We start from the raw sequence: 48514 nt of genomic DNA, 5'->3' as shown, positions 1-48514 counted from the left end.
TTTTCATTTTTATAGACAAGGTGCTTAAGTGCAGAGTTACCACTAAAGCTCGCCGCATTAATATATTGTTGGTGCTTAGTTGCTTTTAAGTAGAATGGAATAGAGAAATGATTGTGTGCATATATATTCCTCATCGCTTTCTGCAGACCATAAATACGACTACCGCGTTTTCCGCAGGCTTCAAGGGTATCAACATGTTGATAAATATACTTTCTTATCGCCCTGCAAGCTAAATGTTTACTTTCAATTGTATTCATTAATAATCGAACAGCCCCATGGCTGTCATAACCTAACACAATATATTTCTGTTTTTGTAGTGTTCTATCTTGTTCAGAAAAAGGTACGGTTAATTCAATTTCAATTTCTTCACCGGCTTTAAATTTAGTTTCTTTTACTAGGCTAACTAACAAACCTTGTATAGAGATATTTTTAGTTATACCGGGGATATGAGTAACAACATTATTACTGCGTGTAATTGCCATTTTAAAAGATAATACAAAGCGGTCTTCACCTCTAGAATCATCATTTTCTGCCGTTACAATTTCGGTTTCATCAAGTGAGTCAACTGGACTCAGTTGAAAACGTTTTGGTAATAAATTTTCTAATTCAATGATGTCTTCGCTGACCGGCCGATGTATTGTTTCATACAAGCTAGTAATATCTGATAAGGTGATCATATGATCGCAATTACTGATCATATCTAGCGCCGCTTTCGAGATTGCTCTATTTAACACAGTCATCTTAGGATGAACATGACAAGGTAAGGCAGACGGAACATAAGCATCTTCTACAGAATTAATAAACGATGAGGATATTTTGACTACTCTAAAAAGGCTATTTTTGAAATAATTATTAAAAACAGCTTTGACGCTTCTATTATTAACAAAATCGTCATACCAAATAAGGGAATAAATGAAGGTATCTTTATATTTAGATTTTAATATAAAAGCATATTTATCAACCGTATTCCTCTCATTTAACGCCTTTTGTATATCTTCGTTACCCAGTAGTACGGGTAAGTGAAAATTTTCATCTGTATCACTAAAAAACCGCCAAAACTCATCATTACCCGATGTTTTCATCGCAACTTTCGCATGCCATGCATTATTATTTTTATAACATAGTAACGGAATGTCGTGAGTTTTATTTAGATACAGTTGCTCGTAACCTTTAGAGGTAACAGAATCAAACAAAGGGGTGATAAATCGTTCTGTAGGACCAATAATAGCCAATTTTTTTTGTCTTAGGTAATGAGCGAACAAAACCCGCATTTGCTGATCTGTTAATGGACTTGAAAATTTCAATAAGTATTCAAACTTATTTGCAGAAGATTTTTGACTATCAATAATAACAAATCCGAGTTCAAGCTCTTCAGTGAAATCTATTTCGGTATGATGGTCATATAGCCACAGGTACACTTTACTTGCTATAACACCTGCTATTTCGTGAGAGGTCTGAATAACAACTTTTTGATTATTCATCTTCTCAATATTAGCCGTAATACCTACCTCTTTTTTCCCTTGCGCGGTCATACCCATAATAGGGTTGATAAAAACTTTACAAGCAGAGTTAAGTTTTTTAAGTTCGTTAATTATTCTATTTTTATTTACTAAGGGTTTAGGTTCGGTTTTATCTATTCTAAATTCTGAAAATTCACTTTCACTTTCATTTTCATTTTCATTTTCGTTTTCAATATTATATTTGCTGACACCTTTATCTTTATTAGCCGCTCTCTTTTGAGCGTCTTCATAAACTTCATAGTAAAGTGCTGTTGTATAAAGATTTTGATATTCAACAAGTTTTTCATTGAATAGCTTTTTACCCGCTATATCCAAATAATGATTAACTTTATTGTGTGTAACTATTTGACAATCAGCAAAGATCAGCCGTAAATCTATTGGTTTATTAGCTTGTTGGGCAAGTTTTTTGATTTCATTTTTAACAGCAAGGTGTTGACCAGAGTTTTCATCAGGTAGAAGTTTTTTAACTAAATATTCCAATCTATCATTGCTGGCATAGGGGACCAAACTTAAGATTTGTTTTTCAAACTTTTGTAAGTGAGGACTGATGACACTGCTCATTAATCGTGGTACCTCGTATTTTGAAGCTAAACACATTGGAAGGTATTCAATTCATAAACCATTAACGTTGATGGTTTAATCCTAGTGCATATTCATAAATAAGACTAAATAAATGTTGCCATGTTGGTTAGTTGTTTTATTGGTCTGTCGTTATCGGCACAACCGCCATTATACTTTAGACTTTATTAACTGCCTATGTGGATATAATCAACAGGCATGATAGGGAGCGCGCATTTATTGCTTGCTCCTTTTCGCTAGAGGTCGATAGTTCTAATTAAAAAATAAGTAGGCCAAATTTCGCGTACCTGATACTCCCACTCAGTATCCACTTTGCCATTAGGTGATTGTAAAAACCAATACCTCGCCCATTTACTGACAACTTTACCTGACTTACTTAATTTTAATGGCGAAAACCGACGCTGGTATCGGTTGCCATCATACTCAACAATTGCGTTATTTCTTGCTCTTTTATGTAAGCTATCTAATGCCGTACTAATGAGTTCGACCTTTGATAAGGCCAATATACCTTGTTCTTTTAAACAAGCTAATATCGCCGCTTTTTTTATACTTACCTGCATGTAATCATCTATATGAGGAGTATAAACCATGCCCGTTAGACCATAAATAGCGGCTCGCTCTCTATCAGCAAGTGCTTTTAATGGCATGATTAGCTGATTAATTTCATCTAATTCACTGATGACATGCAATTTTATAGGTAATTTAGACAATGCCTACGCTCTTATAAATACTCATTGATTTCTCATTAATTTGGCGGATCTATATTATTGTCAATGCTGTTGTTTAAGCGGAACCACCCTGCTATTGAGAATCTATCGCGCTTAGCAGGTAATACTTCATGCGGAAACTCTTCGCTTAAAAAAACAACTATCGTACCAAAGCTGGGCAATACTTTAATTTTACTGTAATCAACGACAGCGGAGGCTGGTATTTTTTTATCATAAATCACTAACTCGCCTCCATCATCAGCGGACCAATGCTGATTAAGGTAGACAACAACAGATAGCACCCGATTACCCTCACCTTTAAAAGCATCTTTGTGCTTCTTATAAAAGTCGCCTTTGGCATAATGAGCAAAATGACTTTCAAAAGAAAATAATCCGAGAAACAACCGGCGATTAAGATAAGCTTGCAGTGACTCGGCCCACGTTATCCAAGCACAACTGGCTTGGTTGTTACTGGTTATCCAGCTTATTTCATCTGTCCGTATAAAATCATTAATCATATGATCTTTGGCACGACCTATTCCAGCACGTTTGAATTTTTCAGTAGGTAACTCAATAATATGATTTAATAACAGATGGGTTAATTCTTCAGGCAGAGCATAAGGACGAATACTATAGCCCTTTTCAACAATATCATTGGATATTGACTCGAACAGTGATGAGTCACCACCAGAGTAAGTTATTTGAGCTAGGTTCAACTACATCCTATCTTAGGAAGTAAAACTAACATTTTCTTGATAATCTAATAAAATAATGAATGGTCTATATTAGCACTTTGAATATATTAGTGTGAGCATTCGTTTTAATAAATGATTTAAACTTTTGTCGACAGTAGATGTTATTAGTTAGAAAGTGAAAACGTTACAGGCGGATAGCGTAAGGTCAAATCAGATAAAATAGTAAGACACTTTGCTAATAGCTAAAATCATTCCTACAGTTAACGCATAGAACTGCCAGTAGACAGTTAATTCAAGGAACGAATGTGCAAGTAACTAATCAACTTATTAAAGAAACATCCAAACAGTTTTCGACTCATATTTTAAATTCAGGAATGGAATGCGGCATCAGTCAAGATATTACCGACCCACAAGGAAAAAGAGTTTTTTTAAAAGCAGGTACTGAAATTACGGAAAAAATCCGTTTAAAATTAACTAACTTACAACAAGAGGGGATCATTGGCCATGAAGATGCAATTTCTCTTACAGAAGATACCAGTAATGAAGATATATTAGCGCCGATCCTAGATTTAGCTAAAACAAATCCTGTAATAAATAACTTTCAGCTAAATGAAACACTGGTAACCATTGGCGACTTTATAAAAGGCGGCTCAATTCCAAAGAAAATTATTGATCACCTCAGTATATTTTCACACCTCAACCCCTCTGCATACCAAAATACTTTAATCAATTTGGTATTTGGCACCCATATCGGTAAAGCAAACAACTATTCTCCAACCGAATTAACGGAACTTATCTCTGTTTTGTTCTTTGAAAATATTGGTTACGCAAGACTTAACAATACCATGAAAGATGCAAAGTTAGTTCACCCTATCTTGAGTAAAGAAATAGTGAGACTTGCGGGCTTAGAGAGTAAGTTAGTCTTAGAATCGATAGAACAACATGAAGAGAAATTGGATGGCTCTGGTTATCCAAAAAAGTTAACACAAATTCATGAGTACGCTCAAATCTCACAAATAGCGAATCAATATTCTCAGATCACTAGAAAAAGTAAAAATATTAACACGGCCATCGGAGAACTCTATTTATTAGCCGAAGGATTTGACTTTAGGACCAGTCAAAAAATGCAGGCTATTTATTCTTATCACTTACAAAAGCCCCTATTAGCAATAATGCAAGAAAGTATACAAACAGATACCCATCGACAAGCCTACGGAAACCATTTATACGACCAATTATCAAAAGTCATTAAATGGACAAACACCTTAAATACTAACAACCCAGAAATGAATTTTATTCAAGCTAAACTTAGGAGCACATTGTGGGTGTCAGAATCATCACAGCAGCCATTCCAAATAAAAAGAGAAGAGCTTAAAGATAATCAAGTTTGTAAAATGTTTACCAATGACGCTCGAAGATTAGTACTGCAAATTTCACAGTTTGCCAATTATTTCAATCAGATACTCCATTACCCGATTAAAATTGATAATATATCAACCAATAAAGAATATTTTTTAAAGTTAATCAATCCAATAATTTAACTTTCTTAACAATGACTTAATATCGATTCTCGCTGAATTTTTTGGTTAAATAGCAGTTAGTTTGCATACCCACTGCCAATAGCAGTAAATGGCAGCTCAAGTTCGAGCTCAGGGACTTGTAAACCTATCCAGGCGACAAAAGTATTACTATTAGGGCCTGGGAAGATACTATATTCATTCACCCAAGGATAGCGGGCAATTGCGGCCTTAATCTTAGGAATTAGTTTAACCGCTTTATCACCTTTAATAGAAAGTAATAATACCGGCTTTGAGCCATACCAATACCTATCTGGTGTTAATGTTTGGTACTGTCTTATTGCTGATAACCCTTGATTTACTTGCCAACCAGTAACTTCATAAACACTATACTCTGCTGCTTTTTCTTCTTTGATTGCAAGCCAAGGGTGAACAGCAAACCAACCACGCCAACTAAAAGCATCTGCGGCATAAAACTCTACAACAGCCCTACTATCGTCATTGGGTAACGTTGCAATACCAGCAGGCTCTCTGCTCGCGGTTCGCCAGTTGTTATGGGTACAAGCACTCAGTAGGAGTACAATGCAGATAATCGTCCAAAATCTCATATGCGCTATTATTACACCGGTTTAAGCCTAGATTATATTGCTTAGGCTGGGTTTGATAAATTTAACCTATATTCTTATTGGCAATAAAATCCCTATTACTTTAAAATCAGAATACACTTCTTTTTTCAAATAAAACCAATCTGTTGGCCCAATTAGAACCATAGAATAAGTTTCAGATGAATATTTACGCCACTTTAAAGCTTCACTTAAGCTGAGCTTTTTTCTTTGATAGTGTAAAATTTGCATAAAAAGTTGTCACTACACCCGCGACAAGAGAAAGCATAGCTAAGCCAAATAATGCGTTATCTTGAGATTCAAAGGCTAATAGATATACCCCCAACACAACACAGAATAAACCAACATAAATAAAGACCTGAGGGTGTGAAATAATTAGACCCGTAGATTCGGTATTTTTCCCTTTATGGGATTTAGTATGTGATGAAGCTTTTCGTTTATGTTTATTTGTTGGCATCGCCAATTCCTTAATCTTTATAACAATATGTTATCGGTACATCTCAACGATGCCCTCATTGTAACTAGTAATTAATTTATACTAATATTAGATAAGATCAAATAATTATCTCTAGCTGGAAATGGCTAAATACCATTAAGATGATATAAAACAAAAATAATTAAAACACATCATAAATATTCAGCAATAATGTATACCGTCAAGTCAACTTGAATGACGAAGCTTAGCACCCCAACTTATTTGTGCAGCCAAGTACTTAAATTAACTCTCGTTAATTGCCTAAGCAGTCATTTAGCGAGGCGCCATTCGTGAATGGGTTATTTTACGTTACTGTAAAATAAAAAATGCCTAATATTAAGATTTAAATCTCAATATTAGGCATGAGTTAACAGACCGTTATAAATATCTTAGCCGTGTAAAGAGGGTAGATATTTATCTGTTTACCAATAATTAATTTTCAAAAATTATTGGTAAAGCTAGTGCTAAATTAAAATGCAAAGTCTTCACTGGCTAGAGCCATCATCGAGTCTACACCACCTTCAATACAAGCTGCATGTCCTTGAGCTCTAGGAAGTATACGATGAAAGTAAAATGCTGCTGTTTTAATTTTAGCTTGATAAAACGCTTCATCTTCACCAGCGTCTTTTAGTTTACTTTGCGCTACAGAGGCCATTTTTGCCCAGAAGTAGCCTAATGTTACATAACCGGCAAACATCAAGTAATCAACCGAAGCACCACCAATCTCATCCGCGTTCTTCATCGCCTTTTGACCAATATCACCCGTGATCATTTGCCACTGTTTAGCGTATGAGTTTAGCGTACTAACATATTCACTCATGGCTGGATTATCGGCATTGTCTTTCGAAAAAATAGCGATATCTGTCATAAACGGCTTCAAAATTTGACCTTTACTGCCCAAAATTTTACGGGCTAATAAATCTAACGCTTGAATACCCGTTGTGCCTTCATAAATACAACTAATTTTAGTGTCACGCAGAAGCTGTTCCATGCCCCATTCTTTTATAAAACCATGTCCGCCAAAAACTTGAACACCATGACTTGTACATTCGAAACCTAACTCTGTTAAAAATGCTTTTGCAATAGGTGTTAGTAAGGCTAATTTGTTTTCTGCATCGGCTTTAACATCAGCGTCATCTGATGCGTGGGTTATATCAACTAATTGCGACAAATAGCCAATTAGTGCTCTACCACCCTCAGAAATAGACTTTTGCGTAAGTAGCATACGACGAACATCAGGGTGCACAATAATAGGATCAGCTGGTCCATCTGGATTTTTTACGCCGCTGATAGAACGCATTTGCAAACGATCTTTTGCATAAGCTAATGAACCTTGAAATGCCGCTTCAGCTGCTGCAGAACCTTCCATTGCTACACCTAAACGAGCAGCATTCATAAAAGTAAACATGCAGTGTAGGCCACGGTTCTCCTGTCCAATTAAAAACCCTTTAGCGCTATCAAAGTTGATAACACAAGTGGCGTTAGCATTGATACCCATTTTATGTTCAATTGAACCACAACTCACAGCATTTCGGTCTGCTTTTGTGCCATCATCATTGACATTAAACTTAGGAACAATAAACAAAGAGATACCTTTACTACCTTCAGGAGCACCTGGTAGGCGTGCGATAACAATATGTACAATATTCTCTGATAAGTCATGCTCTCCGGCTGAGATAAATATCTTTGTGCCGGTAATCGCATAGCTACCATCATCGTTTAATATAGCTTTGGTGCGCAACATGCCAAGATCAGTACCACAATGTGATTCAGTTAAACACATAGTGCCTGTCCAGCTACCTTCAACTAATTTAGGCATATACTGTTGTTTTTGTTCACTGGTGCCATGAGCTTCAATTGTTGCTTGTGCCCCATGACTTAGACCAGGATACATAGCAAAACTATGATTAGCAGACGACATCATTTCACTAATAGACGCATTAAGAGAGTAAGGTAATCCTTGCCCACCAAACTCTTCACTCTGAGATAATGTTGGCCAGCCACCCTCAACGTATTGTTGATAAGCATCTTTAAAACCATCTGGCGTAGTTACTACACCGTCTGTCCACGTACAACCTTGCTCGTCACCGATTTGATTTAAGGGTGCAATAACTTGTTCAGTAAACTTGGCTGCTTCTGAGATAATAGCGTCAACCATATCTTCACTAGCATCATCGTAACCTAATTGTTTATAGTGTTTGTCGCAGTCTAATAATTCTTGCATTACAAACTTAATATCACGAACTGGGGCTTTATATTCAGGCATTCTATTGACTCCAAAAATTTATTATTAACCGTTGACTTCACTATTCAACATTGCTTTAACCAAGTGGTCATACCACTGATATTATCGATATGAGATAAATTAGTCAAATGAATTTAATTTATCCCTAACTATTCAGTATCCATATAATAAAAGTTAATGCGCTTCTGACATACCCAGTGAAAATAGCCACTTACTATATGATTTTAGAATAGAGCTTGATAATAATTATTCATTGGTTTTATTAATATAACCGCTCTACCATCAGAAAATGCGCTTTAATCTCTGTTAACCTTATTACAGTGGCTATTTATACCCTCTTGTAACAAGTATAGATCACTTTTTTAAGCGATTTATATTGGTTAATAGTGGATTAAACGTTACCACAAATTTAATCGCACAAAGCTAAGTCTCATCTATAATTACCCTTAATATGAGACTATTTTAAAATTATAAAGGAGTCTCAATGTCTTTAACCACCCTCTTAGAAAAGCGTAATTCAGTGCGTGCTTATTTGGAAACACCCGTCGAACAAGCATTATTAGAAGCTATTTTTACACAAGCACAACGCGCTCCTTCAAATTGCAACGTACAACCTTGGCAAACTTGCGTGGTGTCTGGCGCTAAAAAAGAATCCCTTAAAAATGATTTACTCTTAGCGGTTATGAATGGTAAACCACCAAACCCAGACTTTAACTGGTTACCTAAATATGAGGGTATCCATAGAGACCGCCAATTTGGTTCAGCTAATGCACTTTACAGTGCTATTGGTGTTACCCGCGAAGACAAACTGGGTCGTCAAAAAGCGATGATCCGCAATTGGAGTTTTTTTGATGCTCCCCATGTAGTATTTTTTACTATGGATAAATATCTCGATATTATGGGTGCGGTTGACTTGGGTATTTATGCGCAAACTCTTTCGCTAATTATGGCTGAGCACGGTTTATCAAATTGTATGCAAGGGGCATTGGGGCAGTTCCCAGATCCAATCAAAAAATCCTTAAACTTACCAGAGCAAAGAGGCATTTTGTTTGGTATGTCATTTGGTTACGCTGATATAAATGCGCCGATAAATAAAACTCGTACTGATCGCGAAGATATTACCAATGCGGTTAGCTTCTTTAAATAACGACTCACAATAACAATTAATGAGTCGTCATCAGCAATCATGTTTTGTTCAAGACAATGTTGAATAATCATATTGAAAACTAATACAAAATATTTACCCAGCAGATAATAAAGAATACTGAGTGTCAGCATGGATAGTACTGAATTAGTTACATTTATAAGACAAAAAGTGTACCTATTGGTATATTTTAAATTAAGATGGGCATGGGACTAACCGTTTCCATTGGTCTAATTAATCCTTGACTGTTATTACCTATTATTGACTTTAGTTTGACACATTTTATGTTATTAACGCTTGAATATACCGTCGGTATTCTGCTTAGGTTGTTACGTTCAAATTTCATTTAACACAAAAAAGCCTTAACTCAATATATGGTAAGCTAACGTACCTATAAAAAAGGTAAAAATTTAACCTTACTACCAAGCGATGCCTATTCATTAAGTTGATAGCAATGAATTTTAAGGAAAAATGTAAACATGATTACTGTACATCATCTTAACAAATCACGTTCTAAACGCGTTATCTGGTTGTTAGAAGAGCTTAATATGCCTTATAACATTGTTAAACATCAACGTGACCCACTCACAAATTTAGCGCCTGAAAGTTTAAAATTAATTCATCCGCTAGCAAAAGCACCTATTATCGTCGATGGTGAGGTTACTTTGTGTGAGTCTGGCGCGGTTATGGAATATATTCTTAACCATGCAACAGCAAGTAATTTAAGGCCAAGCATTGATTCTAATGAATATTACCATTATTTAGAGTGGTTACACTTCGCAGAAGGGTCCTTAAGTTTACCTGTGATAACGACCTTGCTGATGTCAATGGAAACTCGTGAAGGCACTCAGCCTCTTGACGGTTATATTGCTAAAGAAAATCATCTCGATTTTTCATATATCGAAAATACTTTAACCGTAAGACGTTATTTTGCTGGTGATTCTTTTAGTGCTGCTGATATTATGATGGCAGTGATACTCGAAATTGCAGAAAGTATTGGTTTGTTAGAAAGCAAAGACAAAATTAAAGACTATCTCGTCAATATCAGAAAAAGACCCGCATATCAAAAAGCGGCTCAATTTGGCTAACAGCCAGTGATATCAATTTTAACAACTATAGGAAAGAACATGGAATTAATAGATTTTGAACTCAATGAAAACATTGCAACGATCACCTTAAAAAATGGCAAGGTTAACGCTATTTCTCATCAAGTAATAACAGAAATAAACAGCGCTTTAGATCAAGCAGAAGCAGCAAAAGCGGCCGTTATTTTAACAAGTCAACCGGGAATATTTTCAGGTGGCTATGATTTAAAAACGATGAAAGAAAGTTCTGACTCTGCCGTATCGCTAGTGACAGCAGGCTCAACGCTTACTCGCCGTATGTTATCTTTCCCCTTTCCTATTGTTGGCGCCTGTACCGGCCATGCAATTGCCAAGGGCGCATTTTTATTACTCAGTTGCGATTATCGTATCGGCACTCTAGGTTCATTTAAAATTGGACTCAATGAAGTGGCTATTGGTATGACCATGCATCAAGCTGGCCTTGAACTCGCTAGAAACCGAGTACCGATTAACTATTTAACGCGTTCGGTAATAAACGCTGAATTGTTTGATCCAGAAACAGCTGTATTAGCTGGATTTCTTGACACATTAGTTGAACCCGACCAATTAATGGCAACGGCAAAAGCTGCAGCTACCCAATTGTTAACCCTAAATATGACAGCACACCATGGCACTAAACTAAGAGAAAGAAAAGACATACTAACGGCATTAGATGCGGCGATAGCAATAGATTCAACGATGACCTTGAGCCTATAGTAAATCTACCATGACTCACTAAAGTATTTTCTTAGCGCTACACAACAAGAATGCTCACAGTATATTAGGCCGTTAACTTATGATAAAAAAATTCACCCTGTTTTCTGTTTTATTATTTCTGTGTGTTTACTTTAGTGGTGCATGGTATTTTTCTTCAAAAATATTAATACTGCCAATTACTGAGTGTACACAAGCCCGTTTTGTCTTTTGTGGAGAGCCAAGTGAACAAGGCCTCAGTTTTGAAGAAGTTGTTTTTAACACAGATGATGGGCTAACACTGCCGGCTTGGTATATGCCTGCAGATAATGACACCCATAAAGCGATATTATTAGTACATGGTAGAACAGCAAACCGAACCGAAGGTATGCGCTACGCCAAGGCTATTGTTGCTGCCGGTTATAATGTTTTAGCTATTGATCTGCGTCATCCTCGCCAAGACCCTGCTATTATTTCAACCATGGGCTATCACGAGAAGAAAGACGTCACAGCTGCTTTAAATTATTTAGTTGATAAGAAAAATATTAGCTCGATTGGTGTGATGGGATTTTCTATGGGCGCAGCAACTAGCATCATAGTTATGGCAAAAGACTCTCGTATAAAAGCGGGCGTCTTTAGTGGTAGCTATGCTAATTCGATGGACGTACTCGCTGAACAGGCAAAAGTACTCTACGGTCTTCCTCGTTATCCATTAATGCCAATGGTAGCAAAATTTTTTGCTTGGCGCGGCGATTTAGAAATTGATGAAATTAATCCCGAGAAGTACATCGCGAACATCTCGCCTCGACCTGTTTACATTATGCATGGCACAGCCGATAAAACCGTAGACTTTAAACACGGACAACGTTTATTTAGTGCCGCCAATGAGCCGAAGCAATTTTGGCAAGCTGAAGGTGGCGAGCACACTAAACTATGGCAACTCAACCCTGAAAAGGCTGAAAATAGTGTCGTTGATTTTTTTAATCGCTACCTTTAAAAGCTCTTCAGTTTAGTCTTAACCCTTTAATAATAAATTCAAGGGTAATAATCTTTTATATAATTTTTATCATAGGTGTTTATAAACGTATATGTCAAAACCTGTAATCAACTTTGTCCATGCCAATGGTTTTCCAGCAGGAAGTTACCGTACTTTTCTGTCATTGTTTTCAAACGATTATTCAACCATTGCTTTAGAACAATATGGTCACGATGATTGTTACCCCATTCATAATAATTGGCAATTTTTGGTCAATGAGCTGGTTAACTTCATTAAAAAGCAAGACCAAAAGGTCATTTGTGTTGGCCATTCTTTTGGTGGTGTCATTTCTTTTATGGCCGCTTGTCAGCATCCTGAACTTTTTCGTGGTGTCGTCATGTTAGACCCTCCAGTATTTTCTGGGCCATTATCTTGGTTTTTGAAACTCGCTAAAAAAACACCTTTTATTGATAAAATATCTCCAGCGGGTCGAGCTAAAAACAGGCAGAAACATTGGCCGTCTGAAACACAATTAGTTAATAATTTTGCTCAAAAGAAACTTTTTAAAAACTTTGATGCCCGTTGTTTACAAGATTACGTAGACAGTGCCGTGACATTAAAAAATAAAAGATGGGAGTTAATGTTTTCACCTGACGTTGAAGCCGATATATTTAGACACCTACCTTGCAATTTAACAACATATAAAAATAAACTGACGGTGCCATCTGCATTGATTTATGGTGATAAAACAGACGTATTGCCGGTAAGTTACTTTAATCGATTTGCTAAAATGAATAACATACCACTGACTAAATTAGCTAATGGCGGACATATGTTTCCGCTTGAACAACCAGAAGCAACCGCGTCTATAATTACTAACATTATAAAAGATTGGTAAGTAATGTAATAAAAGAGAAGCTGCTATAAAACGGCTTTTATTAGCCCTTCATTCATTACAGACAGGTAAAGCTGCAACCGTCCTTGGTTTTAATTTACTAGTGGGATATTTAGCTGAGCGCTTTTATCGCTCGACCTATGCCATCGACCGTTAAAGGGTACATTCTATCCGTTATTAACTGCCTAATAATTGAGATTGAGTGATGATAATCCCAATGAGTCTCTGGCTGTGGGTTTAACCAAGCGACCTTATTAAAATGACCAAGAATTTTGTGCATATGAAAGGTACCTGGTTTTTCATTCCAGTGTTCAACACTGCCGCCAGGTGCTGTTACTTCATAAGGCCCCATAGTGGCATCACCGACAAATATAACTTTGTAGTCCGAACCAAATGTTCTAATAATTTCTTCTAAATCAATAGTATCAGTACGGCGTCGGCTATTGTCTTTCCATAATCTTTCATAAACACAATTATGAAAATAGAAAAATTCAAGGTGTTTAAACTCGGTATGTGCCGCTGAAAAAAGTTCTTCACACGTATGTATGTAATCGTCCATAGAACCGCCGATATCAAAAAACATCAATACTTTTACCGCATTATGACGTTCAGGCTCCATATGTACATCAAGCATACCGCCATTTTTCGCCGTTGAGGTAATAGTGGTGTTAATATCAAGCTTTTCACTAGCACCGGTACGGGCAAATTTTCTGAGTTTTTTTAGCGCTAACTTTATATTTCTAGTGCCTAATTCTCTGTCTTGATCAAAGTTTTTAAATTCTCGTTTATCCCACACTTTAACCGCACTATTATTACGATTTTTATCTTGCCCTACCCTAATACCTTCGGGGTTATAACCATAAGCGCCAAAAGGAGATGTACCACCAGTACCCACCCATTTATTGCCGCCAGCATGGCGTTTCTTTTGTTCTTCAAGGCGTTCTTTCAACGCTTTCATTAGCTCGTCTAAACCACCTAATGCCTTTAACTTGTCTTTTTCTTCTTGGCTTAGGTGTTTTTCAAATTCTTTTCTTAGCCAATCCTCAGGTAATATTTTATCAAATATATCAATTGCTTGGATACCTTCAAAATATTCAGCAAATGCACTATCGAATTTATCATAATGAATTTCATCTTTAACCATAACAATTTTAGCTAGGTGATAAAACTCTTCCACATTAGCAAAAACAACCCCCTTTTTTAATAGCGCAATTAAGTCTAATAACTCACGCAAACTACAAGGAACTTTATGTTTTCTTAACGTTATAAATAAATCTATAAACACAACAACTACCTGTTTCTGCGACTAATAAAGGCGAGTTTTTCAAGTAGTGAGACATCTTGTTCATTTTTTAATAGCGCACCAAATAATGGAATAATACCAGACTGCTTATCGATTAATACCTCTTGAGCAACATCGTCTGCGACCAGTAGTTTCAACCAATCGATTAACTCTGATGTTGAAGGCTTTTTCTTAATACCTTGTAAGTCTCTCAGTTCAAAAAACACTTCTAAGGTATGCGCTAATAACTCTTTTTTTACATCAGGGTGGTGAACAGCAATAATCTGTTCCATTTCTACTTTTGTTGGAAACTTAATGTAATGAAAGAAACAACGACGTAAGAATGCATCGGGTAGCTCTTTTTCATTATTAGACGTTATAATAATGATTGGACGTTGTTTTGCTTTAATAACTTGTTGCGTTTCATAAACATAAAACTCCATCTTATCAAGCTCTTGCAGTAAATCATTAGGGAACTCTATATCGGCTTTATCTATTTCATCAATTAATAATATCGGACGTTGCTCTTCTTCAAACGCCTGCCAAAGTTTACCTTTAACGATGTAGTTAGCAATATCATGCACACGTTCGTCGCCTAGCTGGCTATCTCGTAATCTTGATACGGCATCGTATTCGTATAAGCCTTGTTGTGCTTTAGTTGTTGATTTAATATGCCATTGATATAGCTTACAATTAAGCGACTTTGCTAATTCTTCAGCTAATTGCGTTTTACCCGTTCCTGGCTCACCTTTAATCAATAGTGGCTTTTCTAGGGTGATCGCTGCGTTTACCGCTAAGCGAAGTTCGTCTGATGCAATATAACTCTCTGTACTGTTAAACATGTTTTTACCTATTTTAGGACTTAATTATAGTCTAATTCGACTAACATCTACGCAACGTTAATTGCGACCGGTGTACCATTTAAAGCAGCATTACCGGTTAAAGTATCTACTCGACTTGCATCGGTTAAATCATTAATACTAACACCTGGTTGCTTGGCTGCAACCGACATCTGGGTGCCTTGTTGATTATGTCCCCAGCCTTGCGGCATACTGACCACCCCACGTTGAATATCGTCGGTGATCACTACCTCTATTTTCACTTCACCTACCATTGAGCTCACCATAACAGATTGACCATTGCTAATGCCTAATACCTCAGCATCATCTGGATGAACCTCTAAGGTACAAGGATTTTTGCCTTTAATTAAGCGCTCGGAATTCTGTGTCCAGGTATTATGACTTTTCACTAAACGGCGACCAATTAAATCGAACGGATAATTGATATCACGAGCAGGATGAATAATAACATTTTGCAAACGCGGTAAATCATTAATATAGAGTTGCGGCACTAAGTTTACGCTACCTTGCTCGGTTTTTATCCGCGCTTCGATACACGGCATTAAAGGTCCAATATCGATACCATGAGGATTGTCGATTAATTTTTCTAAGCTCATACCTTGTTTACCATAAGGACCCTTTTGCAATTCCATATCTAAGATCATTTCTGGTGTGTATTCATCAAGGTCTGTATCTGTCATTCGTGCCGCTAGCTCCTTCATTATTTGCCAATCGGTGCGTTGATAGTCTGCTGGTTCAAACAATGGCTTAGAATATTTGACGGTATTTCTTACTGAAAATGAATTGAAGAAAATATCAAAATGCGAATTTTCAAGACCGGTTGTTGCCGGTAAAATAATATTAGCGTGTTTAGTGGTTTCATTAAGATAAATGTCGATGGCGACCATATAATCTAATCCTGAAAACGCATCAGCTAATTTATGTCCACTCGGTGATGAAAGCACAGGGTTACCTGCAACAGTAATTAAGCTTTTTATTTGACCTTCACCGGGGGTTAATATCTCTTCAGCTAATGTTGCAACCGGAAACTCACCATTGAAAAAAGGTAACTTTCTGACACGACTCTTATATTGCCCAAACGAGCTTTTATAACCCTTCTTATGATTTCTTAATAAATCAAAAGCGGGCTGTGGAAACATAGCACCGCCTGCACGGTCAAAATTGCCGGTTATAATATTCAGCACATTGGTTAGCCATTGGCATAAACCACCGAACGTTTGAGTAGATGCACCCATACGGCTGTAACACACCGCTGAGTCTGCAGTTGTCATATCATTGGTTAACGTTCTAATATCACTTGCCGGTATGCCGACATGCTTAGCCACAGATTCGGGTGAATAATCATTAGCGATATTTTCCAACGCATCTAGTCCATCGACCATATCTGCTAGGTGGCGAAGATTAACGCTATTGGTTGTAAAAACACAGTGGATCATCGCCAATAACAAGAGTGCATCTTTTTCCGGTCTGATAAACAAATGTTGATCGGCAATTTTAGCGGTTCGTGTACGGCGAGGGTCAACAACAACAATTTTACCTCCTCGTTTTTGAATGGCTTTCATTCGGCCGATAACATTGGGTGCTGTCATCATACTACCATTTGAGACCACAGGGTTTCCGCCAATAATCAACATAAAATCAGTGCGGTCTATATCGGGCACAGGGATTAACATACCCGCACCAAACATAAAATTAGCGGCAACATGATGTGGCATTTGATCGGTTGAAGCAGAACTAAAACGGTTTATCGTCCCTAACGCTTTCATAAATGGTTTTAGAAAAAGCGCATTACCTAAGTTGTGCGCGTTAGGGTTACCTAAGTAAACCGCTAAAGCGTCACGGCCATGTTCTTTTTGAGTGCCTTTAAGTTTTTCGGCTATCTCGGTAAAAGCTTGATCCCATGAAATATCTTCCCAGCCATTAGCTGTCCGTCTAATCGGTGTTTTTAAACGGTCTTCATCATTATAAAAATCTTCTAACGCCGTTGCTTTTGGGCAATTATAACCTTTACTAAAAGGGTCTTTTGGGTCGCCTTTAATCGATAAAATATGCTTATCTTGATACTTGATTTCTAAGCCGCACATCGCTTCACAAATATTACAGTTACGGTAGTGCGTTTGGATATCACTCATAGTTATCTCCTAATTGGACCCATTAAAAAATGAAAACCTTCTTGGTTAGCGGCTTAAAACATATTAATTATTGACGTTAAAATTTCTCTTCAAGCCACTGTTTTGTCAGGCCAATACTGACCATACTTTTAAGTTTAAACAATGCCATCCAATCACCATCTTGGGGAACAGCATCGCCGCAACGGGGATCTGAACGTTGCAGCGCACCCGTCATTTTATGATCTATAGGTATAGTTTCACAGCCATGATCTGATTCACAAATGAAATCCCAAGGTTCTCGAGCCGGTGCATGACAAGCAAAACAGTTGCCGCCAAAGCGATTAACAACATCGACAAAACCACGCTTACCTATTTTTGACCCTTGTTCATTAACTTCTAGTTCAAAAAACTCCCAGTCACCCGTCGCGGGAAAAGTACCCGATTCACGTTTAACCATGGCTTCTGTTGGTACAAGCTGCACAACCGAACCCACGGGGTACTTAGCGCCCTCTGGTGCATTGGCTGCGGCTAAAGTGCTTGTTATATCTCCTAAAAGATTATCAACATAAAAATGCCTGACTGGTGTCATATCTCTTATGCAGCTGAAGCTGTTCTCATCGACATTAACCTCTGTTATTGCTGTAACAGCGTCAGCGACAGCAACACTTTGATCAGGGTCTGGTGTATTAACGGATGTGTCTGCGCTAGCAGACAAGGATGTTAAACATGCAAACACTAAGGAGCACATCAGGTTATTAACAAGTTTCTGGGACATATTCATTTCCATTTTAATTAAGTATCGTAAAGTAAATTTGAGTTTTATTGATAAAAAAACACCTATAACCGCGCAACATTAAGCTGACCATCAGAGTTTAACGATAAGTTTGCCTTTATTTTCACCGGTAAAAAATAAGTTCAAGCCAGTCATCGCTTCATCAAAACCATCTAAGATATGAGCACGATACTTAATCTTACCTTGCATTACATAGGGTGTTAGCTTTTCTAATAGGGCTGGGACTTCGCCAAAATGATCTGGCATAGTAAAGCCCTGTATTGTTAAGCGTTTCTTAATGATAGGGATCCAACTAGGTGCTAAGTCTGGTTCTGCTTTTGGGTAATCAGCAATCATTCCACAAACGACAATTCGACCATGAGCATTCATCCGGGCAATAACATGGTGTTGGATGGGTCCACCGGTATTTTCAAAATAGACGTCAATACCCTTTGGCGTTAATTGCGCTAATGTAGTCGCTATATCATCAGTTTTATAATTTATCGCGCCATCAAAGCCTAATTCATTTACCACCCAATCGGCTTTTTCATCACTACCTACGACACCAATGACAGTTAGTCCGTCAGCTTTAGCAAGTTGCCCAACAATTGAACCAACCGAACCAGCCGCTCCAGAAACAACAAGTGTTTCCCCTTTTTGAGGCTTACCTATGCTGTATAATCCTTGTGTTGCGGTTAACCCCGGCAAGGCAAAAACCGATAAGATAGCTTCATCTGGTAAGGGTGCTGTTACTTTATTTAAACCCGTACCATCACTTAAGTAGTATTCTTGCCAGCCCATCATGCCCATAACGCGATCACCAACGTTGAAGTTAGCATGATTACTTTCAACGATTTCACCGATACCTGAACTGCGCATAACATCGCCAAGGGCAACGGGTGGAATATAGCTTTCTGTATCTGCACTCATCCAACCGAACATTGCCGGATCTAATGACATATGTGATTGTTTCACAAGAAATTGGTTTTTTGCCACTTCAGGAATATTCTTTTCTACAACGTCAAACAAATCAGGTCCTATTGGACCACCAGAAGGACGTGCTACTAAATTTATCGCTTTATATGTTGTAATCATTATTATCTCAATGCGTTTATAGTATGTAATTGGTGACTCTTTATTAAGAGACTATGCCAATAACTGATTTATACTCTTTATGTGGTTTAACTGTTGATTTTTATAAATCTGATCAAATGACTCCGCTAACTTTTCGCTGTCATTCATCACTTTTTGCCAATACCACATTCGCTGTTTGCGGTTCATGGCAATGAAGTCGTTTCTGTCAGGAATTTTATGATGAGGTAATGCGTCAATAAACTTAGCAGAAGGACAAATCAACACCGTATTGTCGTAGTTTTTTAATCTTACTTTTCTTGTTAAACTTTTATCAAACCAACCCGCCTTAAGTGATGAGCTAAAATGGGGGTAAAGTGTTAATCCTGGATTTTTAATCTCAAAATCAAAATGATAATCAACAATACCACCATCTCGATACATACCTTTTGGACTATTTTCAATATCGCTAATACCTCGCATCACCAAGGGTATTGAACCTGATGCGAGTAACGCGTTACGAATATTGCCTGTTGAAAAAGATAGGCGTGATGTGGGTATGTTATCAGGATCGCTAAGCTCAAGGTTACTATGGCTCGATTGAAAAATATAACGCTCATATTGGCTATTTAAGCGTGGGCGACTGATGCGATTATTAACATAGCTTTTTGCCAGGCCAAGTCCTTGAATAAATTTATTTTCATAAGCAACAAAACCGTTACATTTAGCAACGATGATATGCGCTTTAAAATGGAGGTTATCAACAATTTCTTGCTCGCCTGATTCACCAAAAATAGCATCCATCATTTCTAGTGCTTTTTCGCTAACCTCTGCGGGCTTGGCTTTAGCCGTGTAGGTAGTTTCATGATAATTTTTTGCGAGACGCTCTATTGCAGCGATGGGATCTTTTTGAGCAAAACATGCATTTCTAAAAGCACCAACACTTGAGCCAATAAGGTTTAATGCTTGTTCTCTATTTTTAAAAAACTCACTAAAGAGGTATTTATCTAAACCATATAAAGTAAACCATTTAGGTCCACCACTCGCCGCTAAAAAAGAGCTAAATAAGTCAGGTGAAAATCCATTTTCTTTAATCGTCTTCATGGCTGAATCGCCAGCATATATTTCTAACATATTATTTTGTTGTTCACTTTTTGGTGACAATAATAAATCATTATAATCTCTAAGCTATGGTAAACGTTAGAAATAAATTAAACAAATGAATAGTACTTATGGTTCATTATTCACCAAATGAATTCGAGTTAACGAAAACGAGAAATATAACCAAGCTTAAGATAGTGAAAAGCACAAATGAGGAGACCAAACCCAAAGCGTTCAGTCTCTTAACAGAGGTGAACTATTTTTTACTGGGATTAATCAGATATTTTTCGCCTGTTTTCTTAGCATTGTATTGTAAAACAATCGCTGGGGTCATCGCTTGTTCAAAACTTAATTCGTCAGTAAACGCACAAGCAAAAGTAGTTTTTATCTCATCGGCCACTTGCTTTTGTAATTTTGCGATTTGTTGTGGTTGCAACTTGCTCAAAAAGCTCATCAATAACCAACCGCCTATACCCCATGTCATTCCGTAAGCGCGATTTAAGATACTTGGAGTGAAGTCTAAACCCCCATAAATATAAACTTGTTTATTTGTCTCTGAACCATAAGTATTAAAACCAACAGCGTCTTTACTGCCAGACTGCTCCATAGCGTTCAGGATATCACTGACAATTTCTCCGCCACCTATCGCGTCAAAGGCTAAAGTTGCCCCTGTTTCATCAATCGCTTTATACAAATCAGCCTTGAAGGTTTTACTAGATGAATCACAAATATATTGAGCACCAATTGCTTTAAGTATCTCGGCTTGTTGCTGACTTCTAACAATATTGACCAAAGGAATGTCTTGTGCCAAACATATTTTATTCAGCATTTGTCCTAGACTTGACGCTGCAGCTGTATGCACTAATGCACTGTGCCCCTCCATACGCATGGTTTCTACCATACCTAAAGCAGTTAAAGGATTTACAAAAGAAGAAGCAGCATGCTTAGCTGTAGTCCCCTCATGGTGAACAATACAAGATTGTGCGGGTACGCAACAATATTGGGCATAGGCGCCTCCGGTTAAAATCGCGACTGTTTTCCCCATTAACGACTGAGCAGCGTCACTATCACCGGCAGCAATCACAGTACCTGCGCCTTCATTACCAATAGGTAATACTTGATCTAAACGAGATTTAATTCGAGGTAGTATACTGCTATGCACAGGTGCACTGAGCGTTAATTTATCTGCACTTAATACCGCCTCGGCTAAATTAGCAGGTCCAAACATCGGCCACATATCAGATGGGTTGATGGGAGCGGCTTCAATGCGAACAATCACTTCATGGGACTTAGGTGTCGCTACCTCTACCTCTTTTAAAGATAGTTCAAGTGTTCCGCTTGCAGAAATATGAGTAAATAATTGTTTTGCGCTTGTCATGATAAGATATTCTCCAGCTGTTTGTTGTCGTTTTATGACGTGGTAATTTTGATAGCGTTAGGTGCTACCTTGCGTGTTGTCTTGGCTACAATAACGGTTACTTCCATTAGCGCCTTTGAGGCTCAGTCACTTTACGACCCTCAAGACTAAATTTGCCGGTTCCTAGGCCAGTTATTATTAATAAACCGGCTATTATGCCCATATTTTTAAAGAAGTTTTGTAATTCATGACTGCGTGCCACACCTTCTGTCATTCCCCAAAAATCATGCATAAATAGGCTGATCAACAAGGTTAGACCCGCTAATATAAACGCAGACACTTTACCTTTGAAACCAATAATGATGGCCACTCCACCAACCAATTGAATAATAATGGTTAACACTAATAATAACGATACCATAGGAACATTGTGCTGCTCCATGTAGACACTGGTGCCCTCAAATTTGTTAATTTTACTTATCGCAGGGATAATAAAATAAAACCCCATCAGTAAACGTCCCAACAAAAGACAGCTATTTTCTAAAATATTCAAGGGTAAATCCTTATCGTGTTAATGAGTTTTTTAGCTTCCTAGCAGAATAAAAAACGCCTAAGGACTAGCATAACACTAGCCGTAGGCGTATATATATCCAATCGATTTAGTTCTAGAAAAAAGTTAACCTAGTCTATTTATGCAACGTCCTTACGTAACTCTTTTCGTAACACTTTACCGACATTACTTTTTGGCAACTCATCGATGAACTCTATCAACTTAGGACGTTTATAGTTTGTTAGCATTTCATGACAATGATCAAATATATCTTGCTCTGCTAAATTAGGATTTTTCCTGACAATAAAAACCTTAACCGCTTCTCCCGTTGTATCGTGTGGAATACCAATAGCAGCGGCTTCAAGTACACCATCATGCATGACGAGTACTTCTTCAATTTCATTAGGAAAAACATTAAAACCTGAAACGTTGATCATGTCTTTTTTTCGGTCAACAATTTTAAAAAAGCCATTTTCATCCATGGTGGCAATATCGCCGGTAGCTAGCCAACCATCTTTGAGCACTTCTTCGGTTGCATCGGGTCGGTTGTGATAACCTTTCATCACCTGAGGACCTTTAACCCACATTTCACCGGGCTCACCTAGCGCAACTTCCTCACCATTATCGCCAATTAAGCGAATATCGGTCGAAGAAACAGGTAAGCCAATAGAGCCGTTATAGCTTTGTTGATTAAAAGGGCTCATCGTCACTAATGGCGCACACTCTGTTAAACCATAACCTTCTAACAATCTTGTTTTAGTGACTTTTTCCCAAAGCTCGGCTACCGGACGTTGTACTGACATTCCGCCACCAAAACCAAGTTTTAATGGGCTAAAATCAAGTTGGTCAAACCCAGGGGTATGTAATAAAGCATTAAACAAAGTATTTACACCCGTGATAATAGTAAAAGGGTATTTAGCGAGCTCTTTAACAAAGCCTTTCATATCTCTTGGATTGGTAATTAAAATATTAGTACCGCCAAAAGGCATAAAACATAAGCAATTAGACGTTAGCGCATAGACATGATAAAGCGGTAAGGCTGTCACCATAATTTCTTTGCCTACTTCATATATATTTTTAGTCGCCGCATTTGATTGTTCGAGGTTAGCTACCATATTGCGATGGGTAAGCATGGCTCCTTTTGATGGGCCCGTCGTGCCACCGGTATATTGTAAGAAGGCTAGATCTGAACCAACCACTTTGACAGGACTAAAGGTTAATTTAGCTCCTTTTGTCATCGCTTGATTAAATCTGACTGCTCCAGGAAAATTAAAAGCAGGCACCTGCTTTTTAACATGCCTGAGTACACTGTTAATAAGTAACCCTTTAACTGCCCCTAACCTGTCACCTACAGCCGTAAGAACAATATGTTTAACATCGGTTTTATCAATAACTTTTTCAAGGACATGGGCAAAATTCTCGAGGATGAGAATAGCTTTAGTGCCTGAGTCTTTTAACTGATGCTCTAATTCACGTGCTGTGTATAACGGGTTAACATTCACCACGGTAAGTCCAGCTAATAAGGCACCAAATAATGCGATAGGGTATTGAAGAAGATTGGGGATCATAATCGCGAATCTATCACCTTTAACTAATCCTAAATCTTGTTGTAAGTAAGCCGCAAAGTCATGAGCTTGTTGACCAAGTTCTTGATAACTAATGCTTGCTCCCATATTAATAAAAGCGGTGTTATCTTGATATAACTTGGTATATTTAGTAAATAAATCTGCTAATGAGTTATATTTATCTGGGTCTATTTCGAAATCAACACCAGGTGGGTAACTCTTTTCAAGCCAAATCTTTTCCATTATATTTATCTCCCCAATCACAAATTGTTTACGTGGCATTATTATTATAGTTACGCCACGGTAAATGTTTTAATTAAAACGGTTAAAGTACTTCAAACAGACCCGCTGCGCCCTGTCCACCACCAATACACATGCTGATCACAACATATTTAATTCCACGACGTTTTCCCTCAATCAGTGCGTGCATCACCATACGTGTGCCACTCATACCATAAGGATGGCCAATAGAAATTGCACCACCATTTACATTAAGACGATCTTCAGGAATGCCTAATTTAGTCGCACAATATAAAACTTGTACCGCAAAAGCTTCATTGATTTCCCATAAACCGATATCGTCAATCGTTAAGTTATTACGCGCTAACAATTTGGGTATTGCATAAATCGGCCCAATCCCCATTTCATCGGGTTCACAACCGGCAACGACCATGCCACGATAGACACCTAAAGGCTTAAGGCCTCTCTGCTCAGCTAAACCTCGTTCCATTAGAACAACGGCTGCAGCGCCATCGGATAACTGCGAAGCATTGCCGCCCGTAATAGCGCCATTATCTTTGACCGCCTTTAAAGCCGACAGTCCTGCTAACGTTGTTGATGGACGATTACCTTCATCTTTAGTTAAAGTGACCGTTTCTTTACTGATATCACCCGTCGCCTTGTCCATAACCAGTTTAGTACAGGTCACCGGCACAATTTCATCATCAAACCTAGCCGCTTGTTGCGCTGCGGCGGTACGTTGTTGAGATTTAAGTGCATAGGCATCTTGCTCTGCTCGAGAAATACTATAGCGATTGGCAACGATTTCAGCCGTATCAAGCATCGGCATATAAGTAGCTGGTCGATAGGCTTTAACACTTGGGTCAACAGCTCTATACATATTCATTTTATCGTTTTGTACCAAACTAATGGAATCGCAACCGCCTGCAAGCACCACTTGTGCGCCATCACAAACAATATGATTGGCCGCAATAGCAATAGACATTAAGCCTGACGAACATTGACGATCGACAGTCATGCCAGGTACAGAAACCGGCAACTCAGCCGCCATTGCCACTTGCCGACCAAAGTTCATCCCTTGATTACCTTGCGTTAGAGCGGCACCAAAAATACAGTCTTCAATTTCATTGGCATCGATTCCTGCTCTTTCAACGGCGGCTTTAACCGCAATAGCCGCTAAAGTTGGCGCCGATAAATCATTAAAGGCACCTCGGTATGCTTTACCTATCGGGGTACGTGCGGCAGATACTATTACGGCTTCTCTCATCAGTATTCCTTTTTAATTATTATGTGAACGACAAACAAGTTGTCATATTTACTTTTGCTGCTGTGACTTCATATAAGCCATAGCTTTGCTGACAAATTTCTCACCTTGTTTTGATCCAGAAGATAAAGCTGCTTGGCCTGTTTCATCAGTTAACTGTGACCACTGTCCGCGCACAGATTCTGGTGTTTGTGACGACTGTGGGATAAAACAACCTTGAGTTTCAAACATGCTTGCACTTGAGTAACCGCCCGCACCTGCACATAAAATAAAGCGGGTCGGCGCATCGTCATCGCAAAGGGTTAGCAAACCAGCCGTTACCGCTTCAGGAGTAAATGCTTTTACAATGTCTTCAGGCATTAGGTCCTCAGTCATACGTGTGCCAGCAGTTGGGGCAAGCGCGTTAATCCTAATGTTATTTTTAAATCCTTCAATCGATAACGTATTCATTAACCCTAAAACTGCCATTTTAGCTGCGCCGTAGTTAGCTTGGCCAAAATTACCATACATGCCACTGGATGAGGTTGTCATCACAATACGGCCATAGTTTTGTTCACGCATGATATCCCAAACAGCTTTAGTACAATTAACGCTGCCCATCACATGAACATCCATCACCAAGGAAAAGTCTGCTAAGGTCATTTTAGTAAAGGATTTATCTCTTAAAATACCGGCATTGTTGATTAATATATCAACACGACCCCATTTTTCCATGGCTTGATTAACCATGTCTTTTACTTCATCAAAGTTCGCAACATTTGCGCCATGGCTGATGGCTTCTCCACCCTTTTCTTCAATTAAACGCACAACATCTTGTGATGCTTGTGAAGACGCCCCGCTACCATCGCGCGCACCTCCTAAATCATTAACAACGACTTTTGCGCCACGCGCAGCAAGCGCTAAGGCATGTGAGCGACCTAATCCATTACCTGCGCCGGTAACTATAGCGACTTTTCCTATAAAACTGATTGTCATGATATTTCCTTAAAATACTTTAAAATTACTTTTTAGCCATGTTATTTTACCATTTGTACTGAAATCCACTGTGCGACTAGCGCAGGTGTTTCACTGCCTTCAATTTCAACACTTACTTGGGTAGACAAACGATATTGTCCTGGTTTTTTTTCTTCAATCGCCAACGTTGTTGCATGTGCTCGAATACGACTATTGACCGCAACGGGTTGCAAAAATCTCACCTTGTCAAAACCGGCATTTAAGCCCATGTAAAATCCGTCAATGATAACGCTAAAGTCTTCAGCAAAATGAGAGAGCATTGATAGCGATAAGAAACCATGAGCAATAGTACCGCCAAAGGGTGTCGCTTTTGCCTTTTCTTCATCAACATGGATAAACTGATGATCGAGTGTACAATCAGCAAATTGATCAATTTGTTGCTGAGTAACTAAGTGCCAAGGCGTTGGTTTAGCTTGAAAACCTATATAATTTGCTAATTCTTCTTTGTTAATTATAGTTGGCATAAGGTGTCTCTATTATTTATTTAACTGCTATTTTTAATGACTCTTTAAAACCATTCAGCTTTCATCTGATAAGTGCTGTCATCACTGTCTATTAACAGCGCTGACCATAACGCTATTTGCGGTAATTCAAACCTGTAGAAATACTGTAAGGTTTGCAGTTTTCCTTGATAGAAATTTTCATCACTTTGGTGTGGTTTATTTTCAAGCGCTTTCGTGGCAACAAGGCCTTGTTTGAGCCATAACCAAGCGACGATCACATGTCCAAACAACTCGAGGTATTTAACCGAATTAGCTAAAGCTAAATCAATATTTTTGCTGGTCATGGCGGTTAATAGTGCTTCGGTAGTTAGCTGTAAACTTTTTACCGCTGCCGTTAGTTGTTGGCTAAATTCAGTTAAACTTTGATAATTTTTGGCTTGTTCTATCGTTATATTTATTTCAGTTAACGTTGCTAAGTATCCTGCCATCTTATTCATTGGCACCTTTCGCGTTAATAAGTCCAACGACTGAATACCCGTTGTACCTTCATGAATAGCGTTTAAACGATTATCACGATAAAATAATTCCACGGGGTGTTCATTAATATAGCCATGACCACCGAGTACTTGAATGGCTAGGTCATTGGCTTTAGTACCATATTCAGAGGGCCATGTTTTAATAATAGGGGTAAGAAAGTCTAATAAGAGATGCGCGTGCTCTTTTTCTTCAGCACTAGCTGCTGTTTTCTCATCATCACTCAATTGTGTGCCATAAAGTACTAATGAAAATGCGCCCTCTGCGTAAGCTTTTTGTGCGAGAAGCATTCTTCGTACATCGGCATGTTCGATAATATTAACCATAGGTGATAGTGGATCTTTACTCGAGGGTAAACGACCTTGTGGCCGATTTTTAGCATAATCTAATGAGTACAAGTAACCTGCTATACCGATAACCGCCGCACTGGTTCCAACCATAATGCGTGCTTCATTCATCATATGAAACATATATTTGAGCCCTTGGTTTTCTTCCCCCACTAAGTAACCAACAGAGCCGTTCTTTTCTCCAAAACTCAACGCAGTGGAAGTTTGAGCCCGCCCGCCCATTTTATGAAATAGTCCGGATAAGGCGACTTCATTGTCATCGCCAATTGAGCCATCGTCATTAAGCAAAAATTTTGGTACAACAAAAAGCGAAATACCTCTTATCCCTTTTGGCGCTCCGGTTAATCTCGCAAGCACTAAGTGAACAATATTTTCACTGAGATCATGATCACCACCCGATATATAAATTTTATTACCACTAATGCGATAGCTACCGCCTTCGGCCTTAGTCGCTTTAGTGATTAAATCACCTAAGCCTGAACCACTGCCCGGCTCTGTCATCGCCATTGTGCCCATAAAACGACCCGCTCGCATTGGTTTTACCCAATTTTCGATGAGGTCTTCACTGCCATGCGCGCTAAGTAAATTAGCATTCGCGGTAGTTAACATGTTGTAACCTAAACCGACACCACCAGCGACAGTTAAATATGAAGTAGCGATGCTGGCGATGATTGGCGGCAGTTGCATACCACTGGTTTCATAATCTGCGGTCGCTGAAGATAAACCCGAGGCAATAACGGCATCAATAGCGGGTTTGAGCTCAGGAATTAAATGTACCTTTTTACCGTCAAACGTCGGTTGGTGAGTATCAAGTTTTTGACGAATAGGTAAGAAATGTTTTTCTGCTATAGTTTTAGCCGTAGCAATAACTTCGTTAAATGTATGCCGGTCATGATCTTGATAACGTTCTCTTTTTAAAAGAGACTCACTATCAAAGAATTCATACAGCATAAATTCAATATCTCGTTGATTCATTAATTCACTGGCCATTCGGGTCTCTTCTTATTAACTATTTAAAAAAGTAACACAAGATTATTGTTTACTGCGCTGATACACCGCCATCAATCGCGATACATTGCCCGGTCATATAAGTGTTCGCGGGTGACAGCATCATTAGCATCACGGCAACAACTTCTTTAGGCTCGGCTAAACGCTTCATTGGCGCACCTAAACTCATTTTACTTTGCATACTTTCATCGGCCATGTCAGTGACCATTTTAGTTAAGGTAAAAAAAGGACATATCGCATTGATACGAATATTATGGCGACCATATTCAACAGCGCCCGTTTTTGTCAAACCAATAACGGCATGCTTTGCCATAGAGTAAGCCGCAACTTTTGCCGCACCGCCAAGACCTGCCATTGAGCTAACGTTTAAAATGGCGCCACCTTGTTGCGTTAACATCTGCTTAATTTGATGACTCATGCCAAACTGCACACCTTTAACATTAACGGCAAATTGTCTATCCATCAGGGCTTCGTCAATTTCGTGTAAGGCATGAAAATCATGAGCAACACCTGCATTATTAACACCAATGTCAACACGACCAAATTTTTCAATGGCTAAGTCGACCATAGCTTTACAATCTGCATTTTTAGCAACATCGCATTGAAGTGCGAACACCTCAGCGCCTGAAGCTGCAATATCGTTGGCTACCTTGTTAACACCTGCTTCGTTAATATCACTGATCACTAACTTAGCACCACGCTGAGCTAACTCTTGGGCTAATAACATACCAAACCCCTGAGCAGCACCCGTAATAACAGCAACTTTTCCGGTAAAATCTAATAATGGATCCATTTTTTTTCCTTAAAATATTATTTGAACGTGTTTATTGTCATGGTGCTAAATTGAATAGCTAGCGGCTATTTTCTGACCTTTTCTTGCGCTATTATCTCAAGAGCCATCAGTGCTAAAGGTTCGACAAACTGACCAATTTTACTGGCATTTTCATTCGACGCATTGCCCTGTGACGCTCTTTTGGCAACACCTTGAACAATGGCGGCTAACCTGAAAAAACTAAAGGCGAGATAAAATGTCCAGTTATCTATCTTTTCAATGCCCATACGCTGACAATAGGTTGCCACATATTCTTCTTCCGTTGGAATGCCTAAACTGGCTCTATCTACCCCTTTTAAGCCATCGATACTGCCAATACCTTGGGGCATACGTAATCCCATACATTGATAGGCTAAATCAGAAAACGGATGTCCTAAGGTTGAGAGCTCCCAGTCAAGAATGGCTATAATTTCTGGTTTGTCTTTGGCAAACATCATGTTGTCTAAGCGAAAATCGCCATGGACTAAACAAACTTTGCCATCATCTGCGGGCAAATTAACTTCAAGCCATTGGTTTAACTTGTCCATCGCTATTATTTTTTTGAGTTCTGAGGCACGGTATTGCGCAGACCAACGATCATATTGACGTTGAAAATAATTACCTGCTTTTCCGTAATCACTTAAGCCAACACTTTCAACATTGATGCTATGTAAAGCAACCAAAGCATTGTTCATTGCGTCATACATTTTACTGCGATATTCATTAGTTTTGACTTCTGCTAATGAGGCACTCCAATAAACGCTACCATCACAATATTCCATCAGATAAAACATCGAGCCAATAATGCTAGTATCTTCGCAAAGGTGATAAACCTCGGCGACAGGAACGTCTGAAGATTTTAACGCGGCTAGCACTTTATATTCACGGTCAACCGCATGTGCTGATTTTAGGAGTTTTCCTGGCGGTTGGCTGCGCAAGACAAATATTCCGGACTGCGCTATCACTTTATAGGTTGGATTAGATTGTCCGCCTGAAAATTTATCAAGCGTAATGGGACCGATAAAACCATCAAGATGAAGTGCTAGGTAAGCGGTGAGTTTTTCAACATCAAAAGGTACGTTTGCTGCCATGTATTTATTCTCTTTCAGATTTAAGACGATTAATTTCAATAATCATTTAATGTTATGTCGATTTTTTTACTAAATCTCGTCCAAGTTGCATCATGTGAACTTGATCAGGACCATCTGCTAAACGCAAGGTTCTTTGAGCCGCATATGCATGCGCTAAAAAAGTATCCTGACTAACCCCTACCGCGCCGTGACATTGAATAGCTCGGTCAATAACGTCAAGCGACATATTCGGTGCAACTATTTTTATCATGGCAATAATATCTTTGGCTGCTTTATTACCTTCAAGGTCCATTTTTTGCGCCGCTTTTAACGTCATCAAACGCGCTTGTTCAATTTGACAAGCTGAAATAGCAATATCTTCGCGAATTGATTGTTGTTTTATCATCGGACGACCAAAGACAATTCGTTCATTAACACGCTTACACATTAAATCTAACGCACGTTGAGCAATACCAATCGAACGCATACAATGATGAATACGACCAGGACCTAAACGCCCTTGCGCGATTTCAAACCCTTTACCTTCAGCAACAATAATATTGTCGATAGGTACTCGAACATTTTCAAAAATAATTTCAGCATGTCCTTCTGGCGAATCATCATAGCCAAACACTTTCATTGGGCGAACCATAGTGACACCGGGTGTTCTCATTGGCACTAGCACTTGCGATTGTTGAATATAACGATTTTCATTGTCGGGGTCGGTTTTACCCATAACGATCATAATTTCACATTGTTTACGGCACGCGCCACTGATGTAAAACTTTTTACCGTTGATGACATATTCATCACCGTCACGTTCGATACGTAATTCAATATTGGTCGCATCACTTGAAGCAACTTCAGGTTCTGTCATGGCAAAAGCGGAACGGATTTTTCCTTCAAGTAACGGCTCTAGCCACTGTTTTTTCTGGGCTTCACTACCATATTTAGCGAGAACTTCCATATTGCCTGTATCAGGAGCCGCACAATTAAACACTTCTGGCGCCCACATCACTTTACCCATAATTTCAGCTAAAGGTGCATATTCTAAGTTAGTTAAACCCGCACTATATTTGCCATAACTCAAAGGTAAGAATAAATTCCATAGCCCTTCTGCTTTTGCTTTCGCTTTTAGCTCTTCCATTAACGGCGGTGTTGACCAAGGCTCTTGTGCAACTTGTTCATGCATTTTCTGTTCAGCAGGATAAACATATTTATCCATAAATAAATTTACACGATTTATTAATGCGTTAACTTTGTCACTGTATTCAAAATCCATGAGAGATCCCTATAATTTAATAGCGCCCGTTTACTAACGAGTGCAGTGAGAATTTTTTTGTCACGATATTCAAAAATCATTGTCGGTTGAAAGTTGATTAATCAACCGACAACTGACTTAATTTATTTAACTTAACTTCATTAACGCTTCTTTATTAAACGGGGCTATTTGGTCTTCTTTTTTATCTCGTATTTTATTAACCCACTCTGGATCGACTAATAACGCTCGACCAATAGCAACCAAATCAAATTCATCATTATTTAGGCGCGTTAATAAACCATCAATTCCGGTTGGGTTAGAAGCACCGCCCAGGTCCATACTACCTTCACCGGTGAAGTCACTGTCGAGCCCAACACTGCCCACGGTTATTACCGGTTTATGGGTTATTTTTTTCGTCCATCCGGCTAAATTCAGCGTCGAGCCTTCAAATTCTGGTAACCAAAAACGGCGGGTGCTCGCATGAAATATATCGACCCCAGCATCACTTAATAGTGTTAAAAAAGTCGTTAACTCTGCGGGTGTTTGGCAAAGTTTTGCATTGTAGTCTTGTTGCTTCCATTGAGAAAATCTAAAGATAATAGGAAAATCTTCACCAACAGCGGCGCGAATTGCTTGAACAATTTCAACACCAAAACGGGTACGATTTTCTAATGAACCTCCATAGCCATCATTACGTTGATTTGTGCCTTCCCAGAAGAACTGATCAACCAAGTAACCATGAGCACCATGAACTTCAACGCCATCAAAGCCGATATTTTTAGCCTCGAGAGCAGCTTGTGCAAAAGAAGCAACAACTTCGTCAATATCAGTTTGGCTCATTTCAATACCATTGGGGGCACCGGGTTTATATAAGCCAGATGGACTATACGCAGGTACTGATTTATCAGGGCCAATACCTTCTTTTCTCACTGAGCCAACATGCCAAATTTGTGGCACGATTTTACCTCCAGCAGCATGTACCTCATCGACAACATGTTTCCAACCAGCTAAAGCTTCTTCACCAAAAATAGCAGGAACTCGCTCATAACCATTAGCCGCTTTATGCGAAATAAAAGTACCTTCGGTAATAATTAAACCGACATTACCTTCTGCTCTGCGTCGATAATATTTTGCAACATCGGTATTGGCAATATAGTTAGGCGAAAAGGTCCGAGTCATCGGGGCCATAACCGTACGATTTTTTAACGTGAGTCCACCTGATGAAAATGATTCAAAAAGTTTGGTTGAATTATTATTACTCATTGTGTTTCCTGAAATTTATTAATACTAAATATTGCAGCAGACAAATTAATGCCAACGGTTGCTAGAGCCTTGTTAATCACTTTATTGTCTAGCCAATTAAATAACCACCATCAACGTTAATCGCAGTACCTGTCGTGTAACTTGATGCATTTGAAACCAAGTAAAGTACAGTGCCAGCCATTTCTTCAGGCTGCGCAATACGCTTCATCGGCACATGATGCAACATTTGTTCAAGTATCTTGGGGTTATTGACTAATGTTGACGCAAATTTTGTATCGGTGCCGCCGGGTAATAAAGCATTAACTCGAATATTAAATTGGGCACACTCTTTGGCAAAGGTCTTAGTCATAGAGATGACCGCAGCCTTGGTAATGGAATAAATCCCCTGAAAGTCACCAGGAATAACACCGTTAATAGAAGCCACATTAACAATAGCGCCACCATTATTTTCTTTCATTAGCTTTGCCCCAATAACAGACATGAAAAAATATCCGCGAATATTCACGTCGACTGTTTTTTGAAAAGCACTTAAATCAGTATCTAACACATGGCCAAAATAGGGATTTGCTGCGGCGTTATTAACCAAAATATCAAGCTTGCCATGTTGTTCTTTAATCAAAGAAAAAATGTTTTCGATTTGGTCCATTTCGCCAATATGACAAGGTATAGCTTGAGCGCTGCCACCTGCGGCAATAATATCGTCAACAACAGTTTGGCAACCTTCAACTTTACGGCTAGAAACAATGACATGGGCGCCATTTTGCGCCAGTAATTTAGCTATTTGCTCACCAATGCCACGACTTGCGCCAGTAACCAAAGCGATTTTTCCTGTTAGATCGAATAAGTTAATCTTGTTCATGTTAAGTCTCCTTCTTAATTGTTAATATATTATCGATTATCTAAACGTAACCCAGTCTTCACCTGCTAGGGTCAAATGACTATAATTGTTAAAATAATCAATGCTTAAATTCTTTTCTGAAAAGAGTAATTTAGTAACACCAGTATTGCGTGACTGTTGATTGATGATTAATGTTTTTTCATCAGATAAGCCTAAAACATGCTGAATAATGACAGCTATGGTGCCACTTGAAGTAAAGATACAAATATTGTTTGTATGTTGATGCGCTTGTGTCGTTGTTTTTCTTGCCGTTAGTTCTTGCTTAATGACATCTTGCAATGCGCTAATACAACGTTTTTTAAATTGACTCCAACTTTCTTTATACTCATTGTCGTGGTTGCCACTTGTCCACCGGAGCAGTGCATTGGCAAACTCTTTTTGAAAAGCTTTATTTGCGCTTGGCTGTTTACTCATTATCGTAGCCATTTTTGAAAAATTTTTCCATTGTGCATCATAACAAGTTAACAATTCTTGATGATTAAACTCATTAAACCCTGAATGCAGTATCACAGGTGATGGTTCACTTTCATAACCCTGTAAAAAGTGTTCTAGGGTTTGTCCATGTCGCAGTAAATCACCCGAGTAAATTTTTTCTGGTGCAGATATGGCTTGCCAATACTTACCCAATAAGCGCGATTGTTCACTGCCTTTTTCAGACAGAAGGTCGTAGTCAGCTTTGCCAAAAGAGGCTTGCCCGTGACGTATAAGATAGATGGCCGTCATGCGTTTACCCTTTTACAGAAATAGGTTGCTGTTTAAATACCTGGCTTATTATCATTTTCATCACTTATTAAGATTCTTTAAACATCTGTTTTTTCACTATATTGATATTAATTGCCAGTCAACAATTAAACAAATGAATAGTTATTATGACCTACTATTCACCTACCGAATAAAGAAGCTAAAATAAAATAGCGATTTATTGAATATATGACCCTAACTAATTTAAATAAAGTAATAAACTTAATGATTAACTATTCATTTTATGAATAGAATGACAATATTAATGATTTATTTAACGAATTAGGTTGAAAAATAACGATGAAAGTCGACTTAAATTTATTTGTGGTCTTCGAAGCCATTTACTGCGAAGGCAATATTACCAAAGCAGCATCAGCACTGAATTTATCACAGCCAGCAGTTAGTCACTCTTTGAGTAAATTACGCGCACATTTTGACGATCCACTTTTTGTGCGACAAGGCAATGAAATGCGACCTACTGTAGTGGCTAATAATGTAGTTGCAGATGTTCGTGAAGCTTTACGTCAATTACAAATATGTTTAGCACAGTCAAAACAATTTCAACCAATGACCTCGCGCAAAAGTTTTACCATTTCGTTGCACGTTGCCTTAGAAGCTTCTTACTTGCCGCCTTTGATACAGAGAATTCATAAAGAAGCGCCCTGGGTAAATATACAAAGTAGCCGCCGAGTTAATCGCCATGAACTGGAAAATAAACTCGCCAGTGGCGACATTGATTTAGCCATAGATACTTTATTACCCGTTAGCGACAATATATTACACACCCAATTAGAAAAAGATAAATTAGTAGTCGTTGCACGTAAAAATAATCCACAAATTAACGCAATACTAGATTTAGAAAGCTACTTAGCGATGGACCATATTTTAGTGTCGTCGCGTTCAACAGGACCAAGCATTGAGGATTTCGAATTAGCTCGTCTTGGATTACAACGTAAAATAGGTTTGCGGTGCCAACATACATTTTCAGCATGTCGGGTTATAGCTGGTAACGATATGTTGCTCACGGCAACAGAAACAACCGCTAAAATGTACGCGCAATTGCTCGATTTGGTTATATACCCATTACCTGTAACACTACCTGATATTGATATGCATCTTTATTGGCATACAAACCTCGACTTTGAACCCGCTAACAAATGGCTTAGAAATAAAGTGATTCAAGCAACACCCGGCGTTTAAAGGCGCTTATTGCTAGATATACCCTTTGCCTAACGCCTAAAATAGCGCAAAGGGAAAATATCGAGCCTCAACGAACTCACCTACTAATACTACCGTCTTTTTATCGGCAGTAATTAGCGACAACCTGACTTAAGTCAAAGTATAACAACGCTGTACTATTATAATAATGAGTATATCGATCGCTTATTATTGTCTTTTATCGGTTTAAATTTTGCCGTTAGGCTGTTTAAAACCGTGTTACAAAATCTATACTACCTTAGCGAACTTATTTTATTACTTATTATCCACCTCGATAGGGCAGCTTATGTTTGAGATATTTACCGATTTAGCCACATGGTTAGTTGTTGATATATTTGGCTTATCTAGAACAACAAAACTAGGCGATGCCCTACATTTTTTTATCGAAGACACCACTAAGATATTCTTTTTGTTATTGATAATGATCTACGCTATTGCTTTATTAAGAGCGTCAATGAATGTTGAAGGTATTCGTGATTATTTAGCCGGTAAACATTCAGGGGTTGGTTATTTACTTGGCTCAAGTTTTGGCGCAATAACGCCGTTTTGTTCTTGCTCGAGTATTCCGGTATTTTTGGGTTTTACATCAGCAGGGATCCCTGTGGGTATAACGATGTCATTTCTCATTACATCACCACTGATAAATGAAGTAGCAGTATTGCTGTTACTTAGTTTATTGGGATGGAAATTTACCCTGCTTTACATTGTGGTTGGGATGTCTGTTGGTATATTAGGCGGTATTTTTCTTGATGCCATAAAAGCTGAACGTTGGTTGCAATCTTTTGCCGCCAAAGCGTTACAACGAGGTCAAAACACGGTAAGAGTTAAAGCTAAACAATCTGCAATATTATCGTTAAAACAAAGACATGCTTTTGCAAAGGAAGAGCTCAGCGAAATTTTTGGACGAGTATGGAAATGGGTCATCGTAGGTGTAGGGTTAGGCTCAGCTTTACATGGTTTTGTTCCCGACGGTTGGATTCAAGCGCATTTAGGCGATGGGCAATGGTGGTCAGTCCCTTCTGCAGTTTTACTTGGCATACCTTTATATTCTAATGCGACCGGTGTTATTCCTGTCATGGAAAGTTTACTTAAACAAGGTCTTCCTGTAGGTACCACACTGGCTTTTTGTATGAGTACTGTAGCTGCAAGTTTTCCTGAATTTATCTTATTAAAGCAAGTCATGCAGTGGCGGTTATTGGCGATACTTTTTATTCTATTGCTTATTGCATTTACTTTAATTGGTTGGACATTTAATTTTTTAAGCCCTTTTATTTAACACCTAACTAAAGAGAAAATATTATGATAGAAATAAAAGTACTGGGTACTGGCTGTACTAAATGTATAAAGACTGTTGAAAAAATTTCTAAAATAGCCAAAGAATTGAATATTAATATTCAGGTAATAAAAGAAACAGACCCTGAAGTTATTATGGAATATGGCGTAATGACTACCCCAGCAGTTTTAATTAATGATGTTAATGTGCATAGCGGTTCTATCCCAGACAGAGATACTATTCAGTCATGGTTAATCAACTAAGAGTCTCTGGCAAGTGATACATATGGCTTGATAACTAACAGATAGCGTTATCAAGCTGTAAGCAATGTTATTTAAAAATCTATCATTATGCCTGTTAAAGCATTTACTTTGCGTGAAAATAGCTAGAAAAGACTTTTGAGGGCGTCCCAAAGACCTAAAGATTCATTTGGAAACAAATCTATTCCTAACCATGATTTAAATAAATAAATTAACAAAAACACACAACCAATCATGGCTAAACCGAAGACGAATATAAATAATAAAAACATAGCAAAAGCAATAAAACGTTCAGTGTGTGTAAGCCCCCTTCTATTAACACCCACTAGAAAAACAATATAGAAACTCCAAGGGAGAAAAGGCAATGCTAATGTAGGTCTAAAATCTACATTGTGACTTCGCCAGTCTTGGGTACTAATGCTTTTTTGCAATGCTTTACGTTGTTTATAAGTGAAACTTTCTGCAACAGATTTATCCATGCCACTTAATAGCTGATTAACTTTTGAGTTATCATCTGATTTATTAATACGCGCCATAGTGCCTCTAAATAACTATTATGAGTAATACAAGAACTGATATAGATTATAGGTCTTCATTACATTTTAACCTTATTGTTTAATTGAACTATTGCCAAAATTTAACATGGCAAACTTTTCAATTCGTCGATATAGCTTGCTCGGTAAAAACTTTAACCAAGCACAGCCTAACGTCATTATCGTGCGACTAGGCTCTTGAAAAAGGATCCTGTAATTACAAAATATTGCTTGATGGATAAGCTTAAAAGCTGTCAGTTTACTTTCAGACTGTATCGCCCGTCTGGCTAAATAACGAAGCTGGTATGCCCTTGCTAAGCTATAAAACTGTTTGAAAAAAGTTGGATCAGAAGCTTGGTTTAGCATAACGGCATGTTGCCAACTTGAATACTGCTTATCAACATCTGCTGAAAGGCCAGTATCGTTAACACGATAATAAGTTAAAGGTTTGGCAATACCAGCAAATTTCCATGTAGTGGTTAATGCTATGCGAGTCCATAATTCGATATCTTCAGATTGTCTCAAACTTTCATCAAAATACATTTTTCGATATTTATCTCTTTTAACACCAAAATAGCCAATTTCTGCTAATAACGCCCGTCTAATCACTGGCGATGAGCCATTACCTACTGGATTACGACAAAAAATATGTTGTTTAGTTATATTGCTAAGCTTAGGAAATTGACCAACGCCTAAAAGTACGCCTTCTTCATTAATAAATAATGACGGACAGTAACTTACTCCTACCTTAGGGTTCGCTGATAGGTGTTTAATATGCTTAGCTAATTTATCTTTAGCCCAGTAATCGTCAGCATCGAGTAAAGCAACATATAAACCACGAGCCGCATCTATACCGGTATTTCTTGCGCCAGACAAACCTCGATTAGTTTGATGAATTATTCTAATTCTAGGGTCTGTAAATTGATTCACTTTATTTAAGGTATCATCAGTACAACCATCATCCACTAAAATAATTTCAAAATGATGATAGGTTTGCTTAAGAACGCTATTGATACTTTGTTCAATATATTTTCCAACGTTATACATTGGAATAATAACTGATACTATTGGAACTGCGTTAGATTTCATGTGATTTTTTCCTATTAAATAAAGTACGTAGGTTATAATTTAAGGGTTTAAGAACATTAATTAAGTAAAGCGGGATCAAGCAAAATAGACTGCTAAAAAAGATAACAATAGCAAATTCCATTGGCTCTTTTGGCACCATAATAATGAGCGTGAGTAAAGAAACTGACAGGCAAACTAAACGAGTAAAGGTTTCAAGGTGGTATTGCTCTGTTGCCCGCTGAAAACAACAAGCAGTATCAATAATTAAGTTTGGTAATGCCACTAAGCATAATATTGTGATGATAGGTACAGCAGACGACCATTTATCGTCGAACAGAATCGGTACATAAATAGGAGCGATTAAAGCCTGAAAAACGAATAAAAAACCAATGGATAATGAAAGAGCAAATATTTTCTTTTGTTGTGCTAATAGCTGCCCTTGTCGAGCTAACTTGCAAATATAAGGATATAAAGCAGCCATATAAACTTGATTAATTGACTGACTTAAACCTACCCCAGCATTTTTTGCAAAACTATAAAAACCAAAAAGCTCGGGGGTTAGTAACTTACCGGCAATAAAAGTATCAGCATGAACTCGAATCCCTCGTAAAAATTCTGTATTAAAAAGCTTACCTGATGTTCTTAACATGTGCTTGATTACAGTTTTATCAAAACCAATGCCATATGATTGAACCGGTGCGAATGAAAATAACAACAACCAAAATAGCGAAAAGGCGATTTTACCCAAAGCAACAGCAAAGATGTCAGCTCCAAGCAAAGCCGCTACCGCTATAGATACATTTTCGATGATGACACAAACACCATTTCTGATACTAAACCAACGCATTTTATTATCGCGCTGCAACAAAAATATTTTTACACTCACCCAAGGATAGAGCAGATAAATAACAGCCATTATTTTGAGTAATGAGGCAATGTCATCATTGTCATAAAGTGACGATAGAAAGTCTGCAGAGCTCCACTGACCTACAGCGATAGTGAGACAGATAGCCCATTGGATGACGATACCACTTTTTGCAAAACTAGCGACTTGCGCTTGTTTGCAGTTAATAATTTGACTACCTACACCGGCTCGTAATATTAATGCAAAAACATCATGAAAGGCCAGCGCTAACATAGCGGTACCATAAGAGATTGGCGATAATTGCGCGGCAAGTACAACAATAGTGAAAATTCTGGAGACTTTAGCAACAAACTCGGCACTAAGTAACCAAATAGCATTTGATAACAGCTCAATTACCGAATTAAATTGCGTTCTTAATAAAGACATTAACTGCACTAGAACACTCCTGAATTATCATTGTTAAATCGTTGACAATGATACCTTCAAGTTTCGTTCCAATATTTAAGTTATTTTAATTAACTGATTATTATAAGTTTTATTTTACACTTAGGTGTTGAACTGATAATAATTTGCACTTTGAAAAAAAACACTACCACTTTTTGCAAATTAAAAATGGTATTAATCTAGCGCAGGTACTTGCCATTGCTGAATTTTTCGATAAAGCGTTGATGGACTCACACCTAGTTCTCTGGCCGCTTTGACGATGTTATCTTCACACAATGAAACCGCTTGTTCAATGGCATGCTTTTCGACATCAGCCAAGGTAATTATTGAAGGAGTTAAATTAGCTGTATTGAGCATCGGTGTCTGAATATTGATATCAACTTGTGCCGATACAACCGTTTTTTGCGCGGGGGGTGTTGCAATAGCAGTTTGCTTAAACTGCCGACCAAGTTGCTGAACAATCACTTGTTCAGAAATTAAGGGTCCTTCAGACATAATTGTTGCACTATGAATAATATTTTGCAGTTGCCTAACATTACCTGGCCAAGAGTACGATGTAATTAATGCCTCAGCATTAGTTGAGAAACCCACAAAAATTTTTTCTTCCATTTTGCTAAAGTGGCTTAAGAAATATTCGGCTAACTTCACAATATCACTACCACGTTCATTTAGTGCGGGTAACGCAATAGAAATAACATTGAGCCGATAAAAGAGATCTTCACGTAGTTTCTTTTCATCAATGGCAACTTGAGGGTCTCGATTGGTTGCACTGATAAAACGAATGTCTACTTTTTCTTCTTTACCGCTACCGACCTTTTGAAAACAACCTGTTTGAATAAAACGTAATAATTTAGCCTGTAAACTGATATCCATCTCACCAATTTCATCAAGAAATAAGCTGCCGCCGTTGGCTAATGATGCCGCACCGTCACGATTAGAAACAGCACCAGAAAATGCTCCTTTGATGTGACCAAAAATTTCTGATTCCATCAATTCTGAGGGTATAGCGGCACAGTTGAGCGCAATAAAAGGCCCGTTTTTTCTTTTACTTAAACGATGAATAGCCTGTGCAGCAACTTCTTTTCCTGAGCCACTAGGCCCAGTAATAAATACAGAGGCACTGCTAGGTGCGCTTTGTTCGATACAAGAATAAACAAATTGCATCGGAATTGAATCGCCAATAAAGCCTTCAAATTTTGCTTTGTGATATTTTTGGTATTGATCAATCGTTCTTCGCATTAAGGTACGTTCAGCAAGTATATTCTGGAGCTGTAATGCTTGCTTTAACTTAACAATAAGTTCGAAGTTATCCCAAGGTTTATGTAAAAACCCCCAAATGTGCCCTGAATTAACCGCATTAAGTACCGTATCCATGTTGTCACATCCGGTTAAAACAATACGAACAGTTTCAGGTGAAATTTGAGCAACTTGTTCAAGTAATTGATTGCCGTTCATATTGGGCATGTTGATATCAGAAACAATGACATCAACATGACATTCTTTAATCACCTCAAGTGCTTCACCGCCGCTAGCAGCCGTTAAAATAGTAGCATCCACTTTGCTCGCAATACGTTGAAGCGATCTTAAAATAGCGGGTTCATCGTCAACAAATAAAATGACCGATTTATTCAAATTTTGCATTTCTTCCCTTAAAATAAGCACTAAAGCCCAATAAATTTTCTCTAAAACAGTGTTGCATTTAGCTATAACTATTTTTTATTCCACATGTAAAACTTAATGTATCGCCTTAACAATTACAAATGTTGTTAAGGTAAATTGACTTATTAATTATAATAATATCAATAATTTTTGAATAAATATCCGTTATAACTATAATATATGTTTATTATTTATCACTATAAAGTAAAAAATAGATAATATAGTGGTCGTTATAATTAACATCATTAAAACTATTTATTTCAGTTGTAAAATTTGTAGGGAAAGATTATGTCAGATAGTAGTACCCAAAATGCTTTGTATTCAGATATGACTGTTTTATGTGTTGATGATGAACGAATTATACTCAGGACTTTGCAACGTTTATTTCACCGCAAGTCATATAATGTCATTATTGCTAATAGTGCTAAAGACGCACTAGAAATTTTAGAGAAAACGCCCGTAGACATCGTTGTTTCTGATATGAGAATGCCTGAAATGGACGGCGCAGCGTTATTAGAAATAGTGGCTAATTCACACCCAGATACTTACCGAATAGTATTAAGTGGTTATGCTGATTTTGAATCAACCGTGGCAGCAATTAATTTAGGTAAAATCAATCGTTTTATTAATAAACCCTGGAATAATGATGAGCTAATTAATGCTGTTGAAGAAGGTTTGGAGATCACCCATTTAAAAAAGGAAAACCATAATTTAAAACGTAAAATTGAAAAGAAAAATAAATTACTTAAAAGTTTAAATCATGACTTAGAAGGAAAAGTAAATTTACGCACCAAACAAATTAGAACGTCATTAACAAGAAATGAACAAGACAATAAAGCCTGTGAGAAAATGTTATTTAACTTCATTGCGATCAGTCCTGATCTTAATGCTGATTTTGCGAAAAATGTAGCACAATTAGCCGGCCGATTAGGAGAAAAGCTCTGTCTAGATAAAGAAGCATTGCATGATATTCGCTTATCAGGTTTTCTCAACGAAATTGGATTGTTAGGGTTTGATTCAACCATTGTTTGTACCCCCTTTGATTTACTCAATTTCGAACAAAAAAAGATTTTTTTGACTCAGGGAGATATTGCTCAACAAATACTTTCACCAGCGCAACGTTTAAATGGTGTAAAAGCAATACTAACCTATCAATTTCATTCACTAGCAGAACTAAAAAATAAAGTTAATAGTAAAACATTGCTTGCCTGTAAAATAATAAGTGTTGCAAGAGATTATTGGCGATTTTCTTGCGGTAAGATTGATGTTAAAAGGCTAGATCATAAGCAAGTACTGGTCGCGTTAAATAAATCGAAAGGTATGAAATATGCCAAAGAAGTTTTAGATATATTAATGGCCAACCCCGAATTAGTTATAGATAATATTTCTGAACAGGGCTTAACGACACGACAACTTTTACCCGACATGGTATTAAAACATGGTTTGTTTTCTGCAAATAACTTACTTATTCTAGCTGAAGGTCATGAATTTACCGAACACACAATTAATAAGTTGATTGAATACGAGATTAATCAAAAACACCAATTTACGATTGTTATTGAACCGTTATCATTATCATAATTTAAGGAAATTAACATGCAAGGTTCTATATTCACCACATTTTCCGAAATGGTCATTGAAAAAATGGGCATGTCGGTATGGAATGAGTTGTTAGATAAAGTAAAACCAAATTCTGAAGGTATTTATACTAACGGTATGCAGTATGAAGACTCCGAAATAATGGCTTTTGTTGCTGAACTATCGACATTAACCCAAGTTGATCCGCCCACGTTAGTTCGCACCTTTGGTGAATATTTATTTATTCATTTATTTAATAGTAGCCCTGCTAACTTATCACATATTGATAATTTAAAAGATTTTCTCATTTGTATTGACGGTGTTATTCACAAGGAAGTCAAGCGTGTTTATCCTGATTCTTACTTACCAAGTTTTAAATACGATGAAAAACCTAATGGCGATTTAATTATGTTTTATCAATCTAAGCGCAAGTTGTGCCATCTTTCTGAAGGATTGATTGCGGGTGCTGCTCAACACTTTGAACAAGCTATTGTAATTGAACACCCTGAATGCATGCATGATGGAGCCGAAAAATGTAAATTAGTAATATCTTTCAAGGATTAATATGACTGAAGAAGACGCGTATAAAACAGCCTATATCCGCGAAAAAAAGGCACGACAGTTGGCAGAAAAGCTACTTGAAGATAAAACACGACAATTATACGATAATGTTTTAAATCTTGAAGGGGTTGTTGCTGAATTAAAAACAACTCAAGCACAACTTATCCAGTCAGAAAAGATGTCTTCACTGGGACAACTTACGGCTGGTATTGCGCATGAAATTAATAATCCTATTGCTTATTCATACAGCAACCTCTTTTATTTATCTGAAAACATTGCTGAATTTTTTAAACTCGACAAAATTATACAAGATAATTTACCTGTCAAAGATAACATTGACTCAATGTTGCAACAATATCAAAGTATGCGTAAAGAAATTGATGCTGACTATTTAATAACTGACATCCCTTCTCTTTTAGACGATACCATTGAAGGAGTAGAGCGCGTAAAAAAGATAGTTAACAATTTAAAGAAAATATCTTATAAAGGAGATGAAGCCTTTACCGCTTTTAGTATTAATGACTGTATTAAAGAATGCATAAAAGTATCTGCTAATGAAATAAAATACTCTATGACCATTAATCTTGAGCTTTCCGATTGTGGTGACGTTATGGGGCAGCCATATGATTTAAATCAGGTCTTTATTAACTTATTTATGAATGCTTCACATGCTTGCTCAACCAATGGGATATTGACTATTACAACAACCCAAGAGCAAGATAGCGTCATTATTTACGTGCAAGATAATGGTAGAGGAATAAGTGAAGAAAATATCTTAAAAATATTTGATCCTTTTTATACCAGCAAACCTGTTGGTGAAGGTACGGGTTTAGGTTTGCCTATTTCACATGGCATCATTGAAAAGCATCACGGTACAATTACAGTTACGAGTGAGGTAGGTGTTGGTACATGTTTTAAAATACGCCTACCGCTTGCAAACCCACCGATTAACTAACACGCGAAACTTTTTTACCTAAACCAACCCTTTAACTATAAGGTGTTGGTTTAGTTCACTTTATCCACCAACCCAAACATGAATCTTTGTGTCTTATAATATTTATCAACGTCAGTTCGCATTTTGCAAAAAAACCAAAAAAAAATCATCATTTATACCTATATAAAACTTTTTACTCGCTGCTAGCCTATTGGTAGAGGGGGGTTATCAATAATGGAGTAGTTATTGCAGGTTACTTAATTAAGCACTTTTCATAGGTAGAGAAGTTGATTAACCCATTTGCAGTAAGGGGACATTTATGTCCAATAAAACATTAGTACTCAGCATTGCCCTAAATGGTTACCAGTTGATGTATAACAAAGAACTAGCAACACACAAAAACTATGCAATAAAGCAAGGGTACTACTATCAAGCGGTAACTCGGCCTTATATTTCTAAATTAGGCGTAGAGTGCTGTTGGCTTAAATTAACGCTAATACGAACAGCTTTACTCTCAGGATATGACACCGTTTTATTTTTAGATGCTGATACAGTGGTAAATGACAATTGCCCCGCTTTAAAAACAATAGTAGAAGATAAAAAATATATTTATATGGCAAAAGGATATTCTAATCGCTTTAATTCAGGAGTTCTCATTGCCTTGAATAATAAAAGAACCATTACATGGCTGACCAGTATTATTGATTCCAGACTTGCTCGCATACAAAAAATAAACAAGGTTGGCTGGGGTGAAAACGGTCATGTCATAGAATTAAGTAAAGGGGTGGATTTTATAAAAGAGCTCGAACAAAAATGGAATAATACCTTTGACTATGACTTAAGTGACTATATTAGACACAGCAATTGTGGCCCTATGCGCACCAGCATTATTAATAATCTATTTCATAAAATTGTTTTCTCTCTCTCTGCCCGCATACTAGCCTTTGTTCATAGAAAACAACTAACGTCAGTTAAAGCATGTAATGAAGACGACCTGTCGCGTGAAACAAATATTATCTTATCGCTTTATCCCAAATTAGTCTGTTGTTAGTATTTTAAGATATATTGCAAAATGATAATTTAATTTTTTATTTTGCAATTTAGTACTTCTCTTTTTTTGAAAAAACAGCCCGAGACACAATAAAATCATTATAAAACAGCAAGATAAAATAAAAACTCAAGTTGGCACAACTTAAGCACTGTACACGTTAACTGATAATAATTTAGGTTAGCTGAAATGATAAAAACTAAATTTTCACTACAAACAATAACTCAATCGTCTACAGACTACGATGCTACTAAGCATCAATACTCTGGCAACATTGTCGATAAGCCTATAGCCCTGATCCTTATCTTAATACTGCTTCCCTGTTTCCTGTTAAATATAACCTTGGCGATAACGACAAGAAGAAACTTATTTTCAAAACAATATAAGACTGATGCCTTAAGCAGAAAGCTAACATTACACCGCTTTAGTTGTGGTCTTTGGGTAAAAACTGCAGTTTTGTTTGATATTTGTTTAGGTAAGATTTCTTTTTGCGGTATTCCCTTGACTCATCGACTTTCACCCGACATACAGTTTTGTGTGCTTAACAAAATTAAGTGTAAAGCAGGAATTTTTAGTCTTTATGACTTACACCTTAAAACAGGGTTAACGGTGATGACGCCCGAGCAACTACTTGAACAACAACTCAATGGTAACTTAACTGATTATCTAGCGCTGATGAGTAAAAGTTTTATCTCGATTATTATTTATGGCCAAAAGATTAAAAGACTTAAAGAATCTAAATACTTATCTTTATTTGGTTTAGACGTTAACAATACTTCAATGGCGGAAGCTGTTGAATGGATAACATCTAGTGATATACCGGCAAGTAAAACGAAAATAGGTTTTTTTATTAATGCGCACTCCATTAATTTGTCGATTAGCAATCCAGTCTTCTTTAATCAGCTAACAAAAGCCGATGCATTGTTCGCTGATGGCTCTGGTATGAGATTAGCAGCAAAAAAAGCAGGATTCTTGCTTAATGGCAACAATAACGGAACAGATATGTTACCTCATCTTTGTAAAAACTGTGTTGAAAGTAGTCAATCTTTATATTTCTTTGGTGCTAAGCCAGGGATTGCAGATCAAGCAGCAAATGAATTAAGCGCTCAATTTCCAGGACTACAAATTGCAGGTACCGAACATGGTTATAACGGCACTGAGAGTACCCAAAAAATTATCACCGCAATAAATGATAGTGGTTGTGATGTTTTATTAGTTGCCATGGGTTCACCTATACAAGAACAATGGTTACTCGAGCACAGAGACCAATTACGATGTAAAACAGCATTAGCCGTAGGTGGGCTATTTGATTTTTATTCTGGCAATATTTCACGTTCACCGATGTGGTTAAGAGAAATGGGGATGGAGTGGATTTGGCGCTTAATGCAAGAACCTCGTGAAAAATTTAATCGTTATGTTATTGGTAACCCACTTTTTTTATATAGAACCTTTTTACTTGGCTTAGTAAATACCGGAGCAAAATAATGACTATTCAAATATTAAATAAAATTAAAAATCAGGCGTTATTGACTAAAACGCGCAAAGCTATTGTTATAAATTACCAACACAAAGGCATTCCAGTTATTTTACAGCAAAGTATTGCGCTACTTGCCTTAATACTGATTAGCCCAGTACTTCTAATTGTGATGATTTTAATTAAAACAGAAAGTCTGGGTGGTGCATTGTTTTCTCAAACTAGAGTGGGTGAAAATGGTCGACATTTTAAAATGTATAAATTTAGATCAATGTATTTAAAATCTGACCCACATTTTAAAGAACCAGACCCATCGCAAAGCTCGCGTGAAGGTGTTTGTAAGAAGTACATTAATGACCCTAGAATTACCAAAATTGGCCAATTTATTAGAAAGTATTCTATTGATGAGTTACCACAATTATTTAATATTGTTAGAGGGGATATGTGTTTAGTCGGTCCAAGACCCGCATTATCAATTGAAACTTATGAATATGATAACTTTATCCAACCAAGATTATTTACTAAGCCTGGATTAACCGGTTTATGGCAAGTATCTGGCCGCGCAGACACTAATTTTGAAGAACAATTACAGTTAGACAAATCTTACATTAAGCAACAAAGTTTTTTAATGGACTGTAAAATAATAGCCTTGACCATTCCCGCTGTATTAATGGCCAAAGGTGCTTATTAGTTTAAACAACCTATAACATTTAGCTAAAGTATAAATGGCTTAAAAATAACATTAAAGTGAATTGATTAACGCATAATCAATTCACTTTTTTATTTTTTATTTTTTATTTTTTATCAACAAAGTATCCATATATTTGGATAAAAAGGCTTTTGCAAAATAGATATAGCCCATTG

General features: G+C 37.5%; 44 protein-coding genes. 15 read left to right on the top strand and 29 right to left on the bottom strand.

The annotated features are described in order from the left end of the window. The 3 genes from H4J70_RS18665 to H4J70_RS18655 form a co-directional block, all read right to left on the bottom strand. On the bottom strand, positions 1-2081 hold a 2081-nt coding region (locus H4J70_RS18665), incomplete at its 3' end, for a hypothetical protein (protein WP_182251673.1). A gap of 254 nt (positions 2082-2335) precedes the next feature. Then, entirely contained in the window at positions 2336-2809 is a 474-nt protein-coding gene (locus H4J70_RS18660; RefSeq protein WP_182251672.1) for a hypothetical protein, read from the bottom strand. Positions 2810-2844: 35 nt separating this feature from the next. Then, the gene (locus H4J70_RS18655) at positions 2845-3522 is read right to left on the bottom strand and encodes a 2OG-Fe(II) oxygenase (RefSeq protein WP_220466055.1); all 678 of its coding nucleotides are present in this window, start codon (positions 3520-3522) and stop codon (positions 2845-2847) included. Positions 3523-3806: 284 nt separating this feature from the next. Here H4J70_RS18655 and H4J70_RS18650 point away from each other — a divergent pair, with 284 nt between their 5' ends. Continuing rightward, on the top strand, positions 3807-5042 hold the full coding sequence (locus H4J70_RS18650) for an HD domain-containing phosphohydrolase (RefSeq protein WP_182251671.1): 1236 nt from the start codon (positions 3807-3809) through the stop codon (positions 5040-5042). A 56-nt stretch (positions 5043-5098) separates the two neighbouring features. On the opposite strand, the gene H4J70_RS18645 is transcribed toward H4J70_RS18650, so the two are convergent. The 3 genes from H4J70_RS18645 to H4J70_RS18635 form a co-directional block, all read right to left on the bottom strand. Then, on the bottom strand, positions 5099-5626 hold the full coding sequence (locus H4J70_RS18645; RefSeq protein ID WP_182217101.1) for a DUF3750 domain-containing protein: 528 nt from the start codon (positions 5624-5626) through the stop codon (positions 5099-5101). Positions 5627-5828: 202 nt separating this feature from the next. Beyond that, positions 5829-6098, bottom strand: coding sequence for a hypothetical protein (locus tag H4J70_RS18640; protein WP_070376896.1), 270 nt, complete (start codon positions 6096-6098; stop codon positions 5829-5831). A gap of 487 nt (positions 6099-6585) precedes the next feature. Next, positions 6586-8382, bottom strand: a complete 1797-nt coding sequence (locus H4J70_RS18635) for an acyl-CoA dehydrogenase C-terminal domain-containing protein (protein ID WP_070376895.1) — start codon at positions 8380-8382, stop codon at positions 6586-6588. Between the two features lie 463 nt (positions 8383-8845). Here H4J70_RS18635 and H4J70_RS18630 point away from each other — a divergent pair, with 463 nt between their 5' ends. From H4J70_RS18630 to H4J70_RS18610, 5 genes are all read left to right on the top strand, one after another. Then, complete coding sequence (locus tag H4J70_RS18630; protein WP_182251670.1) at positions 8846-9508, top strand: nitroreductase; 663 nt, start codon at positions 8846-8848, stop codon at positions 9506-9508. A gap of 476 nt (positions 9509-9984) precedes the next feature. Then, positions 9985-10593 carry a glutathione S-transferase family protein gene (locus tag H4J70_RS18625; RefSeq protein WP_182251669.1) on the top strand — a complete coding sequence of 203 codons (609 nt, stop codon included), beginning with the start codon at positions 9985-9987 and terminating at the stop codon, positions 10591-10593. Between the two features lie 39 nt (positions 10594-10632). Beyond that, positions 10633-11325 (top strand): crotonase/enoyl-CoA hydratase family protein, encoded by a 693-nt coding sequence (locus H4J70_RS18620; RefSeq protein ID WP_182217095.1) that lies wholly within the window; start codon positions 10633-10635, stop codon positions 11323-11325. A gap of 79 nt (positions 11326-11404) precedes the next feature. After that, complete coding sequence (locus H4J70_RS18615; RefSeq protein WP_182221901.1) at positions 11405-12298, top strand: alpha/beta hydrolase; 894 nt, start codon at positions 11405-11407, stop codon at positions 12296-12298. Positions 12299-12389: 91 nt separating this feature from the next. After that, positions 12390-13175, top strand: coding sequence for an alpha/beta fold hydrolase (locus H4J70_RS18610; RefSeq protein WP_182217092.1), 786 nt, complete (start codon positions 12390-12392; stop codon positions 13173-13175). Positions 13176-13284: 109 nt separating this feature from the next. Here H4J70_RS18610 and H4J70_RS18605 read toward each other — a convergent pair whose 3' ends face one another. The 19 genes from H4J70_RS18605 to H4J70_RS18515 form a co-directional block, all read right to left on the bottom strand. Further along, the gene (locus tag H4J70_RS18605) at positions 13285-14457 is read right to left on the bottom strand and encodes a VWA domain-containing protein (protein ID WP_182221900.1); all 1173 of its coding nucleotides are present in this window, start codon (positions 14455-14457) and stop codon (positions 13285-13287) included. Positions 14458-14462: 5 nt separating this feature from the next. Then, entirely contained in the window at positions 14463-15296 is an 834-nt protein-coding gene (locus H4J70_RS18600; RefSeq protein ID WP_182173449.1) for a MoxR family ATPase, read from the bottom strand. Between the two features lie 47 nt (positions 15297-15343). Beyond that, entirely contained in the window at positions 15344-17446 is a 2103-nt protein-coding gene (locus tag H4J70_RS18595) for a molybdopterin-dependent oxidoreductase (protein WP_182251668.1), read from the bottom strand. Between the two features lie 76 nt (positions 17447-17522). Beyond that, positions 17523-18200, bottom strand: a complete 678-nt coding sequence (locus H4J70_RS18590; RefSeq protein WP_259368087.1) for a hypothetical protein — start codon at positions 18198-18200, stop codon at positions 17523-17525. A gap of 90 nt (positions 18201-18290) precedes the next feature. Then, positions 18291-19289 carry an NADP-dependent oxidoreductase gene (locus tag H4J70_RS18585; protein WP_182251675.1) on the bottom strand — a complete coding sequence of 333 codons (999 nt, stop codon included), beginning with the start codon at positions 19287-19289 and terminating at the stop codon, positions 18291-18293. A gap of 54 nt (positions 19290-19343) precedes the next feature. After that, positions 19344-20402, bottom strand: coding sequence for a patatin-like phospholipase family protein (locus tag H4J70_RS18580; protein ID WP_182251674.1), 1059 nt, complete (start codon positions 20400-20402; stop codon positions 19344-19346). Between the two features lie 223 nt (positions 20403-20625). Then, positions 20626-21747 carry a zinc-binding dehydrogenase gene (locus tag H4J70_RS18575; protein ID WP_182251667.1) on the bottom strand — a complete coding sequence of 374 codons (1122 nt, stop codon included), beginning with the start codon at positions 21745-21747 and terminating at the stop codon, positions 20626-20628. A 106-nt stretch (positions 21748-21853) separates the two neighbouring features. After that, positions 21854-22279 (bottom strand): DoxX family protein, encoded by a 426-nt coding sequence (locus H4J70_RS18570; protein ID WP_182251666.1) that lies wholly within the window; start codon positions 22277-22279, stop codon positions 21854-21856. 137 nt (positions 22280-22416) lie between these two features. After that, positions 22417-24084, bottom strand: a complete 1668-nt coding sequence (locus H4J70_RS18565; RefSeq protein ID WP_182217082.1) for an AMP-binding protein — start codon at positions 24082-24084, stop codon at positions 22417-22419. Positions 24085-24166: 82 nt separating this feature from the next. After that, a complete protein-coding gene (locus H4J70_RS18560; RefSeq protein WP_182251665.1) occupies positions 24167-25348 on the bottom strand; it encodes an acetyl-CoA C-acyltransferase in 1182 nt (393 codons plus the stop codon). 48 nt (positions 25349-25396) lie between these two features. After that, positions 25397-26320: an SDR family NAD(P)-dependent oxidoreductase gene (locus tag H4J70_RS18555; protein ID WP_182221895.1), complete on the bottom strand. Its 924-nt coding sequence runs from the start codon at positions 26318-26320 to the stop codon at positions 25397-25399. A 41-nt stretch (positions 26321-26361) separates the two neighbouring features. Then, entirely contained in the window at positions 26362-26823 is a 462-nt protein-coding gene (locus H4J70_RS18550; RefSeq protein ID WP_182217076.1) for a MaoC family dehydratase, read from the bottom strand. Between the two features lie 44 nt (positions 26824-26867). Beyond that, positions 26868-28673 (bottom strand): acyl-CoA dehydrogenase, encoded by a 1806-nt coding sequence (locus H4J70_RS18545; RefSeq protein ID WP_182251664.1) that lies wholly within the window; start codon positions 28671-28673, stop codon positions 26868-26870. Between the two features lie 49 nt (positions 28674-28722). Continuing rightward, entirely contained in the window at positions 28723-29484 is a 762-nt protein-coding gene (locus tag H4J70_RS18540; protein WP_182217073.1) for an SDR family NAD(P)-dependent oxidoreductase, read from the bottom strand. Positions 29485-29549: 65 nt separating this feature from the next. Then, a complete protein-coding gene (locus H4J70_RS18535; protein WP_182251663.1) occupies positions 29550-30593 on the bottom strand; it encodes a phosphotransferase family protein in 1044 nt (347 codons plus the stop codon). A 52-nt stretch (positions 30594-30645) separates the two neighbouring features. Beyond that, positions 30646-31854 (bottom strand): acyl-CoA dehydrogenase family protein, encoded by a 1209-nt coding sequence (locus H4J70_RS18530; RefSeq protein WP_182173479.1) that lies wholly within the window; start codon positions 31852-31854, stop codon positions 30646-30648. Between the two features lie 126 nt (positions 31855-31980). Next, complete coding sequence (locus tag H4J70_RS18525; RefSeq protein ID WP_182251662.1) at positions 31981-33096, bottom strand: NADH:flavin oxidoreductase; 1116 nt, start codon at positions 33094-33096, stop codon at positions 31981-31983. Positions 33097-33184: 88 nt separating this feature from the next. Then, positions 33185-33955 (bottom strand): SDR family oxidoreductase, encoded by a 771-nt coding sequence (locus tag H4J70_RS18520; protein ID WP_182251661.1) that lies wholly within the window; start codon positions 33953-33955, stop codon positions 33185-33187. Positions 33956-33991: 36 nt separating this feature from the next. Continuing rightward, positions 33992-34717, bottom strand: a complete 726-nt coding sequence (locus H4J70_RS18515) for a histidine phosphatase family protein (RefSeq protein ID WP_182251660.1) — start codon at positions 34715-34717, stop codon at positions 33992-33994. 318 nt (positions 34718-35035) lie between these two features. Here H4J70_RS18515 and H4J70_RS18510 point away from each other — a divergent pair, with 318 nt between their 5' ends. From H4J70_RS18510 to H4J70_RS18500, 3 genes are all read left to right on the top strand, one after another. Continuing rightward, a complete protein-coding gene (locus tag H4J70_RS18510; RefSeq protein WP_182221891.1) occupies positions 35036-35935 on the top strand; it encodes a LysR family transcriptional regulator in 900 nt (299 codons plus the stop codon). A 304-nt stretch (positions 35936-36239) separates the two neighbouring features. Continuing rightward, entirely contained in the window at positions 36240-37229 is a 990-nt protein-coding gene (locus tag H4J70_RS18505; RefSeq protein ID WP_182251659.1) for a permease, read from the top strand. 23 nt (positions 37230-37252) lie between these two features. After that, positions 37253-37489 carry a thioredoxin family protein gene (locus H4J70_RS18500; RefSeq protein ID WP_182231041.1) on the top strand — a complete coding sequence of 79 codons (237 nt, stop codon included), beginning with the start codon at positions 37253-37255 and terminating at the stop codon, positions 37487-37489. 122 nt (positions 37490-37611) lie between these two features. Here H4J70_RS18500 and H4J70_RS18495 read toward each other — a convergent pair whose 3' ends face one another. The 4 genes from H4J70_RS18495 to H4J70_RS18480 all read right to left on the bottom strand — a co-directional run bounded on the left by H4J70_RS18495 (position 37612) and on the right by H4J70_RS18480 (position 42037). Further along, entirely contained in the window at positions 37612-38022 is a 411-nt protein-coding gene (locus H4J70_RS18495; RefSeq protein WP_182231042.1) for a hypothetical protein, read from the bottom strand. A gap of 72 nt (positions 38023-38094) precedes the next feature. Beyond that, the gene (locus H4J70_RS18490; RefSeq protein WP_182231043.1) at positions 38095-39108 is read right to left on the bottom strand and encodes a glycosyltransferase family 2 protein; all 1014 of its coding nucleotides are present in this window, start codon (positions 39106-39108) and stop codon (positions 38095-38097) included. Then, on the bottom strand, positions 39098-40378 hold the full coding sequence (locus tag H4J70_RS18485) for an oligosaccharide flippase family protein (protein WP_259368088.1): 1281 nt from the start codon (positions 40376-40378) through the stop codon (positions 39098-39100). The genes H4J70_RS18490 and H4J70_RS18485 overlap by 11 nt, the downstream gene beginning before the upstream one ends. Positions 40379-40570: 192 nt before the next feature. Then, on the bottom strand, positions 40571-42037 hold the full coding sequence (locus tag H4J70_RS18480) for a sigma-54 dependent transcriptional regulator (RefSeq protein ID WP_182251657.1): 1467 nt from the start codon (positions 42035-42037) through the stop codon (positions 40571-40573). Positions 42038-42343: 306 nt separating this feature from the next. Between H4J70_RS18480 and H4J70_RS18475 the strand changes: the two genes are divergently transcribed. The 6 genes from H4J70_RS18475 (at position 42344) to H4J70_RS18450 (ending at position 48341) form a co-directional block, all read left to right on the top strand. Beyond that, positions 42344-43636, top strand: coding sequence for a response regulator (locus H4J70_RS18475; protein WP_182251656.1), 1293 nt, complete (start codon positions 42344-42346; stop codon positions 43634-43636). Positions 43637-43651: 15 nt separating this feature from the next. Then, positions 43652-44197 carry a heme NO-binding domain-containing protein gene (locus H4J70_RS18470; protein WP_182217053.1) on the top strand — a complete coding sequence of 182 codons (546 nt, stop codon included), beginning with the start codon at positions 43652-43654 and terminating at the stop codon, positions 44195-44197. A 1-nt stretch (position 44198) separates the two neighbouring features. Continuing rightward, entirely contained in the window at positions 44199-45149 is a 951-nt protein-coding gene (locus tag H4J70_RS18465; RefSeq protein WP_182251655.1) for a sensor histidine kinase, read from the top strand. 298 nt (positions 45150-45447) lie between these two features. Then, positions 45448-46179 (top strand): hypothetical protein, encoded by a 732-nt coding sequence (locus H4J70_RS18460; protein WP_182251654.1) that lies wholly within the window; start codon positions 45448-45450, stop codon positions 46177-46179. A 186-nt stretch (positions 46180-46365) separates the two neighbouring features. Further along, positions 46366-47661, top strand: a complete 1296-nt coding sequence (locus H4J70_RS18455; protein WP_182251653.1) for a WecB/TagA/CpsF family glycosyltransferase — start codon at positions 46366-46368, stop codon at positions 47659-47661. After that, positions 47661-48341: a sugar transferase gene (locus H4J70_RS18450; protein WP_182231046.1), complete on the top strand. Its 681-nt coding sequence runs from the start codon at positions 47661-47663 to the stop codon at positions 48339-48341. The genes H4J70_RS18455 and H4J70_RS18450 overlap by 1 nt, the downstream gene beginning before the upstream one ends. The last annotated feature ends 173 nt before the right edge of the window (positions 48342-48514 follow it).

It is taken from the genome of Colwellia sp. BRX8-9, assembly GCF_014077245.1.
In the GTDB taxonomy this organism is placed as follows: Bacteria; Pseudomonadota; Gammaproteobacteria; order Enterobacterales; family Alteromonadaceae; genus Colwellia_A.
This window is presented reverse-complemented; position numbering and strand designations above follow the sequence as displayed.

Excerpts from the sequence above, each read along its gene's own strand:
- H4J70_RS18645 (WP_182217101.1), bottom strand. The coding sequence starts at position 5,626 with ATGAGATTTTGGACGATTATCTGCATTGTACTCCTACTGAGTGCTTGT.
- H4J70_RS18640 (WP_070376896.1), bottom strand. The coding sequence starts at position 6,098 with ATGCCAACAAATAAACATAAACGAAAAGCTTCATCACATACTAAATCC.
- H4J70_RS18635 (WP_070376895.1), bottom strand. The coding sequence starts at position 8,382 with ATGCCTGAATATAAAGCCCCAGTTCGTGATATTAAGTTTGTAATGCAA.
- H4J70_RS18630 (WP_182251670.1), top strand. The coding sequence starts at position 8,846 with ATGTCTTTAACCACCCTCTTAGAAAAGCGTAATTCAGTGCGTGCTTAT.
- H4J70_RS18625 (WP_182251669.1), top strand. The coding sequence starts at position 9,985 with ATGATTACTGTACATCATCTTAACAAATCACGTTCTAAACGCGTTATC.
- H4J70_RS18620 (WP_182217095.1), top strand. The coding sequence starts at position 10,633 with ATGGAATTAATAGATTTTGAACTCAATGAAAACATTGCAACGATCACC.
- H4J70_RS18615 (WP_182221901.1), top strand. The coding sequence starts at position 11,405 with ATGATAAAAAAATTCACCCTGTTTTCTGTTTTATTATTTCTGTGTGTT.
- H4J70_RS18610 (WP_182217092.1), top strand. The coding sequence starts at position 12,390 with ATGTCAAAACCTGTAATCAACTTTGTCCATGCCAATGGTTTTCCAGCA.
- H4J70_RS18600 (WP_182173449.1), bottom strand. The coding sequence starts at position 15,296 with ATGTTTAACAGTACAGAGAGTTATATTGCATCAGACGAACTTCGCTTA.
- H4J70_RS18595 (WP_182251668.1), bottom strand. The coding sequence starts at position 17,446 with ATGAGTGATATCCAAACGCACTACCGTAACTGTAATATTTGTGAAGCG.
- H4J70_RS18590 (WP_259368087.1), bottom strand. The coding sequence starts at position 18,200 with ATGTCCCAGAAACTTGTTAATAACCTGATGTGCTCCTTAGTGTTTGCA.
- H4J70_RS18580 (WP_182251674.1), bottom strand. The coding sequence starts at position 20,402 with ATGTTAGAAATATATGCTGGCGATTCAGCCATGAAGACGATTAAAGAA.
- H4J70_RS18575 (WP_182251667.1), bottom strand. The coding sequence starts at position 21,747 with ATGACAAGCGCAAAACAATTATTTACTCATATTTCTGCAAGCGGAACA.
- H4J70_RS18565 (WP_182217082.1), bottom strand. The coding sequence starts at position 24,084 with ATGGAAAAGATTTGGCTTGAAAAGAGTTACCCACCTGGTGTTGATTTC.
- H4J70_RS18560 (WP_182251665.1), bottom strand. The coding sequence starts at position 25,348 with ATGAGAGAAGCCGTAATAGTATCTGCCGCACGTACCCCGATAGGTAAA.
- H4J70_RS18555 (WP_182221895.1), bottom strand. The coding sequence starts at position 26,320 with ATGACAATCAGTTTTATAGGAAAAGTCGCTATAGTTACCGGCGCAGGT.
- H4J70_RS18550 (WP_182217076.1), bottom strand. The coding sequence starts at position 26,823 with ATGCCAACTATAATTAACAAAGAAGAATTAGCAAATTATATAGGTTTT.
- H4J70_RS18545 (WP_182251664.1), bottom strand. The coding sequence starts at position 28,673 with ATGGCCAGTGAATTAATGAATCAACGAGATATTGAATTTATGCTGTAT.
- H4J70_RS18540 (WP_182217073.1), bottom strand. The coding sequence starts at position 29,484 with ATGGATCCATTATTAGATTTTACCGGAAAAGTTGCTGTTATTACGGGT.
- H4J70_RS18535 (WP_182251663.1), bottom strand. The coding sequence starts at position 30,593 with ATGGCAGCAAACGTACCTTTTGATGTTGAAAAACTCACCGCTTACCTA.
- H4J70_RS18530 (WP_182173479.1), bottom strand. The coding sequence starts at position 31,854 with ATGGATTTTGAATACAGTGACAAAGTTAACGCATTAATAAATCGTGTA.
- H4J70_RS18525 (WP_182251662.1), bottom strand. The coding sequence starts at position 33,096 with ATGAGTAATAATAATTCAACCAAACTTTTTGAATCATTTTCATCAGGT.
- H4J70_RS18520 (WP_182251661.1), bottom strand. The coding sequence starts at position 33,955 with ATGAACAAGATTAACTTATTCGATCTAACAGGAAAAATCGCTTTGGTT.
- H4J70_RS18515 (WP_182251660.1), bottom strand. The coding sequence starts at position 34,717 with ATGACGGCCATCTATCTTATACGTCACGGGCAAGCCTCTTTTGGCAAA.
- H4J70_RS18510 (WP_182221891.1), top strand. The coding sequence starts at position 35,036 with ATGAAAGTCGACTTAAATTTATTTGTGGTCTTCGAAGCCATTTACTGC.
- H4J70_RS18505 (WP_182251659.1), top strand. The coding sequence starts at position 36,240 with ATGTTTGAGATATTTACCGATTTAGCCACATGGTTAGTTGTTGATATA.
- H4J70_RS18500 (WP_182231041.1), top strand. The coding sequence starts at position 37,253 with ATGATAGAAATAAAAGTACTGGGTACTGGCTGTACTAAATGTATAAAG.
- H4J70_RS18495 (WP_182231042.1), bottom strand. The coding sequence starts at position 38,022 with ATGGCGCGTATTAATAAATCAGATGATAACTCAAAAGTTAATCAGCTA.
- H4J70_RS18490 (WP_182231043.1), bottom strand. The coding sequence starts at position 39,108 with ATGAAATCTAACGCAGTTCCAATAGTATCAGTTATTATTCCAATGTAT.
- H4J70_RS18485 (WP_259368088.1), bottom strand. The coding sequence starts at position 40,378 with ATGTCTTTATTAAGAACGCAATTTAATTCGGTAATTGAGCTGTTATCA.
- H4J70_RS18480 (WP_182251657.1), bottom strand. The coding sequence starts at position 42,037 with ATGCAAAATTTGAATAAATCGGTCATTTTATTTGTTGACGATGAACCC.
- H4J70_RS18475 (WP_182251656.1), top strand. The coding sequence starts at position 42,344 with ATGTCAGATAGTAGTACCCAAAATGCTTTGTATTCAGATATGACTGTT.
- H4J70_RS18470 (WP_182217053.1), top strand. The coding sequence starts at position 43,652 with ATGCAAGGTTCTATATTCACCACATTTTCCGAAATGGTCATTGAAAAA.
- H4J70_RS18465 (WP_182251655.1), top strand. The coding sequence starts at position 44,199 with ATGACTGAAGAAGACGCGTATAAAACAGCCTATATCCGCGAAAAAAAG.
- H4J70_RS18460 (WP_182251654.1), top strand. The coding sequence starts at position 45,448 with ATGTCCAATAAAACATTAGTACTCAGCATTGCCCTAAATGGTTACCAG.
- H4J70_RS18455 (WP_182251653.1), top strand. The coding sequence starts at position 46,366 with ATGATAAAAACTAAATTTTCACTACAAACAATAACTCAATCGTCTACA.
- H4J70_RS18450 (WP_182231046.1), top strand. The coding sequence starts at position 47,661 with ATGACTATTCAAATATTAAATAAAATTAAAAATCAGGCGTTATTGACT.